This window comes from Micromonospora sonneratiae (assembly GCF_042679305.1).
Classification (GTDB): domain Bacteria; phylum Actinomycetota; class Actinomycetes; order Mycobacteriales; family Micromonosporaceae; genus Micromonospora_H; species Micromonospora_H sonneratiae.
Map to the genome: position 1 here is coordinate 57,672 of NZ_JBHTMP010000018.1, position 57,671 is coordinate 115,342.

Here is a 57,671-nt window from a genome sequence, read left to right on the forward strand (position 1 = left end):
GTGGCATGGCACCGTCCCGGCGGGGGGTCCGCCCCGACGGGTTCGCGGGTGCGGTCCTTGTGGCGACGCCGTCCGTGTCAGCCCGGAGCAGGACCGTGCCGGCGGTTCGGTCGAGGTCCCGGACGGCCAGATAGGCCACTTTCTGATACCAGTTCACCCAGCCGCCAGCCCGCAGATTGGGGCCGGGAAGGTCGTCGGTCGGCACGGTGGGTACCGCGAGGCTGATTCGGGCACCGCCCCGGGCCCGGGTGGCCTCACGCATGGAGGACAGCAGGTCGGTCTCGCTTCCGTCGACCGGTCGAGGACGTACCGGGCGTCCACCGAGGGCGTCGATGGCCACCGGTTCCGGTGCCGGCCCGGTCCGGTCGAGGTGGATCTGGACCGGCACGTCGTCGGCCACCACCGCTGCCAGCCGGCGTAGGCGGGCCTGTTCGTCGATCCAGTAGCGGATCGAGCCGGTGCTGGCGACCGGTTTGTCGGCTGTCGCCGATGTCGCAGCCGTACCCGGCCGGGTGGAACCGGGCGGTGCCGACGCCGTGGCGCCGGCCGGAACCGGGCTGGCCGGGGCGGTGCCGGACACCGGGGTGCCGGCGGTCACCGATGGTCGGGTCGCGCCGGGACGCAGCACGTCCGTGTCGACCCCGTCGACGGTCTCCCGGCCCAACCAGCGGGTTCCGTCGGTCCTGAGCGGACCGACCGGGTCCGGCCGGTCGGTGGTGAGGGCGAGGAGCAGTTCGACGAGGGAGTCCACCGGTGCCGGTCGGAGGCCTCCGGCGGCCATCCGCCGTACCCGCCACCCGTCCGGTGGCGGTGACGTCGGCGGCATCTCGTTGATCGTTGCGGTGGGGCCGGCTGGCGTCGGGGCAGGTCGGCTGGCCAGCACACCCGGGGCGGCCTGGAGCAGCCCCGGCTGGATGCCCGGACCGCTGCCGTCCACCGTCAGGTAGATCAGCCCCCGTCCCCAGTCCACCCAGCCGGCCAACCGGGCGGAGACCGCGCTGTCCGGTGCCCCAAGATCGGCGCGGAGACGTACGACACCGTCACGACGGTTGGTGACGCGCATGGCGGCCAGCCGCTCGGCTTCCGGTGCGGACAGTGCCCGCGAGGTGTCCGCTCGCCCGGCCTGTGGCCAGGTGGCCAGGACCACACCGAGGCCGGCACCCGAGACGGCGGCGACGCAGCCGAGTGCCAGCAGCACGATCAGCCGCCGGCGGCTGGAGGTCGTGGGTGAGATGTTCACGCGTAGATGAACGTCGGACCAGGCCGTACGGTGACGTTCCACGCGTGCCGTGGCGGGTTGCGGCCCCGACGTCCGTGGCGGGTTGCGGCCCCGACGCCGTGACGGAACGGTTCGACGCCTGCCGGGCAGGTCGACGCCGTGCCGGAGCAGCCGGCCGGACCGGCGTACCCGGCGGTGACCGATGGCGCAGTGCGTGGAAAGGGGGGCGGGGCGCGGGATCGGAGGACGGCAGAAGGGCGCTCGCGGCGGCCGGTCTGCGCCTCCGCGCGACCGCGTCGGGTGCGCTCGCCGACCCAGGCCGGGGCTGCAACCACTGCGCCGGTGGGGCCCGCCGGTATGGAGGTCCGGCCGCCTATCCGGACGGCCGCCGCGAGCGGCCTACCCTAGAACCGTAGCGCGGTGATCTTTACCACACAATGAGCATATCGAAGCCGGTCGTGTACCCACCGTCTCCGTGACCAGGCAGTCACCGTCTCCGTGACCAGGTGTCACACCCCGAGCGTACGGTTGGTGGCATGGCGCTCGACATTCCACGGCTCGACGGCCGGTTCCAGGTCGTCAGCGATTACCAGCCCGCAGGTGACCAGCCCACAGCCATCGCTGAGCTGGAGCGACGGGTGCGCCGTGGCGACCGTCACACGGTGCTGCTCGGCGCCACCGGCACGGGCAAGAGCGCGACCACCGCCTGGCTGGTGGAGCGGCTCCAACGACCGACGCTGGTGCTGGCACCCAACAAGACCCTCTGCGCGCAGCTGGCGAAGGAGTTCAGCGAGCTGCTTCCCAACAACGCGGTGGAGTACTTCGTCTCCTACTACGACTACTACCAACCCGAGGCCTACATCCCGCAGACCGACACCTACATCGAGAAGGACTCCTCGATCAACGAGGAGGTCGAGCGGCTGCGGCATTCGGCGACCATGTCGCTGCTGACCCGTCGGGACGTGGTCGTGGTGGCGACGGTGTCGGCGATCTACGGGCTGGGCACCCCGGACGAGTACCTCGAGCGGGCGGTACGGGTCAAGGTCGGTCAGGAGATCGAGCGGGACAAGCTGCTGCGCCGTCTGGTCGACATCCAGTACACCCGCAACGACGTGGCCTTCAACCGGGGCACCTTCCGGGTCCGTGGTGACACGCTGGAGATCATCCCGGCGTACGAGGAACTGGCACTGCGGATCGAGTTCTTCGGTGACGAGGTGGAGAGGCTCTACTACCTGCACCCGCTTACCGGGGAGGTGGTCCGGGAGGTCGACCATCTGTTGATCTTCCCCGCGACCCACTACGCGGCCGGTCCGGAACGGATGGAACGGGCGATCAACGGCATCGAAGCGGAGTTGGCCGAGCGGCTGGCCGAGTTGGAGCGGCAGGGCAAGCTGCTGGAGGCGCAGCGGTTGCGGATGCGCACCACCTATGACATCGAGATGATGCGGCAGGTGGGCTTCTGTTCCGGCATCGAGAACTACTCGATGCACATCGACGGGCGGCAGCCGGGCAGCCCACCGCACTGTCTGCTCGACTACTTCCCGGACGACTTCCTCACCGTGGTCGACGAGTCGCACGTGACGATCCCGCAGATCGGCGGCATGTTCGAGGGGGATGCCTCCCGTAAGCGCATGTTGATCGACCACGGGTTCCGGCTGCCCAGCGCCGCCGACAACCGGCCACTGCGGTTCGACGAGTTCCTGGAACGGGTCGGCCAGATGGTGTTCCTGTCGGCGACGCCCGGCACCTGGGAACAGGATCAGGCCGGCGGCGAGTTCGTCGAGCAGGTCATCCGGCCGACCGGTCTGATCGACCCGGAGGTGATCGTCAAGCCCACCAAGGGGCAGATCGACGATTTGATGCACGAGATCAAGCTGCGTACCGAGCGGGACGAGCGGGTGCTGGTCACCACGTTGACCAAGAAGATGGCCGAGGATCTCTCCGACTACCTGCTGGAACACGGCATCCGCGTGCGTTACCTGCACTCAGAGGTCGACACGCTGCGCCGGGTGGAGCTGCTGCGTGAGCTGCGTAAGGGTGACTACGACGTACTGGTCGGCATCAACCTGCTACGGGAGGGCCTTGACCTGCCCGAGGTGTCGCTGGTCGCGATCCTCGACGCCGACAAGGAGGGGTTCCTGCGCAGCGGTCGGTCGCTGATCCAGACCATCGGCCGGGCCGCCCGTAACGTGTCGGGCCAGGTGCACATGTACGCCGACAAGATGACACCCTCGATGCGGGACGCGATCGACGAGACCAACCGGCGGCGGGCCAAGCAGGTCGCGCACAACGAGGCCAACGGGATCAGTCCCGAGCCGCTGCGGAAGAAGATCCACGACATCCTGGACGACATCTACCGTGAGGCGGAGGACACCGAGGGAACCCGGGTCGGTGGGGCCGTACGCCAGCTGTCCCGAGGCAAGGCACCGGTCGCGGAGACGCGCAGCCGGGGTCGGGCCGGGGCGACACCTTCCCGCGAAGGGATGGCCCGCGCCGACCTGGCCAAGCTCATTCAGGAGCTCAGCGACCAGATGCTGGCTGCGGCCCGCGAGTTGCAGTTCGAGTTGGCCGCCCGGATCCGTGACGAGGTGGCCGAGTTGAAGAAGGAGTTGCGGGGGATGGACGCGGCCGGCGTGAAATGACCGCGGGCGACCATCGCGCCCGAGAGCCGACGGGCAACCGCTGGTCGTTCGGTACCTACCGTGCGTGATCTGGTGTTCGGAAGGGCCGCTTCCTCGACGAAAAACGAGAAGAGGCCACCCTTCCTTTCGCCTGGGCAGCCGGCGGTGGAGACGAAGTTGAGTTGGCGGGCGTTGATCGGTGACGACCTGGCCGAGGTGTCCAAACTGGCCGACCGATGCCTGGCGGTCGACGGTGGGTTGCCACTGGTGACCACGCCGGCCTTCCTCGGTCGCCGGTTCGCCGCCGAGCGCGGCTTCGCGGGCTGCCATCGATACCGAGGGCACGCTGGTCGGCGCCGCTGCGGTCCGCCCACAGGAAGCCAACGACTGGGCTTCGCCACGATCGGCCGCCGGGCGAGGTTGGAGCCGGCCGGGTAGGCGCGGGGAGGTGTCGTTGCTCCCTGTTACGGTGTCGGCCACTCGTCGCCGTAACAGGGAGACCCGCCATGACCATCGGCAAACACGTCACCCAGTTCGCCGGACTGCCCTGCTTCCCGTTCGAAGAGGGGGAGCCGCTGCCCGCCGACGACCATCCACCGATTGCCTGGCGGGTCGAGTCGTGGGAGGAGGACATGGGGGATTGGGAGGAAGGTCGTCCGTCGCCGACCTTCCGGCAGGAGTTCGAGAGCTTTCTCGACACCGTCGACCCGGCCACGGTCACCGCGCTGGTCATCGGATCGTGGGGCTACGCCGCCTTCAACATCGCACCGATCGAGCAGCTCTGCGCGGCGGCGTCCCGCCTGACCAACCTGCGGGCGTTGTTCCTCGGCGACATCACCTACGAGGAGTGTGAGATCTCCTGGATCAAGCAGGGTGACCTGACCCCGTTGCTGGCGGCGTATCCGGACCTGGAGGTGTTGCGGGTGCGGGGTACGGACGGACTTGAGCTGACCCCGGTGCGGCACACCGCCCTGCGGGAGTTGGCGTTCGAGTCCGGTGGTCTGCCGGCGACGGTGGTCCGGGCGGTCGGCGAGTGCGACCTGCCGGCCCTGGAGCACCTGGAGTTGTGGCTCGGCAGTTCCTACTACCAGGGCGATGCCACCGTGGCGGACCTGGCCCCGATCCTTGCCGGCACCCGGTTGCCCGCGCTGCGCCATCTCGGGCTACGCGACGCGGAGATCACTGACGAGATAGCGGCCGAACTGGGCACCGCGCCGGTGGTTGCCCGGCTCGACACGTTGGACCTGTCCATGGGTGCCCTGGGGGACGAGGGAGTGGCGGCGTTGCTGGCCGGGCAGCCGTTGACCCACCTGCGTCGGCTCGACCTGCATCACCACTTCGTCGGTGAGGAGTCTGCTGCCCGGCTCACCGCCGCGTTGCCCAATGTGGAGGTCGACCTGTCCGACCCGCAGCAGCCCGACGGGGACGGCGATCGGTACGTGGCCGTCAGCGAGTGAGCCGTGTCGGACCGGCCTGCTACGGTCACTGCCGCCCGTACCCCTGATCACAGCACCGGGAAGTCACACGATGACCATCTACCAGCACATCACCGAGTTCGCCGGCCTGCCCGTCGTCAACTTCGAGCCGGCGATGGAGCTACCGGCCGACCCGACTGCGGTGGCCTGGCGGATCGCGACCGGGTACGACAGCGACGAGGTGTTCCCCAAACTCGTCGAACTGTTCCTGGCCGCGGTCGACCCGGCCGCTGTCCGGGCCCTGGTCGTCGGTTCGTGGGACGACCCCTTCGACACGCCCCCGCCGGTCGACCTGTTGGTCAGCCTCGCTCCTCGACTGACCAACCTTCGGGCGTTGTTCCTCGGCGAGATGACGTTCGAGGAGTGTGAGATCTCCTGGATCCAGCAGGGTGACGTCACCGCGCTGTTGACGGCGTACCCGGCCCTGGAGGTGTTGCGGGTGCGGGGGGCGGAGGAGTTGGTGCTGACCTCGGTGCGGCACACGGCGCTGCGGGAGTTGGCGTTCGAGTCCGGTGGTCTGCCCGGCACGGTGGTCCGGGCGGTCGGTGAGTGTGACCTGCCCGCGCTGAGGCACCTCGAACTGTGGCTCGGCAGCCCCAACTATCGGGGCGATGCCACGATTGACGACCTCGCCCCGATTCTGGCCGGCACCCGGCTGCCGGCGCTGCGCTACCTCGGGCTGCGGGACGCGCAGATCGCCGACGAGGTGGCCGCTGCGGTGGCCGTCGCGCCCGTGGTGGCCCGACTGGAGACGCTCGACCTGTCGCTGGGCACCCTGGGTGACGAGGGTGCGGCGGCGTTGTTGGCCGGGCAGCCGTTGACCCACCTGCGTCGGCTCGACCTGCACCACCATTTCGTCGACCGGGAGCTGGCCGACCGGCTGACCGCCGAACTGGTGGGTGTCGACGTCGACCTGTCCGACCCGCAGCAGCCCGACGAGGACGGCGATCGCTACGTGGCCGTCAGCGAGTAACCCGTGTCGGACCACCAGGTTTCCGCCGCCCGTACCCCGCCACCGCCGCTGGTGGTGGTCGGGAACCCGGACAACCGGCGGGTCACCCTGTTCCTTGCCGCCGCCGCCCAGGTGGGACTGGCGGTCGAGGTCCTACCCTGGCGTCGGCTGGCCGCCGGCCCGGTCGACCTGCCGGCCGGTGCCGTCGTACGCGTCGACTCGCCCGGCGAGGACGCCGAGGTGGACCGGCTGCTGCGCGGTGCCGACCGGCCGGCCGAACACGGCGAGATCGTCGGACTGGCGGACTGGTACGCCGGTCTGCGGGCTGCCCTGGCCCGCCTCAGCCACGCGGCGCACGCCGCCGGGGCGACCCTGCTCAACGACCCGGCCGACATCGCGGTCATGTTCGACAAGCGCAGTTGTCACGCGAGGTTGGCCGAGGCCGGGGTGCCCGTACCGCCGGCGTTGCCGGCACCCGTGCGTGACTACGGGGAGTTGCGATCCGCACTGCGGGAGGCGGGATGGTCCCAGGTCTTCGTCAAGACCGCGCACGGGTCCTCGGCCTCCGGGGTGCTGGCACTGCGTATCAACCCGGGCCAGTCGTCGTCGGCGACCGAACCCCGGGGGACCACGACCGGGGCGACCACGACGCGGGTGGCGGCGACCACCTCGGTGGAGCTGACCGGCGACGGGCGGCTGTTCAACTCGCTGCGGGTACGGACCTACCGCGACGAGCGGGACATCGCCACCATTGTGGACCGACTCGCCCCGGACGGGCTGCACGTCGAACGCTGGTTCCCCAAGGCGGGACTCGACGGGCGAGTGATCGACCTGCGGGTGCTCGTGGTCGCCGGCGAGCCCGGTCACGTGGTGGTCCGGGCCGGGCGGGGCCCATTGACAAACCTGCACCTGGGCAACGCCCGGGGCGATCTCGCCGCCGTACGCGCCCGGTTGGGTGAGTCCGGCTACGCCGCCGTACTGCGTACCTGCGTGCAGGCCGCCTCCTGCTTCCCCGGTAGCCTGCACGCCGGGGTCGACCTGCTCGTCGGCACCGACTGGAAACGTCATAAAGTGGCCGAGGTGAATGCCTTCGGTGACCTGCTGCCCAACCTGACGGACAGTGCGGGCCGGGACACCTACACCGCCGAGTTGGTCGCCCTGCGCACCGGCCGGTTCGACCGGTGGCGGACGAGTTGCCCTGCTGGGAGGGACGCGTGAAGGATCTGATCGGCAGCCACGATCTGCTCTTCGTCACCCTCGACACGTTGCGCTACGACGTGGCCGCTGAACTGGCCGCCGCCGGGCGTACACCGAACCTGGCCCGTGCCCTGCCCGGCGGGACCTGGGAGCGCCGGCACAGCCCGGCGAGCTTCACCTACGCCGCCCACCAGGCGTTCTTCGCCGGCTTCCTGCCGACCCCGCCCGGCCCGGGACCGCACCCCCGGCTGTTCGCGGCGGCCTTCCCCGGCAGCGAGAGCACCACCGAGGACACCTGGGTCTTCGAGGCACCGGATGTGGTGACCGCCCTGGCCGGTGCCGGCTACCACACCATCTGCGTGGGTGGGGTGGGCTTCTTCAACCCGAACTCACCGCTGGGGGCCGTACTGCCCGGGTTGTTCGCCGAGGCCCACTGGGAGCCGGGTTTCGGGGTGACGGCCCCGAACTGCTTCGAGGCGCAGCTCGACCGTGTCGCCACGGTGGTGCCGGCGGTCCCGGACGGCCAACCGCTGTTCCTGTTCGTCAACGTCGCCGCGATGCACCAGCCGAACCGGCACTACCTGCCCGGCGCGGAACGGGACAGCCGGGACAGCCACGCCGCCGCACTGGAGTACGTCGACCGGCACATCGGCCGGCTGTTCGCGTTGGTCACCGCCCGTTCCCGGCCCTGTCTGGTGGTGCTCTGCGCCGACCATGGCACCGCGTACGGGGAGGACGGCCACACCGGACACCGGTTCGGTCATGAGGTGGTGTGGACGGTGCCGTACGCGCAGTTCGTGCTGACGCCGGGGGAGTGGGGCAAGCCGGGGGACTGGGAGTGAGTTGATGGACGCCTTGGCTGGTTCGCCCTACCAGGGCTATCTCTATGCATATCCGCACAAGACGGCGTACCGGCCGTTGGCGCCACGTCCGGCACTGCGTGACGTGTGGGCCGCGGAACGTACCGACGCGCTCTTTCTCTACCTGCACCTGCCGTTCTGCGAGATGCGGTGCGGATTCTGCAACCTGTTCACCCGGGCCAATCCGCCGGCCGAGCAGGTGAGTGCCTATCTCGACCAGTTGGGCCGGCAGGCGGCACGGGTGCGGGACGCGCTGCCGGTCGGTACCGACTTCGCCCGGGTCGCCGTCGGGGGTGGCACACCGACGTACCTGACCGCCGCCGAGCTGTCCACGCTGTTCGACCTGGTGGCGGGGTTCGGGGCTCGGCTGGGGGCGGTGCCGATGGCGGTGGAGACCTCACCGGCGACCGCCACCAGCGACCGGATCGGGGTACTGGCCGAGCGGGGTACGACCCGGGTCAGCATCGGTGTGCAGAGCTTTCTCGACACCGAGGCGCGGGCGGCCGGTCGCCCGCAGCGTCGAGCGGAGGTGGACCGGGCCCTGGCCACCATCCGTGGGCACGCGATTCCGGAGCTGAACATCGACCTGATCTACGGCATCGGCGGCCAGACCGCACAGACCTGGGCCGGGTCGCTGGCGGCGGCCCTGTCGTGGCAGCCGGAGGAACTGTTCCTCTATCCGCTCTATGTACGACCGCTGACCGGGCTGGGGCGCCGGGGCCCGCTGCTGAACCTGGCGGACCGGTCCGTCCCGGACGAGCCCGACCGGGGCGCTGGTGAGCAGCCCGACCGGGCGTGGGACGAACAGCGGCTGGCGCTCTACCGCCAGGGCCGGGACACGCTACGGGCGGCCGGCTACCGCCAGCTGTCGATGCGCCACTTCCGCCGTGCGGACCTGCCCGACCTGGACGGCCCCGGTTACTGCTGCCAGGAGGACGGCATGGTCGGGCTCGGCTGCGGCGCCCGCTCCTACACCGCCGACCTGCACTACTCGTTCGACTACGCGGTCGGCGTCGGGCAGGTACGGGCGATCATCGACGACTATCTGCGCCGCCCCGCCGAGGACTTCGACGTGGCCGAGGTCGGCTTCCGACTCGATGCCGTGGAACAGCGCCGACGCTGGCTGGTGAAGTCGTTGCTCCGGGTCGAGGGCTTCGCCTCGGCGGCGTACCGGGACCGGTTCGGCAGCGCCGTCCACGACGACTTCCCGACCCTGGACACGCTGGCCGACCGAGGATGGCTGACTGCCGGCGCCGAGCGGATCGCACTCACCGACGCGGGGGTGGAGCGGTCCGACGCCATCGGTCCATGGTTGGTTTCCGGACCGGTACGCGCGGCGATGGCGGACTATGCGCTCCGGTGAGTCGTCCGCGACGGCCCGGAGGTCCGGCCCGACGAATCTGTCCATTCTCTACCGGGGGCCACTGGCCAGCTGCAACTACGACTGCGGCTACTGCCCGTTCGCCAAACGTCGGGACAGCCGTACGGAGTTGCGGGCAGACCGGGCGGCGCTGGAACGGTTCGTCGACTGGGTGGTCCGCAACCCGGACGGTGACCGGCTGTCGGTGTTGTTCACGCCGTGGGGGGAGGGGCTGACCCGGTCGTGGTACCGGAGCGCCCTGGTGACGCTCTCCCGGCTCGACCACGTCGACCGGGTGGCGATCCAGACGAATCTCGCCTGTCGGCTGGACTGGCTGGCCGACGCCGACCGCCGGGCCGTGGCGCTCTGGGCGACGTACCACCCCGATCAGGTGGCACGCGCCACGTTCCTGCGCCGGTGCGCGATCCTGCGGGAGCTGGGCGTACGGTTCTCCGTCGGGGTGGTCGGCCTGCCGGATCACCTCGACGAGGCCCGAGCCCTGCGGGCCGCCCTGCCCGACGAGGTCTATCTGTGGGTCAACGCGGCTGAGGGGCACCGTTACAGCAGCGCCGCCGAGGCCGAGTGGACGGCGATCGACCCGTTGTTCGGTTACAGCGTCCGGCCGCACCGCTCCGGTGGGCAGGGGTGTCGTACCGGTGACACGGTCGTTTCCGTACGCGGTGACGGCACCGTACAACGCTGTCACTTCGTTGCCGAACCTCTGGGCAACCTGTACGACGGCTCGTACCGGGCCGCGCTCGGTCCCCGCCCGTGCCCGGTGCCGATATGCGACTGTCATATTGGCTACGTCCATCTGAGGACGCTGCCGCTGTACGACGTCTTCGCCGGCGGGGTGTTGGAACGGATTCCGGCCGACTGGTCGTCGAGCGATCCGGGTTGGGGCGTGCCCGTCCGGGTGTTGCGCGGAACGGTTCAGTAACCCGACCGTAGCGACGCGGATCTGCCGGGCCGCCGCCCGGACCCGGCAGCCCCGAACCCGCCGGGTCCGGCGGGATCGGGGAACCGATGCGCGTCAGCACCGATGGTTCCCGAGTCACGACGGGCCGGCGGAGAGGCTAGCGCGGGGGTACGACATTGTCGCCCCGTCGTCAGCGGACAGCCGGGTCTGCGAACGGTGTGCCCGGGGCGACCGTTGCAGCCGGCCGATGCCTGTTGGTGCCTGTTCGACCAGGTCAGCCGGCCTTGGGAGGGCCCAGGGGCGGTACGGCGAAGGCTCAGACCGGTACGTCGGTGAAGTGCTCGACCACCGGCGGTGTGGCGAAGTAGGGGCCGATCAGGCTGCGCCAGGTGGTGAATCGCTCGGTTGCCCGGAAGTTCTCCTCGTGGGCGGCGACCGAGTCCCATTCGACGATCAGCACGAACCGGGACGGCGACTCGATGCCCCGGGTCATCCGGACCGACCGGCAGCCGGGCGTTCCGGCGAGTACGGCATGTCCCTTGGCGTACGCCGAAGCGAAATCGTCCTCCTGGCCGGGAACCACGTCGATGAGCGCGACCTCAAGCACCATGCCGGGAGCCTCGCATGGCGATCCGGGCGGTCGACGATCGGGGTTCCCGCAATACCCCTAGCCTCCTAGGAAGCGCTGTCGGCTGTGTGGTGCGTCACCGAACCCCCAATGGTGATGTGCGAAAACGGGCTCGGATGGTGAACAATGGCGGCCGAGGAGGGGAGTATTCCCTCGCACGACGTCGTCAACACGGTTCGCGGCCAGCACACCAAGCCGGCCAAGACCCGGCGTCGTTGGTTGCCGTGCCAGGGGTACACCCTGGTCCGGTGGCGGAAGAGACCTCCGACAGTCACCCCTTTTGGCGTCCCCGGCACGTACTGCTCTGCTGCGTCCGTGTCTGCGATGTCATGTGTCTGCCGGAGGCGTAGTTGAACGTGTCTATCTGGGTGTGGGTGGGAACTCTCGTCGTACTGACGGCGGTCCTGCTTTTCGATCTCCTGATCATCGGCCGTCGGCCGCACGAGCCCAGCATCAAGGAATCGAGCCTCTGGGTCGCCTTCTACGTCGGCCTCGCCCTGATCTTCGGAGTCGGCATCTGGCTGACCTCCGGGGCGACCATGGCCGGCGAGTTCTACGCCGGTTGGCTCACCGAGTACAGCCTCTCGGTGGACAACCTCTTCGTCTTCGTGATTATCATGGCCCGGTTCGCGGTACCTCGGGCCTACCAGCAGAAGGTGCTGCTCATCGGCATCGTGCTGGCGCTGGTCATGCGCGGTGGGTTCATCGCTGCCGGTGCTGCGTTGATCTCCCAGTTCTCCTGGGTCTTCTACATCTTCGGCGCGTTCCTGGTGTACACGGCGATCAACTTCCTGCGTCAGGGTGAGCAGGAAGAGGAGGACTTCAAGGAGAACCTGCTCATCCGGTGGAGCCGGCGGGCGCTTCCGCTGTCGCGTACGTTCGACGGTGCCCGGATGACCACGCGGGAGAACGGACGTCGGATGTTCACCCCGATGCTGGTCGTGATGATCGCCATCGGTACGACGGACCTCATCTTCGCCCTTGACTCCATCCCGGCGATCTTCGGCATCACCTCGGAGCCGTACCTGGTCTTCACCGCCAACGTCTTCGCCCTGATGGGGCTGCGGCAGCTCTACTTCCTGCTCGGTGGTCTGCTCGACCGGCTGGTCTACCTCAACATCGGGCTCGCGGTGGTGCTCGGCTTCATCGGCGTCAAGCTGGTGCTGGAGGCGCTCGCCGACAACAACCTGCCGTTCATCAACGGTGGCGAGCATGTCTCGTGGGCGCCGCACGTCCCGATCGGTGTCTCCCTCAGCGTCATTCTCGGGTCGCTGGCGGTCGCGACCGTGGCCAGCCTGATCAAGTCGTCCCGGGACCGGCGGCGGGAGATCGCTGCTGCGGCCAAACGGTGAACGGACCCGCCTCCGGGCGGTGACAGACGTCGGCGGCCACGTGGCCGCCGACGTCTGTGCGAGAACACCATCGCGGCTGGTTCGCGGTCAGATGCGACGGGCTTCGACCAGGGTCGCCATCCGATCCTCGGACAGCACCTCCTCCACTACCCCCCGATGCTGGTAGCAGGCGTGCAGCATGCGCCGCTGGCCGCCGTCCTCCGGCACGGCGGTGACGATCCCGACGTGGTGGATGCGTTTCCCGGGCCGGGCGAAGAAGTACAGGTCGCCCGGCCGTTCCGTGCCGAGGGGCAGGTCCGTGGTGGTCCCGGCCTGCTCGTGGGCGTCGCGGGACAGCCGTACGCCGAGCCGCCGCCAGGTCAGGTTGACCAGGCCGGAGCAGTCGATGCCGTACGGTGACAGGCCGCCCCAGACGTAGGCGACCCCGGTCAGTCGGCGGGCGACAGCCAGCGCCTCGTCGGCGGTGGGCGGCCGGGTCGGCAGCGACGTGACGTGCTCCTCCCGAACCCAGAGCGGTTCCCGGTGTCCTGGCACCCGCACCGGGTGCCAGCCGGCCTCGGCGGGCCCGGCGGAGGTGAGCCGGGTGCCCAGGACGACGTCGGTCAGCCGGACCTCGCCGCCGGCGGTGACGTGCAGGCCGGTACTGGCGGTGTCGACGACCAACCGCTCACCTGATCCGGCGGCATCCTGGTCGGCGGTGTCCGAGCCGGTCGGGCCGGGTTCGTGGACGGCCAACTGCCGGGTCGGTAGCCAGCCCGGGTAGCCACGTGCGTCGAGCGTGGAGGCCGGCTGCTCGACGGCTATCACCCTGGCCCAGCCGTCGGGTCGGATCTCCTCCACGAGGACCCGGTCACCGAGTAGCAGTTGGCTGAGCATGCATTTGCCGACCCGCTGGTCGGCATCCATGGTGGCGACCCAGCCGGGGATGTCCGGCTGGGTCGCCACGGCTGGCGCGTCGACCGGTCGGAGGTCTTCCGGTGCGGACCACAGCGTCGCGACGTTGGCCCGTACGACTGCCTCCTGGCCAGGCTCTGGCGTCACTTGAATTCCCGCCCTTCTCCGGCTCGACTCGACCGGCCAGCTTCGTCAAAATATTGCCAGTCATGACTGACTTTACTGAAGATTATCTTCAAGATGCCCGGTCCCGCCTAGCCTCGATCCGGCACGGCCGAGCGTCCAGCCCCGGTCCGGCCGATCGGGTTCACCCCCGGGATGCCGAGGCGGTGCCGTCAAGCCCGGTGATGCCCAGGCCGGGGGCGTTCGGGAGCAGCACCGTCGCATCGGCGTACCGGATGCCACCGCGTACCGGCGACCAGGCCAACCACCAGGCGGCATCCAGATCGGACACGGCGCTGGTGCCGTAGGCGGCGACGAGGCTCGCGGCGGCGCCCACCCCGATCTGGCTCTCCATCATCGAACCCACGATCGTGCCCATCTCGTGCGCCACGGCCAGGTCCAGCAGGGTACGGGCGGCACCCAGCCCACCGCACTTGGCCAGCTTGACGTTGACCATGTCGGCCGCCCGTCGGCGGATCACCTCGACCAGGTCCCGTACGCCGAAGACCGACTCGTCCGCGAGGATCGGCAGGTCGACCCGGTCGCTGACCCAGGCGAGACCGTCCAGGTCCCAACGGGACACCGGCTGCTCGATCAGCTCCACGTCGAGGCCGGCCTCCTCGATCCCTCGGATGATCCGTACGGCTTCCCGGGGCGTCCAGCCCTGGTTGGCGTCGAGCCGGATTCGTGGCTGCGGGCCGACGGCGGCCCGGACCGCCCGTACCCGGGCGAGGTCGCCGGCCGGGTCCCGGCCCACCTTGAGCTTGAGGACGGTGAAGCCTTCACCGACCCGCTGCTGGGCCTTCCCGGTCAGGGCGGCCACGTCGCCCGAGGACAGGGTCACGTCCGTCGGTACCCGCAGGCTGGTTCCGCCGAGCAGGCGGACCAACGGTACGCCGAGCCGCTGTGCGGCCAGGTCGTGCAGCGCGGTGTCGACGGCGGCCCGGGCTGCCTCGTTGCCGACCACCGCGCGTCGTACCTCGTCGCAGCGGGCCACCAGGTCGTCGGCGTCCCGGCCGACGAGCATCGGGCCGAGCAGTTCGGTGACGCAGGCGGCTGCGCCGCCGACCGACGCCCCGGTCACCTGCCACACCTGTGGCGCCTCGCCGAAGCCGGATCGCCCGTCTCTGTCGACGACCTCCACCACCAGTGTCTCGACGGTCGTCGTCTGTCGGAGCGCGGTGACGAACGGCGTGTGTAAGGGGGCCGAAAGGCGATGGGTGCGTACGGCGGCGATGGTCATGCAGGGCACCCTATCCGTCGGTGACCGGCGGCGAGGGGACAGCCGGACCCCGCCGCCGGGTGTCCGTGAGGGCCGGCTGCTGGACCGCCCAGGGTGAGCCTGCCGGTGGCCGGTGGGGTGGGACGAAGGCGGGCCGTCAGTGCGAGATCGCGGGTGTGCCGGCCACGACGGTCGGGACGGGAGCGTTCGGTGTCGAGCGGGCCAGCCAGCCGGTGACGATCAGGGTCTGCCCGATGAGATAGGTCAGCATCACCCAGATCGGTGGACCGGGCAGGGTGGCGACGTCCGCCACCCCGATGGCGATCATCAGGTCGGAGACGACGAAGAACACGCCGCCGACGCCGGCCCACCAGCCGAGGCCACTGGCGCTGGCCGCCATGGTGACCAGGGCGGTCGCGTACACCGCGACCGGCAACGCCACCCCCAGTTCGGTCAGGCCGGGCCACAGCCAGGCGAGTGCGGTGGCGGTCAGCACGGCGTACGCGATGGGAACGGCGACCAGCGGCGGGCGGCGCAGGGCTGCGCCGGCGCTGCCGGTGCCGGCCCCGGCCGGGGCCCGGAGGAATGCGGCGATGTAGCACAGTTGGGCGCCGAGGAAGAACGACATGCCGATGAGGAACCAGCCGGTGCCCGGGGACAGCAGGGTGACGTCCCCGGCGGTCGACAGGGCCAGGGCGGCCAGCACGAGTCGACCCGTGCGACCCCCGTGCTCCCTGGTGACGAGCCACACGTAGACGCCGAGCAGCGGCATCAGCAGCGGCTTGGTCGCCCATTCCAGCGCCTGGTGCTGGAAGCCCACGATGATCACGTTCGCGACCGCCAAGACGGCGTACGCGATGAGGACGGCACGGCTACGCGGCATCGGGGTTCTCCTGCGGTGGGCGTTCGACCGCGGGGCCGGGCGACGTCCCGGTCAGCGGATTGCGCGGAGCGTACCGCGGGTGGCGACCCCGCGACTACCCTGCGGTAACCGGCGGGGTCAGCCGGCGGTGGCCAGGGTGTGCCGGGCCGACCATGCCGCTGCCGAGACCCGGGCGATCAGTCGGCAGGCGTCGTCGTCGCTGTCTCCGGTCGGCCCGCCGTCGGCCAGGTTGGTGGTGGTGCAGACCACCACCGCGTACGGCGGCGCGTCGTCGGGGAAGACCACGCCGGCACCGTGGCGGACGCCGTGTACCCAGCCGCCCTTGTGCGCGATCCGGGTGTGTGGCGGTAGTCCGACGGCAAGGTCGTCCCGGTGTTCCTGGGCGAGCAGTACGTCGATCATGGCTGCGCAGGTGGCCGGCTCGGCGATCGGGCCGGGGTGGTCCGCGCCCCGGGCGATGGCCCCGAGGAGGGTGGCCAGGTCGGCGGCGGTGACCAGGTTGTTGCTGCCGGCGTCGCGGGCGGCGAAGTCCTCGATGCCCCGGGCGGTGACGCTGTTCCGGGCTCCGGCGCGGGCCCAGATGTCGGCGACGGCGGGCAGGCCCACGTGGGCCAGGACGATGTTGGTGGCCAGGTTGCTGGACTTGACGATCATGCGGCTGGCCAGCCAGCGCAGGGTCGCGGTGTCGCCGAGCCGTTCCCAGACCGGTTCGTCGTTGTCGTAGTGCCGGGCGCAGCTGAACCGGGGCGCACCCGGCTGAGCCGACCCGAAGTCGTTGCGTACCGGCACGGAGGCGTCGAGGCTGAGGGTGCCGGCCTCGGCTGCGCGGTACAGCGCGGCCAGCACCGCCACCTTCATGGTGCTGGCCGCGTAGTGGGTGACGTCGGGTAGCCGGGTGTAGGCCGGTGCGGCGTCCAGCCGTCCGACGTATGCAGAGATGGTGCCGGAGGTGGTGGCCAGGTCGGCGTCGAGATCATCCCAGATCATGTCGCCGACCGTAGCCGATCAACTAAGTGGTGGCTCAGCCGGCGTGCTTACGGCGGGCCGCCGCCCGACCACGGGCGGTCTGGTCGAGTACGACCTTGCGCAGTCGTACGGCCACCGGGGTCACCTCGACGCACTCGTCCTCGCGGCAGAACTCCAGGGCCTGCTCCAGGGACAGCTTGCGCGGCGGGATCAGCTTCTCCGTCTCCTCGCTGGTGGAGGAGCGCATGTTGGTGAGCTTCTTCTCCTTGGTGATGTTGACGTCCATGTCGTCGGAGCGGGAGTTCTCCCCGACGATCATGCCCTCGTAGACCTCGGTGGCCGGCTCGACGAAGAGGGTGCCGCGCTCCTGGAGGTTCATCATCGCGAACGGGGTGACCACGCCGGAGCGGTCGGCGACCAGGGAGCCGTTGTTGCGGGTACGCAGCTCGCCGAACCACGGTTCGTAGGACTCGAAGACGTGGTGCAGGATGCCGGTGCCCCGGGTGTCGGTCAGGAACTCGGTACGGAAGCCGATCAGGCCCCGGGCCGGCACCAGCCACTCCATCCGGATCCAACCGGTGCCGTGGTTGACGAGCTGTTCCATCCGGCCCTTGCGGGTGGCCAGCAGTTGGGTGATCGCGCCGAGGTACTCCTCGGGGGCGTCGATGGTCAGCCGCTCGACCGGCTCGCAGGTCCGGCCGTCGATCTCCCGGGTGACCACCTGGGGCTTTCCGACGGTCAGCTCGTAGGACTCGCGGCGCATCTGCTCGACCAGGATGGCCAGGGCCAGTTCGCCCCGGCCCTGCACCTCCCAGGCGTCCGGCCGGTCGGTGGGCAGCACCCGCAGCGAGACGTTGCCGATCAGTTCCTTGTCCAGCCGGTCCTTGACCATGCGGGCGGTGACCTTGGCGCCCTTGACCCGGCCGACCAGCGGCGAGGTGTTGGTGCCGATGGTCATCGAGATGGCCGGTTCGTCGACGGTGATCAGGGGCAGTGGACGCGGGTCGTTCGCGTCGGCGAGGGTCTCGCCGATCATGATGTTGGGGATGCCGGCGACGGCGATGATGTCGCCCGGCCCGGCCAGGTCGGCGGTCTTGCGATCCAGGCCCTCGGTCATCAGCAGTTCGGAGATGCGGACCTTCTCGGTCGTGCCGTCGGTGCGGCACCAGGCGACCGTCTCGCCCTTGCGGATGGTGCCCTGGCGGACCCGGCACAGGGCCAGTCGGCCGAGGAACGGCGATGCGTCGAGGTTGGTGACGTGGGCCTGTAGCGGAGCGGTCTCGTCGTAGGCCGGCGGCGGGATGGTCTCCAGCAGGGTACGGAACAGCGGCTCCAGCGAGGTGCTGTCCTCGGGGACCGTACCGTCGGCGGGCTGGGTCAGCGAGGCGATGCCGTCCCGGGCGCAGGCGTAGATGATCGGGAAGTCGATCTGCTCCTCGTCGGCGTCGAGGTCGAGAAAGAGTTCGTACGTGTCGTCGAGTACTTCCTTGATCCGGGCGTCCGCCCGGTCGACCTTGTTGATCACGAGGATGATCGGCATCCGGGCGCGGAGCGCCTTGCGCAGCACGAACCGGGTCTGCGGCAGCGGGCCCTCGCTGGAGTCGACCAGCAGAACGACGCCGTCGACCATGGTCAGGCCCCGTTCCACCTCCCCGCCGAAGTCGGCGTGGCCGGGGGTGTCGATGATGTTGATCGTGACCGGGTCGGACCCGTCGGCCGGCACGTACCGCACGGCGGTGTTCTTGGCCAGGATGGTGATGCCCTTTTCCCGTTCCAGGTCCATCGAGTCCATCACCCGGTCGGCCACCTCGGCCCGGGCGCTGAACGCGCCGGCTTGCCGCAACATGGCGTCGACCAGGGTTGTCTTGCCGTGGTCGACGTGGGCGATAATGGCGACGTTGCGGAGGTCGGCACGGGTCTGCATACCCATATCCTCCCGGGTGCCGACTCGGGACCGCTCGTCGGGGGGTCACTCAGCGTGTCCTGGATCTCCGGGTAAAAGCGGATGTGGGCGCGCTCGGCGGGTGACATGCTGGCCAGCGTGCCCAGGGGATCGATGCACATGATCGCTAGGTGGTGGCGGGTCGGGCGACCGCGATGTCGGTGGTCGTCGGCTCCGTGGCGGGCCGGGAGATGATCAAGGGGATCGCCGTCCGGGCCGCCGCCCGGGCGCTACGGCTGCCGCCGATGGTCACCCGTCACGTAACCGTGCGGCGCGACATCCGGGTCCGGGTACGCGACGGTGTGCCGCTGCTCACCGATCACTACGCGCCCGACCTGCCGGACGCACCCGCCGTCCTGGTCCGTACGCCGTACGGGCGCGGCGGCCCGATCCGACTGCTCGGCCGGTTGCTGGCCGGGTACGGCTTCCACGTCGTGGTGCAGTCCTGTCGGGGCACGTTCGGGTCCGGCGGCGTCTTCGAGCCGTTGGTGCACGAGTCCGCCGACGGGTTGGACACCATCGACTGGTTACGCCGCCAGCGTTGGTACGCCGGAAGGTTCGGCATGTTCGGGGTGAGCTACCAGGGGTTCGCCCAATGGGCGGTGGCAGCCGATGCCGGGGCGGACCTGTCGGCCATGGTCGCCGTGGTGACCGCCTCGACGACCCGGGACTGCACCTACGCCGGTGAATCGTTCTCCCTGGACACCGTTCTGACCTGGGCCGAACTGATCGAGGCGCAGACCGTACCCTGGCTGGCCCGGCAGGTCGAACTCAAACGCGGCCAGCCCCGGCTGCTGGCCGGGCTCGCGCACCTGCCGCTGGCCGAGGCCGACCGGATCGCTACCGGGGCCACCGTCGCGTTCTTCCAGGAGTGGTTGCGGCACCACACACCGAATGCCGACTACTGGCGATCCCGGGTGTTCGACGACCAGTTGGCCCGCTCCCATGCGCCGGTGGCGATGGTGACCGGCTGGCACGACATCTTCCTCCCCGCCCAACTGGCCGACTACGCGACCCTGCGGGCGGCGGGCCGTCGGCCGTACCTGACGATCGGGCCGTGGACCCACGGCAGTCCCCGGCTGGCCGCCGCGGCCCTGCGGGAGGGGGTGGCCTGGCTACGGGCACACCTGGCCGGTGACCGGACCGGGCTACGGACCGCGCCGGTACGCATCCACGTCGGTGGTGCCGGTGGCGGCTGGCGGGACCTGCCGGACTGGCCACCACCGGCCGAACGCGTCGCCTGGCACCTGCAACCCGGTGGCGGGCTCGCCACGACCGTGCCACCACCGTCCACACCGGACGGATTCTGGTACGACCCGGCGGATCCGACCCCGTCGCTCGGCGGCCCTCTCCTGGTGGCCCAGCGGGCCGGTCCGGTCGACAACCGTCCGGTGGAGGCCCGACCCGACGTGCTCACCTACACCAGCGCCCCGTTGGCCGCACCGCTGGAGGTCGTCGGCCCGGTCGCCGCCGAGGTGCACGTACGCAGCCTGCTGCCGTACCTGGACGTGTTCGTCCGACTGTGCGAAGTGGACACGCGGGGACGGTCGTGGAACGTGTGTGACGGCCTGGTCCGGGTGGTCCCGGGCCGGTTCCCGTCCGACGGCGACGGCGTGGTCCGGGTTCCGGTGTCCATGTGGCCGGTGGCGCACCGCTTCGGTCGCGGGCACCGGTTGCGGTTGCAGGTCTCCGGCGGTGCCCATCCCCGGTACGCCCGGAACCCCGGCACCGGGGAGCCACTCGGTACGGCGGCAACCCTGCGCGCCGGTTTCCGGGAGATCCTGCACGATCCGGACCATCCATCTGCCGTGTGGCTGCCGACCGACTGCTCCGAGCCACCGGAAATCTAGGTTTGGCACGCCCCTGACCTGGACTTATGTACATCACTGTAGTTACCGTTCGAATATCGCCCGGCGTTGTGCACCCGGACAACCGGCCGGTCCGCCGGGCGCTGGAAACGCCTCTTCGCGTGGCTGCGCCACGCGTCCCGGCCCGGAAGTTGGAGGGCTGATCGATGCGACTACTTTGGCTGGCCGACGTGCTTCGCGCCGCCGGTCTCACCGTGCACGAGGTTGCCGGCTGGCGGGACCGGGGCGCGGTCGAGTTCGAGCCACGAGGGGTCATCTGCCACGAGACCCGCGGCTCCCGGAACTCCACCGACGCCGGAGAGATCCGTGTGCTGCTCAACGGATCGGAGACGGCACCGCCACCGATCGCGCAGCTCTACCTGTCCCGTACCGGCGACTGGCACGTCGTCGCGTCCGGACGGTGCAACCATGTCCGGGTCGGCTGGGCCGGCCCGTTCAAGGGCAGCGGCAACACCAGGCTGCTCGGCATTGAGGCACAGCACGCAGCCGGAGAGGCCTGGACCGCGACGCAGTACGAGTCCTATGTGAATGGTGTGGCGGCCATCCACCGGCACACCGGTTGGGGGCTCGCCGGGCACAAGGAGCACCAACCGGGTGGCCATGGACATTCGAGCAGCAAGACCGACCCAGCTTTCAACATGGACCAGTTCCGCCGGGATGTGTCCGCAGTGCTGGACTCGAAGGAGAACATCATGCCTGCGCTTACCGATACCCAACAGCAACAGCTACTCAAGCTCGTCTCCGACATCAACTACATCCTGTGGCGGGGCGCGCAGAAACCGGATGGCAGTGGCCGTACCGATTTCCGCCAGTACTTCTACGACATCGAGGGGCTGTTGGTGGAGATCAAGGCCAACCAGCAGGCGATGGCTGGCAAGGACTGGGTCGATGAGGAGCAGATCATCGAGGGGGTGCTGGCTGGTCTGGGCACCAGGGATCTCGACGCCGTGGCGACCGCGCTGCGGGCTGCCTTCGGCGACCGGACACCGCAACTGGCGGCAAAGCTCGCTGCCACCTGAGAAACCTCCGGCTCGGGTCGTCGATGCTTGACGCGGTCCGATAAAGTCCCTCGCCTAGAGGAGGGCGCGGTATGCCTAACGCACCTGTGGAAAGCAAGGTAAAGGCCGCGACTGCGGCAGGCGCGGGTTCCGCGGCAGTCGTCACCCCGTTCGTGGTCTGGGTGGTGGACCAGCTTTTCTTCAATGGCGACGCGACACCCGAGGTGCCGCTGCCGGTCGTCGGGATGATCGGACTCGTCGTCACCGGTGCCTGCACCTTCGTCGGCGGTTGGTACGCCAAACACACACCCCGGCCGACGGACTGACCCGGGATCGGCGGCCCGTCAGGCTCTTCCGGACTGACCACACACCCCGAGCCGCCCGGGCTGCCACCCGACATCCGGCCTCCGCTCGACGCTCCTTGGGTTTCCTGTCGAGCTGAGTCGTCTGTGCTGTCGGCCTGTCCCCGCCCGACTCGTCAGGAGTCGGATCCACTCGGCCGCTGTCGGGTGTCGCTGTCCCTCTCCCTCTCCTCTCGCCGTCCCTGTCGCTGTCGCGGTCCTGGTCGGCCGCTGGGACCTACCGACCGGGACAGAGCCTGATCGTGTTCGTATTCATGTCTTGACGGATTTGAATGCGAGGCGGAGGGTGTCGGGTAATCCGGGCCCGCCCAGGGTCACGGGCACGACGGATACGAGCACAAACGACGGTTTGCCCAGGAGGGAAACATGATCGCCCGCTCCCGCCGACTAGCCGCGCTACTCGTGATCGGCCTGGCACTGGCTGGCTGCACCAACGACACCGGTACCGCCCCTGCCACCGGTTCCGGTAGTGCGCCGGTGGGTGCGGCGCCGGCCGGCGAACTCTCCTTCGCCGTCGTCACCCATGGCCAGGCTGGTGACGCGTTCTGGACCGTGGTCAAGACCGGCGCCGAGCAGGCCGGCAAGGACCTCGGGGTGAAGGTCAGCTATCAGAGCAGCGGCGACCCGCAGGCCCAGGCGCAGCTCATCGACGCCGCGATCAACCAGAAGGTCAACGGCATCGTGGTGTCGATGGCGAACCCGGACGCGCTGCGTAGCTCGATCCAGAAGGCGATCAGCCAGGGCATCCCGGTCGTCACCATCAACTCCGGCCAGGGGCGATCGGCCGAGTTCGGTGCGTTGACCCACGTCGGGCAGGACGAGACGGTCGCTGGCGAGGGCGCGGGGGCCCGCCTCAGGGCAGCGTCGGTGACGAAGCTGCTCTGCGTGATCCACGAGGCCGGAAACGTCGGGCTGGAACAGCGCTGTCAGGGTGCGGCCTCGGCCCTCGGTGGCCAGACGGAAAACCTCCAGGTCGACCAGGGCAACATCCAGGCGGCACAGTCGACGATCCAGGCCCGGCTACAGGCCGACCGGTCCATCAACGGTGTGCTGACGCTTCAACCGGCGGTGGGGGCGGTCGCCGTGGCGGCCGTGGCCGGCGCGGGTTCGTCGGCCAAGGTCGCCACCTTCGACCTCAGCGACGACGTGATCGGCCAGATCGAGCAGGGCAAGCTGCTCTTCGCCGTCGACCAGCAGCAGTACCTCCAGGGCTACCTGCCGGTCCAGTTCCTTCGGCTGTACGCGACCAACGCCAACACCGTCGGCGGTGGCAAGCCGGTGCTGACCGGGCCGGGCTTCGTCACCAAGGAGAACGCGGCCCGGGTCCGTGACCTGGCGGCGCGGGGCACCCGGTGACCGGGCGGTACGCGCGATGACCGCGACGGTCACCACGACCGGTGGCGAGGCCGACGAGCGGGTGGCCGACGTCGGCGTACTGCGCCGGCTGCTGGTCCGGCCCGAGATCGGTGCCCTGATCGGCGCGGTCGCGGTGTTCGCCTTCTTCGCCACCCAGTCCGAGGTGTTCCGGTCCACCCCGGGTGTTGCCAACTGGCTGGACCCGGCCTCCACCCTGGGCATCATGGCCATCGCCGTCGCCCTGTTGATGATCGGCGGCGAGTTCGACCTATCGGCCGGGGTGATGACCGGCACCGCCGGTCTGGTCACCGCCATCCTCGCCACCCGGTACGGCTGGAACCTCTGGCTGGCCCTGGCCGCCTCGCTGGCGGTGGCGTTGGCCATCGGCTTCCTCAACGGATACGTGGTGGTACGCACCGGACTGCCGAGCTTCATCATCACCCTCGGCACGTTCCTCGGGTTACAGGGACTCAACCTCGGCGTCACCAAGGCGATCACCGGCACCGTGCAGGTCGGCGGCCTGCAGAACGTCGACGGTTTCAGCAGCGCCCACCTGGTGTTCGCCTCGGCACTGGACCTGGGCGGGACGCTGTTCCTGGTCTCCATCGTCTGGTGGATCGTCCTCACCGGACTGGCCAGCTACCTGCTGCTGCGTACCCGATTCGGAAACTGGATCTTCGCGGCGGGCGGCGACCCGGTGGCCGCCCGCAACGTCGGCGTGCCGGCGGCCCGTACGAAGATTCTGCTCTTCATGGGGGTTTCGGCCAGTGCCTGGCTGGTCGGGTCGATGTCGGTGCTGCGGCTGACCTCCGTACAGGCCAATGCCGGATTCGGGCAGGAGCTGATCTTCATCGTGGCCGCCGTGATCGGTGGTTGCCTGCTGACCGGCGGGTACGGCTCAGCGGTCGGTGCGGCGCTCGGCGCGCTCATCTTCGGGATGACCGCCCAGGGCATCGTCTATCTCGGCTGGGACGCCGACTGGTTCAAGCTCTTCCTGGGCGCGATGTTGTTGCTGGCCGTGTTCGCCAACCGCGCGGTACGCGGCTACGCGGAGCGGAGCCGGCGATGACCGATGTGCGGAACCCCTCGCCACTGTTGGAGATCAGGGGCGTGTCGAAGTACTTCGGCAGTGTCATCTCGCTCAACGACATCTCCACCAGCGTGCGGGCCGGCGAGGTCACCTGTGTGCTGGGCGACAACGGAGCGGGCAAGTCGACCCTGATCAAGACCCTGGCCGGGGTGCACGAGCCGGACCAGGGGCAGTTGCTGCTCGACGGTGAGCCGATCCGGCTACGCGGCCCCCGCGACGCGCTGGACCGGGGCATCGCCACCGTCTACCAGGACCTGGCCATGATCCCGCTGATGTCGGTGTGGCGGAACTTCTTCCTCGGCGCGGAACCGACCCGGGGCTGGGGACCGTTCCGACGGTTCGACGTCGGCCTCGCCCGCCGAACGGTCCGGCGCGAGTTGGCCGCCATGGGGATCGACATCCGTGACCCGGACCAGCCGGTCGGTACGCTCTCCGGCGGTGAGCGGCAGTCGGTCGCGATCGCCCGTGCCGTCCATCGGGGGGCCAGGGTGCTGATCCTGGACGAGCCGACCTCGGCACTGGGGGTACGGCAGGCGGCGATGGTGCTGCGCTACATCGTCGAGGCCCGGGACCGGGGCCTGGGTGTCGTCTTCATCACGCACAATCCGCACCACGCGTATCCGGTCGGTGATCGGTTCCTGCTGCTCAAACGTGGCCGTAGCCTCGGTGACTTCGCCAAGAACGAGATCGAGCTGGCCGATCTGACCCGGTTGATGGCCGGCGGCGAGGAGCTTGCGGAACTCAGCCACGAGTTGGCCCGTGACGACAGCGCATCACCGGGATCCGTATCGGCAGGTTGACCCCTGAAGGTGCCGCTAGCCGATGCTGCCGTCGACGATGGCTGCGGCGACGCGGCAGAACTCGTCCATGTCGGGTTGCCAGCCGGCTGCGATGTCCGGATGCAGGCCGTCCCGGGTCTCGTCCAACAGACGCTGGCAGACCTCCGGCACCGGCTCGCCTGAGTAGTCGGCGCTGACCCGCTTCGTGGCCGCCTGCAGCGCCGAGGTCAGCTGTTCCTCGAGCGGGACGCGCAGTTTCTGCTGCGTCGGCGTGAGCTCACTCGGATCGAGCGTTACATGCGGCTCGGACATCGGCGCCCCCCTTCGTCGCACTCGCGCAGTACCCCGTTACAGGTGTCCGCCAAACCGGTGTCCCCGGCGTCCGGCGAGGTTTCGTTTTCGCTGGCCACGGGCAGTGAGTGGGGCACGAACCGTCCGCCTGCGCCTACTCGAACTCCGGCTGCGGCGCGCGGGTCGCCGTGTGCCGGTACGGACCTCTCCGGCAGTTGGCTGACAGAAAGTAGGGGGCGATGAGCAGTCCCGGGAGTAGCCGGTCCCGGCGTGCCCGAGCGGTCGCCGTGGCGGCTGGGCTCGCGATGCTGACGCCGATGGCGGCATGCGGGTCGGGGGAGGAAGACGGACCACCGACGATCAACCTGTACTACCCACCGGAGCAGAGCCTGCAACAGGTGGTCGACCGCTGTAACGCCCAGGCACAGGGGCGGTACCGGATCGCCTACCGGGTACTGCCGCGTCAGGCCGACGACCAGCGGGTGCAGATGGTACGTCGACTGGCCGCCGAGGACACCGGCATGGACGTCCTGGGCCTGGACGTGACCTGGACCCAGGAGTTCGCCAGTGCCGACTGGATCCGGGAGTGGACCGGCGCGGACGCGGACGAGGCGCAGCGCGGAACCCTGGCCGGTCCGCTGGAGACCGCCCGGTACCAGGGCAAACTCTATGCGGCGCCGAAGAACACCAACGTGCAGCTGCTGTGGTACCGCAGTGACCTGGTCCAACAGCCGCCGACGACCTGGGACGAGATGATCGAGCAGGCCCGCGAGCTGAAGAGCCGGGGCAAGCCGTACCAGGTGATCACCATGGGGGCCCAGTACGAGGGGCTCGTGGTCCTCTACAACACCATGGTCGCCAGCGCCGGCGGGCAGATCCTCGACGCCGACGGCACCGGGGCGGTGCTGGACGCCGGCGCAGTCACTGCGCTGGAGCAGCTCAAACGGCTGGCCACCTCGGGCGTGACGACACCGTCGTTCGCCAACGCCACCGAGGACCCGGCCCGGTTGGAGTTCCAGTCCGGCACGGGCGCGTTCCAGCTCAACTGGCCGTTCGTCTATCCCGCCCTGCGGGAGGGGAACCCGGAGTTGGCGGAGAAGGTCAAGTGGGCCCGTTACCCGGGAGTGGATGCGTCGACCCCGAGTCGGGTCACCATCGGTGGGATCAACCTGGCGGTCAGCGCCCACTCCCGTCATCCGGCGGAGTCGTTCGACGCGGCCAGGTGCCTGCGTGACGCGGAGAGCCAGAAGATCACCGCGATCAAGGGCGGGGTGCCACCGACCCTGGAGGCGGTCTACGCCGATCCGGAGATGGACGAGGCGTACCCGATGAAGGAGACCATCCTGGCGGAGCTGAAGGATGCCGCCACCAGGCCGCTGACGCCCGCGTACCAGAACATCTCCACCGTGATCTCGGCGGAGCTCTCGCCGCCGTCGGCGATCGAGCCTGATCGGACCGCGGACGAGCTGCGTAAGTCGATCGCCGACGCCCTGGAGTCCAAGGGGGTGCTGCCATGAGCGGCCGACGCGGGGTGCGGTTGAGCGCCGGGCGGCGAGCCGAGCGCCGGCTCGGTTGGCTGCTCTGCGCACCGGCCGCGATCGTGATGGTCGCGGTGACGGCGTACCCGATCCTCTACTCGGTCTGGCTGTCGTTGCAGCGCTTCGACCTGAAGTTTCCCGACGAGCGGAAGTTCGTCGGGTTGGCGAACTACGTCACCGTGCTCACCAACGAGTACTGGTGGACCGCGTTCGGCGTGACCCTGCTGATCACCCTGGTCACCGTCGCGGTCGAGCTGGTGCTCGGCATGGGGCTGGCGGTCGTCATGCACCGGACCCTGGTCGGGCGCGGCATCGTACGTACGGCGGCGCTGATCCCGTACGGCATCGTCACCGTCGTCGCGGCCTTCTCCTGGCGGTACGCCTGGACGCCGGGCACCGGATATCTGGCGAACCTGTTCGGGGAGGGGGCACCGCTGACCGACCGGGTCAGTTCCCTGGCGATCATCATGCTGGCCGAGATCTGGAAGACCACCCCGTTCATGGCGCTGCTGCTGATGGCCGGGCTGGCACTGGTGCCCGACGACCTGCTCAAGGCGGCCTCGACCGACGGGGCGACGGCCTGGCAGCGGTTCACCAGGGTGATGCTGCCGGTGATGAAGCCGGCCATCCTGGTGGCGCTGCTGTTCCGGACCCTGGACGCGTTCCGGGTCTTCGACAACATCTACGTGCTGACCGCCGGCGGCAACGAGACCTCGTCGGTGTCGATGCTGGCCTACAACAACCTGATGCGCGGGCTGAACCTGGGCATCGGCTCGACCATGTCGGTGCTGATCTTCCTCGCGGTCGCGGTCATCGCGTTCGTCTTCGTGAAGTTGTTCGGCACCGCCGCACCGGGCGGTTCGGACGAGGAGGTGCGCTGATGGCAGGTCTGGACAGTACGACCGGCGCGAAGTGGCGCTGGGGCCTACTGGACGTCGTCGTGGTCGTCTTCGCCCTGGTCCCGGTCTTGTGGATCGCGTCGCTGTCGTTCAAGACCCCGGCGACGTTGACCGATGGTCGGTTCGTTCCACGGGAGTGGACGCTGGAGAACTACCGGGCCATCTTCACCACCGACCAGTTCGTCCGCGCGTTGGTCAACTCGATCGGGATCGCGCTCATCGCCACCGTTGTCGCCGTGGTGCTCGGCATGATGGCCGCGTACGCGATCGCCCGGCTGAACTTTCCCGGCAAGGGGCTGCTGGTCGGGGTCTCGCTGCTGATCGCGATGTTCCCGCAGGTGTCACTGGTGTCACCGCTGTTCGAGATCGAGCGGCAACTCGGCCTCTTCGACACCTGGCCGGGGCTGATCCTGCCGTACATCACCTTCGCGTTGCCGCTGGCGATCTACACCCTTTCGGCGTTCTTCAAGCAGATCCCGTGGGACCTGGAGAAGGCGGCGAAGATGGACGGCGCGACGCAGGGGCAGGCGTTCCGGCGGGTGATCGCCCCGCTGGCCGCACCCGGGGTGTTTACCACCGCGATCCTGGTATTCATCTTCTGCTGGAACGACTTCCTCTTCGCGATCTCGCTGACCTCGACCGAGCGGTCCCGTACGGTGCCGGTCGCGCTGTCGTTCTTCACCGGCGAGTCACAGTTCGAGGATCCCACCGGGGCGATCTCCGCCGCCGCCGTGGTGATCACCATTCCGATCATTCTGTTCGTGCTCTTCTTCCAGCGCCGCATCGTCTCCGGACTGACCTCCGGCGCGGTCAAGGGATAGGTGGTATTCGTGGCTGACATCGTGCTCGACAAGGTGGGCAAACGATTTCCGGACGGTACGGTGGCCGTACGGGACATCGAGCTGGAAATCGCCGATGGTGAGTTCGTCATCCTGGTCGGTCCGTCCGGATGCGGCAAGTCCACCACGCTCAACATGATCGCCGGACTGGAGGACATCAGCACCGGTGAGCTGCGCATCGGCGGCGAGCGGGTCAACGACCGGGCACCCCGGGACCGGGACATCGCAATGGTCTTCCAGTCCTATGCCCTGTATCCGAACATGACCGTACGGGAGAACATGAGTTTCCCGTTGCGGTTGGCGAAGCTGGACCGGGCCACCATCGACGAAAAGGTGGAGGAGGCCGCCGAGGCGCTGGAGTTGACTTCGTTGTTGGACCGCAGACCGGCCAATCTCTCCGGCGGTCAGCGGCAGCGGGTGGCGATGGGTCGGGCGATCGTCCGGCGGCCGAAGGCATTCCTGATGGACGAGCCGCTGTCCAATCTGGACGCAAAACTGCGGGTGCAGATGCGTACCGTCGTGTCCCGGTTGCAGAAGAAGCTCGGCACCACCACGGTCTACGTCACCCACGACCAGACCGAGGCGATGACGCTCGGCGACCGCGTGGTGATCATGCGGGGTGGTGCGGTGCAGCAGGTCGGTGCGCCACAGGAGTTGTACGACCATCCGGCCAACCTGTTCGTCGCCGGGTTCATCGGTTCGCCGTCGATGAACTTCCTGCCTGTGACGGTCGAGGAGGGGCGGCTGCGTACCGCCTTGGGTGACCTGCCGATGGGGGACCGGCTGCGCCGGGAGTTGGCCGCCGAGAACGCCCCACGCGATCTGGTCCTCGGCATCCGACCGGAACACTTCGAGGACGCCCAACTGGTCGACGAGCAGACCCGGGCCAAGGGGGTCGAGTTCGACGCGCCGGTCGACATCGTCGAGTCGATGGGCTCGGACAAGTACGTCTACTTCAGCCTGACAGGTGAGCGCGCCCGGGCCGCCGAACTGGAGGAGTTGGCCGCCGACGCCGGGGTCGCCGATCTCGCCGGGGCCGGTGCTGACCTGGTCACCCGACTGTCGGCCGAGTCACCGGTACGGGAGGGGGAGAACCGCCGGGTCTGGGTCAACCTGGAGAAGCTGCATCTGTTCGATCCGGCCAACGGCCGCAACCTGACCCTGCACGAGGGCCGGTCGGCCGGTGCACTGGCTGCCTGACCATCCCACGCACCTGCTTGATCGGTGATGACCTTGAGTGAGAGCGGCAAGGTGAAATGCTGCTTTCACCTGGTTTGTGGTTGCAAGTTGTGACCGGCCCTTTACAGCGGCCCTTCTAGGTCATCTATGGTTCCCGCGCTGTCTATTGATCATCGGGAGTCATGGTGTGGTTGGGGTTGCCGCCGACGAGCAGTGCCGGAGTCCGTTTCGGACGGTGGCACCGTTGGCTGGGTGTGGTAACTGCTGCGGCGTTGGCCGGGACGGTGGCACCGGTTGCCGTGCCGTCGGCGTCGGCGTCGGCTGGCGTGGCGATGGAGCCGGCGGCGTCTGCCGTGCCTGATGGTCCGCTGTCGGCGGCGGATGAGGCGTCGGCGATGGCGTTGGCGTACCGGACGCGGAAGCCGGTTGCGGTGACGGGTTTGACGTCGGAGACCGCTCTGACGTGGGCGTTGCCGGATGGGACGTTCAAGTCGGAGTTGCATGTCGGGCCGGAACGTACCCGTGACGAGGCGGGCGCGTGGGTGGCTGTCGATCCGATGTTGGAGCGTAAGTCGGATGGCAGTGTGGCTCCGAAGGCACATCCGCGTGGGTTGTGGCTGTCGGGGGCACGCGGGGCGGGCTCCGATGATCTGGTCACCCTGGGACGTGGTGACGAGCGGGCGACGTTGGGCTGGCGAGGTGCGCTGCCGGAGCCGGTGCTGGACGGGACGAAGGCGACCTACCCGGAGGTGAAGCCGGGTGTCGACCTGGTGATCGATGCAGGTCGCACGGGCTTTCAGTAATTCTTCGTGGTGAAGACTCCGACGGCTGCGGCGGAGCTGACGACGGTGTCGATGCCGTGGGACACGGGGTCGTTGGCCCCGGTCGTGGTCGCCGGTGGTGGTGCTGCGGCGCTGCGCTCGGCGGCCGGGTCGACGCCGGTGGTGGTGTCCGAGGCGAGGATGTGGGATGCGCGGGTGTCGCCGACGACGGGCGAGCCGGTGCACACTGCCGATGTTGCGGTAGCCACGGAGGCCAACGATGCGGGTGGCACCGATCTGGTGCTGACGCCGGATCCGGCGTTCTACGCGGATCCGCAGTTGACGTATCCGGTGACGATCGACCCGATGGTCAACCTGAACCCTGCGTTCGATGGGTATGTGCAGAACACGATCCAGAACACGGACAAGTCCGGCGAGAAGGACCTACGCTTGGGGTTCAGTGACGATGCGGCTGAGGGCTGTGGATCGGGCTGCACTGCGCGGTCGTTCCTGAGCTTCCACGGCATGGAGGCCTATCGCGGCGCGTCGGTGGTGTCGGCGGAACTGTTCCTGTGGAACTTCCACTCGTGGTCGTGTACCGCTACGGAGTGGCAGGCGTGGACGACGTCTTACGTGAACCACACCGTGCGGTGGGGTAGCCAGCCGACGTGGCGGGCGTTGGACGGAACATCGATGGGGACGAAGGGGTACGGCACCGGCTCGTGTGGTGACGGTTGGGTGTCGGTGTCGGTGAAGAAGACCTTCCAGGGAGCCTTCTCTTCGACTGACTTCACGGCCAACGTCGGTTTGCAGGCGACGAGTGAGTCGAACCACAACGGGTGGAAGAAGTTCAACTCGTCGGAGGCGACGTCGAACCGGCCGTACGCGACGATCGTCTACAACCGTACGCCGAACGCGCCAACGAACCTGAAGATCGATTCCTGTTATTCGGCGTGTATGTCTCCGGCGGTGGTGCGGTCGGGTACACCGAAGTTGACGGCGGATGTGTCGGATCCGGACGGCGGAGTGCTGCGGACCGAGTACGAGGTGTTCGACAGCACGCAGACCACGCAGGTGGCGAAGTCGGGGACGGCGGTCACCGGTGTTACGTCGGGTACTGGACGGCCGTGGACAATAGTCCCGCTGACCGGGACAGCCCTGCCGGATGGCACCTACCACTGGCGGGCACGGGCGTGTGACTCCTACGTGTGCGGCGGCTATTCGGGCTGGTTCAACTTCACTGTCGATACCCAGGATGTGTCGCTGCCGGTGGTGACGGCGACGCCCTACGCGGAGAAGACGACCGGTACGTGGAATGGTGGGCCGGGTCAGCCTGGCACGTTCACCTTCACCCCCGGTGCCGGTGTCACCGGTATGGCCGAGTACCTCTACAGCCTCAATGGCGGTAACTACGTGACGGTGCCGGCCGGGCAGGCGCAGGCCGAGCAGTTGACCGAGAACCAGCAGCAGGTGTCCACCGACCTGACCGGCTTTACCGTCATGGGGCACCTGGCGATGACCCGCAGCACGGAGCGTGGCCACGACAGCACTTCGTCGTTGCAACTGACGCCGAATCCGACGGGCTGCTGCGCAGGGGTGACCGGTGACACCTTCGCCTCTATCGGCGATGACTATGGAGGCATGCGGCTGGGGATGCAGGCCGGCAAACGCTATGCGATCAGTGCCTGGATCTACGTTCCGGCGGCGACCGGACTGACCCCGCTTGATAGTCGCGGGTTGAGCCTGGTGCCCAGTTACAAGGACAACGGTGTCTACACCCACGTGGTGTCGGCGAAGCCGACGGCAGTGGACACGTGGCAGAAGCTGACCGTGGTGATGACGATACCCGCTACCGCGACTGATGCCTTCATCCGGCTGTACAACGGGTTCCCGGTCGGCACGGGCAAGTCGGTGTTCTGGGACGACATGTCGGTGCGGGAAGTCAGCGGCGACACCGGGGTCGAGACGATCGCCCCGCCTCGGGATGGGCTCAACCGGCTTGAAGTGTGGGCCCGTAACACCGCCGGCACGACCAGCGACCCCCGGGTGTATGACTTCCTGGTTACCCCGAGCACTGGCTCATGGAACTGGACCCTGGACGAGAATGCGGGAAGCGTTGCCGCGTCTGTCCCGGACACCTTCCCAGCCGACCTGAGCGGAACCGGTGTGGCATGGCAGACGGCGGGCAAGGTTGGGCCGGGTGCGGTGACCCTGGACGGTACCGGGCACCTGGCCACCCGGTCCCCGGTGCTGGACACGACCGCCCCGGCCGGGTTCACCGTCGCGGCCTGGGTCAGGGCGACCGACATCACCACCACCCGGACCGCTGTGTCCCAGGACGGGGTGAACACATCGATGTTCCGCCTCGGACTACGTAAGGACCGTGACCTCGACGGCGACGAAGTCACCGACGCGGAATGGTGCTTCACCGTGACTGCTGCCGACACAGTCGGCGCGACGGAGACCAGCGCCTGCACCACCGAGTACGTCATCGAAGGCGACTGGGTCAGCCTGGTCGGCGTCTACGACAAACCCAATAACAAGATTCGACTGTATGTGAGTGTCCCCGGAAACATTCTCGGCACTGAAGCAGAGGCGGACTATACCGGTGGCTGGTCAGCCACTGGGTCCTTCGCGATCGGCCGTGCCTGGGATGGTGCCGTGACCAATCAGTGGCATGGTGATACCGATCACGTTTATGTCGCACAGCGTGTCTGGAACATTCAGGAAATTCGACGGTTCCGCATTTCCTAACGTCGGCAGTCAGCATTGTTGGATACCTCGTTCGTTCCGGTTTGGGGAGGGGCGTCGTGAGCGCCGTACGCGGTCCACGTCGATTGGCAGGTTCTACGAGAATGTTTGGCCGAGGGCAGCGGTCGCTAGCGTTCAGCCTTGCCGCGGTCCTGGCGATCACACTTGCCGCTGAGGTTCCAGCGGTCGCGGCACCTGCGGCCGAGTGGAAGCCGCCAGCGCCGAAAGACGTGGCCGGAGTGGCAGTAAAGCCGGTGAAAAACAGTCCGCGGCCGGTGTGGACCGCCGGGAACCGCGAAGCCCGTCCCGTGACGAAGGTGACGTGGCCGATGCCCGGCAAAACAAATGTCGACCTGTCGGCGCAGGTTGCCGCAGCTACCACCACCAGAGCGGGAGTACCCGAAACAAGGGCGGGTGTCCTCCCCGTATGGGTATCGCCGGCGCCGCTAGCAGCAGCACAGGATGTGCAACGCGGTGCCGCTGGCACGACCGCAGTCGTCGGCAAGGTAGCGGTAGAGGTCGCCGACCGTGCTGCTGCGGCCCGTGTCGGTGTGTCCGGTCTCGTTATGAACGTGAGTCGGGCTGACGGGGTTCGTCGGGCAGGCGCAGTAGCTGTGCGAGTGGATTATTCGGGTTTCGCGGGTGCTCACGGCGGAGACTGGGCATCCCGCCTGCGGTTGGTGACACTGCCGGACGGCAAGCCATTGCTTTCGAGGAACGATACGCACACCAGTTCCGTATCGGCTTCGGTGCCTCTGGCAGCCGATGGTGGCGTCACCATGCTGGCAGTAACTGCTGGTCCTTCCGGCGACAACGGTGACTACACCGCGACCAGCCTGTCTCCGTCGAGTACCTGGCAGGTGTCCCAGCAGACGGGCGACTTCTCGTGGTCGTATCCGCTGCGGATGGTGCCAGCAGTCGGGGGCCCGGTGCCATCTCTGTCCTTGGCGTACTCGTCCAGTTCGGTGGATGGCCGGACAGGTGGTACGAATACCCAGGGGTCCTGGATCGGCGATGGCTGGGACATGTGGCCCGGCTATGTCGAGCGCCAGTTCAAGTCCTGTGCGGACGACAAGGACACCGAGCGGGGGCATGAGCCGAACAACAAGACCGTCTACAGCGGCGACCAGTGCTGGTTCAAGCCGGAAGGTAACGCGACGATCTCGCTGAACGGTCAGGCGACGGAGCTGGTCAAGTCCTCCGCTAACACATGGAAGGGTGTGTCCGACGACGGGTCGAAGATTGAGCTGTTGAAGGACACGTCGTTTAACAACGGTGACAACGACGGGGAGTACTGGAAGGTCACCACGATCGATGGCACCCAATACTTCTTCGGCCGCAACAGCGGCCCTGGTGGTGCCTCTGGTGCTCTCGCCACGAACTCGGTGTGGACAGTGCCGGTGTACGGCAACCACCCGGATGAGCCTGGTTACCAGGCTGGTGACTATGCCGGGTCCCGTACCACGCAGGGGTGGCGGTGGAACCTCGACTACGTGGTAGACCCACACGGCAACACGATGACCTATTTCTACGAGCGGGAAACCGGCGCCTACGGCCGTGAAGGTGATGTAGACAAGCGCACCACCTACGACCGGGGCGGGTGGCTGTCCCGCATCGAGTACGGGAACCGTGCCGACGCTGCTGCTACCAGCCACGCATCGGCCAGGGTTCTTTTCGATGTGGCCGATCGTTGTGACACCAACTGCTGGTCCGGCTCGAACCCGGTCGAAGCATCCTGGCTGGATACTCCCTGGGACCAGTACTGCAAGGCCACGCCGTGTACGGATCAGGTGGCACCGACGTTCTGGACTGCGAAGCGGCTGTCTCGCATTCGCGCTCAGGTGTACGCCGGTACCGGGGATGTATACAACGAGGTGGAGTGGTGGACGCTGCGTCACACCTACCTGCAGTCGGGCAGCAATGAGGGCAAGCCGATGTGGCTGGCGGGGATCACCCGCACCGGTAAGGTGACCACCGCTGGCGGCCCAGAAGTCTCCGATCCGGAAGTGGTGTTCGACCCCGGCACCGAACCGCTGGCCAACCGGGTCGACGCGATCGCCGACGGTCGCTCCAACCTGTTCCGCAACCGGATCAACACCATCACCACCGAGTCCGGTGCCCGGATCTCGGTGTCCTACTCCGCCACCGAGTGCACCCGATCCAGCCTCCCCGCGGTCCACAACAACAACAAACGCTGCTTTCCGCAGCACTACGCTCCCGAAGGGGAAGAGCCAAAGCTGGACTGGTTCCACAAGTATGTAGTGACCCGAATCGACGTGTACGACAACACCGGCGGGTTCGACCACGAGCAGACCAACTACGACTACCTCGACACGCCGGCCTGGCACTACGACGACTCTGAGCTGGTGGAGGAGAAGAAGCGTACCTGGGGACAGTTCCGAGGCTACGGCAAGGTCCGCGTCCGTAAGGGCTTTGAAGACGGTGTCCAGTCCGCCACCGAATACCTCTACCTGCGTGGCATGGACGGCGATAAACAGCCCAGCGGCACCCGTACGGTGACGGTCACCGACTCTCAGGGCGACGCCATCGAGGACCACGAAGCATACAACGGCATGCTTCGCGAGGTCACCACGCTGCTGGGGCCTGGCGGGGACTGGATCACCGGCACGATCAACACACCCGTCCGCCAAGGACCGACCGCGACATCCGGGCCGTTGAAGGCCTGGATGACCAACACCGGCACCGTCCGCAACCGCGCCAAACTCTCTGACGGCACCGCCCGCTGGACCAAGACCGTCACCACCTACAACACCGACAACCTGCCAATTCAGGTTGACGACTTTGGTGACGAGGCCGCTGCCAAGACCGATGACGACATCTGCGTCCGCACGTCGTACGCCCGCAATCCAGACAACTGGATGCTCAACCAGGTCAAGATGACCGAAACGGTCGGAGTGAACTGCGCAACCACCCCGATCCTTCCCGGCGACATGCTGTCATCGATCCGTTATACGTACGATGCGGTGACCAATAACTGGGATACCTACCTGCCGGCCAAGGGCAATGCTGTCATGGTTGAGGAGATCGATTCCTGGACCGGCACCACCCCGAACTGGATCCCTACTGGCCAGGCGAAGTACGACGACAACGGCCGGATGGTTGAGTCGATCGACGCGTTGAACCGGAAATCTTCTACCACCTACACGCCAGGCAGCGCGGGACCCGTCACCTCTGTACGGGTTACCAACAACCTTGGAAGGACCGTCACCGAAACCATGGCCCCCGCCTGGGGGCAGCCGGTGACGAATGTGGACGACGCCAACGCCACGCGTACCGATTTGGTCTACGACGGACTGGGGCGGCTGCTGAAGGTTTGGCAACCAGGCCGCTTGAAGAGTAGCTACCCGAACGCACCCAGTACTGAGTTCGCCTACCTGGTGCGGAACAACGCCCCTACCGCAGTAACCGTCAAGACGCTTCTGCCAACCCAGTCGTATCTGACGTCGATCACGTTGTACGACGGTTTGATGCGCGAGCGGCAGACCCAGACAAAGGCACCTGGCGGTGGGCGTGTCCTCACCGACACCGTCTACGACTCGCGTGGCCTGGTCGATTGGGTATCCAACCCTTACTACGACAGTACCAACACGTCACCCAACACGACGTTGGTCGCCGGCCCGGGCACTGCGGCGATTCCATCGCTGGTGACAAACGTCTACGACGAGGCGGGCCGCGTCACTAACCAGATTTTCAAGGCCGGCGCGAACGAAAAATGGCGCACCATCACCTTCTACGGGGGAGATCGAGTCAGTGTCACTCCTCCCGATGGGGCAACGGCCACCACCAGCATCACCGACGCACGTGGTCGGACTGTCGAACTACGGCAGTACAAGGACCGTGCGGACGTCGGCAGCAACAACCCCGCCACCTTCGACAAGACCGAATACAGCCACACCAGCCGCGGTGAACTGGCCAGCGTCACAGACCCCGCCGGCAACACATGGCGCTACACCTACGATCAGCGTGGCCGCAAGATCCGGGACGAAGACCCAGACAAGGGAATCACCACCTCAACCTACGACGCCGCCGGACAACTGATCACCACCACCGACGCCCGTGGCATCACCCTGGCCTACACCTACGACGCCCTCGGCCGCCAAACCAGCATCCGCGACGGATCCATCACCGGCGACAAACGGGCCGAATGGGTCTACGACACCCTGACCAATGGGATAGGCAAACCCACCAAGTCGATCCGCTACGAACCCGCCGGCTCCACCAACGCCTACATCAACGAGATCACCGCCTACGACACCGCCGGTCGGCCCACCGCCACCAGCGTGACGATCCCCAGCAGCGAAGCCGGACTATGTGCGTCCGGCACCATCACGCCCTGCGCCTACAGTTTCGCGACCACCTACGCAGTCAACGGCCAACCGGAAAGCACCACCCTTCCCGCAGCCGCCGGCATGCCCAGCGAAGACCTCTACTTCAGCTACAACGACGTTGGCCTGGACATCGGCCCACTGTCCGCATCACAGATCTACGCCAACGCCACCTACAACAAACTCGGCCAACTTACCCAACGCATCCTCGGTGACTTCGGCAAGCAAACAATCTTCAACTACACCTACGAACAATCAACCGCCCGGCTCACCAACGCCTACGCCATCCCCGAGCAGAAACCCGAAATCTTCAACCTCACCTACACCTACGACGCGGCAGGCAACGTCACACAGATCAAAGACACACCAGCAGTTGGCGCTGAAGACACCCAGTGCTACCAACACGACTACCTCCGGCGGCTCACCAACGCCTGGACCCCGGCTACCGGCGACTGCGCACCCGCCCCGACCATCGGCGGCTTGGGCGGACCAGCACCCTACTGGCACTCCTACACCTACGACGCCACCGGCAACCGCCTCACCGAAACACAGCACGGCAGCACCAACACCACTCGCGCCTACACCTACCCCGCCCAGGGCGGTCCGGCCGGATCCAAGCCCCACGCCGTCACCACGGTCGAAACCACCGGCACCACCAACAAAACCGAGAACTACACCTACGACCAGGCAGGCAACACCACCACCCGTCCCGGCAACAACGGCATCCAAACCCTCACCTGGAACAACGACGACCGCCTCGCCACCGTCACAGACACCACCGGCGCCACCAGCTACGTATACGACGCCGACGGCAATCGCCTCATCCGCCGAGACCCAGCTGGCTCCACCCTCTACCTGCCCGGCGGGATGGAGGTCCGCAAACCCGAGACGGGTACGGCCACGTCAACCCGCTACTACAGCCACGCCGGCACCATCATCGCGATGCGCACCTCCGCCGGCACCCTCGACTGGTTCGGAAACGACCACCACAACACCGCCGAAGCCACCATCAGCAACACCGACCTGACCGTCGCCCGCCGACGCACCCTGCCCTTCGGCGGAAACCGAGAGAACCCGATCGGCACATGGCCTACTGCCATGGACAAGGGCTTCGTCGGCGGCACCAAAGACGACACCGGCCTCACCCATCTCGGAGCCCGAGAATACGACCCCACCCTCGGACGCTTTATCTCCGTCGACCCCCTTATCGACCTATCCGATCCTCAGCAGTGGAACGGATACTCATACGCAAATAACAATCCGGGAACTCTTACTGATCCCAGCGGGCTGGCGCCTTGCGAACGGGGTGAAGATTGCTCCGGCTATAACGGCGGCGACCCGGACGAGAAGAAGAACAATCCGTGCTGGCCGGCAAAGTGTAAGAAGCCAAAGAAGTCGAAGGGAAAGACTATCAATGACTGGCTAGGGTCACCTGTGCCCGGCGGCATTCCGGACTTCGTGCACGCCAGCGGCGACTATCGTGGATCGGAAAGATTCACATGGAGGGAAGCCTTTGAATGGGCGGCACAATCTCCGGTAAACGAGAGCTACATGTGTTACCATATCTTGGGGCTCTCAAAAGCAGAGTGCGAACCTGCTCCAGAGTCCAATAGTGTAAGTGCAGTCGAAGGACTGAACGCGCTGTTAGGCATGCTGGCCATCGGCGGTGTTCTCCTATGTGTTGCGGCCGGCCCCGCCTGCTGGACTGGTGCCGCTGCTGCGGCAGGTGAGTTCTATGCGGGCGGAAGTCTCCTTGGAGGAGCTGGCATAGGAGCGCTATCAGGCTATCTTACTCTGGGCGGGGCGGCTGCTGCTGGGGGTTTGTGTAGCTTTAGTGGAGAAACGCGTGTGTTGATGGGCGATGGAACGATCAAGCCCATCAGTGAGATCAAAATCGGGGATGTGGTCCTCGCTGCCGACCCTGAAACGGGCAAAAGTGGTCCGCGAGTCGTAACCCAAACATGGGCACACAAAGACAAGGTCGTCGACCTCGAGGTCGGCGAGCATCGCCTTGCAACCACCGAAGACCACCCATTCTGGAATGATACGGACCGGCAGTGGCAGCGGGCTGACGAACTTGATCAGGGGGACCTTCTTGCAGCCGCAGAAGGTGTACAGGTTCGGGTCGAAGGTGTGATCAGCAACTCCACTCGCACCACTGTGGCCTACAACCTCACCGTCCACGACATCCACACGTACTATGTGCTCGCCGGCATCACTCCGGTGCTCGTGCACAACACGGGACCGGTTCCGTGTATCGCCACAGCTATCAGTCGGCAGAAGCAGGGGCGGCATGTCCAGGGAGATCCGTTGCATGCCAATACTGGCAAGAGCTACTTCAATAGTCACGCGGATGCTCAGAGTGTGCTGGACGCGTACCACAACGGCCAAGCGACGGTTCTGGGGCAGATGAGCAACGGAAATATCGTTGTTCGCTACGGCAACGTGACTGGCTATAACAATAATCCCGGTGCAGGTTTTCTCGGTCAGCCTACGAATGTCTTTATGATCAAGGGAACGAAGAGTCCAAGCGTTGTTCCGATAAACCCGAACTGGACACCTTAGGAAGGGATGGTCAGTTGGAAGCCTCTCTGGAGCGCGAGAATAGGTTGGTGCTTGATGTCGTCCAGGCGGCCCTCGGGCTCATCTCGCGAGAAGTGCGCGCTATTTCGTTTGATCAAGATTCCGGCCAAATAAATCTATATATTGCCGTCTATGAGCGTAATGCGCAGGTCGACGAGGATGTCGAGGATCTGGTGTTCGAACTAGAGGCCCTCCAGGATGGCCCGGTCGTGATAGAGTCGCACGTTTTTGTTGGTGCGCCAAACGCCGAATGGTCCGGAAATTCCGGTCGTCGTGTTTACCTAGCTAAAGAGACGTGAGGGGCGCCATGTATAAAGGTTGATGTCGATTCCCTGTGTTGTCTTTAACTTCCTGTCCGTGCGTGGTTGGCTTGTTGGTGACCGCGATCGACGGTGCCGTGTTCGACCTGACCGATACGGCGCAGATGCGGGTTCACCACCCCGACCCGCAGCCGTTTCCCGCAGGCGCGGATGGTCGTGGTGATCGCCTGCGGTATCCGGTGGGTCCTGGCCGCCCGGATCGGCTCGTCCGGGATCAGCGAGCAGGTCCTGATCTCCAGCAGGTCCTGATCGGCGAGTTACGGCCGGGCACGATCAACCTGGCTGACCGGGCTTATTCTCGATGGACCGCTGGGTGCGGGCGGCCGGGACCGCGGGCGCGTATGCTGTGGCGGGTCAAGAACGCCGCCCGGAGCCTGCCGCCCGGCTGGTCGAGGTGCTTCCGGACGGCTCCACGTTGGTCGAACTTGCCGAGTCTGACGCGATGCTGTTGCGTCGCCGCGCCACCTGCGGCGACCGTGGCCTGCTCCGGCTGCGTCCGATACTCACCGGCCTGGGCGAGGGCTCCAGATTCCGGATGGAGTGTCTGAGTGAGTGTTTGAGAAGGGTCTATGAGGGTCGGCTGTAGGTGCGGCGTTGTTGGCGGGTGGCCGGTCTGCCACGGGCGAGGCGGCGGGTCATGGTGTTGATCGCGGCCCAGCGGATCATGGCCTCCGAATGGGCGGGGTCGCGTTCGTAGTTCACGGGCCAGCCGGTGGTGGTTGGTGAACCAGGCGAAGCTGCGTTCGACTGGCCATCGTCTCGGGATCAGGGTGAAGCCTCGCTGGCCGGCTGGTTTGCGGACGATGTGCAGGGTGGTGGCCAGGATTCGGGTGGCCCAGTCCACGAGGCGGCCGGCGAAGCCGCCGTCGGCGAGAACGAACCGCACGGGTGTGGCCAGGTAGAGGCTGAGCAGGGTCGACTTCGCGCCGTCACGGTCCTGGACGTTGGCGGCGCAGACCATGACCACCAGGAGCAGGCGCAGTGTGTCGGTGACGATGAACCGTTTCCGGCCGTTGATCTTTTTGCCGGCGTCGTAGCCGCGGCTGTCCCGGGCGACGGTGTCGGCGGCTTTGACGCTCTGGGAGTCGATGATCCCCGCTGATGGTTGGGGGTTACGGCCCTGGCTGACACGTACCTGTTCGCGCAGTTGGTCGAGGATGCGTTGGGTGACGTCATCGGTCTCCCAGCGTACGAAGTGCCAGTAGACGGTCTGTCATGGTGGGAAGTCGATCGGTAGTTGCCGCCACGAGCATCCGGTGCGTACGACGTAGAGGATGGCGTCCACGATCGCCCGACGGGGGTGTTTCTCCGGTCGTCCACCTGGACGTGGTGGTGGCAGCAGCGGGGCGATGTGACGCCACTGGGCGTTGGTCAGATCCGAGGGGTATCGGCGTCTACGGGGCACGCCCAGCCAACATGGCATCAACGATCATCAGTCGCACGCCAGGTGCGAACAGCTCTTCTCAAACACTCACTAAGTGGCAGCCGAGCGGGTCGCCGAGTAACGATCTCGACATATCGGCCGATCTGCCTGCTGCACAAGTGGCGGACGGTGTACTGCCAGTCGATGCCCACGTATACGATGAAGCTGAAAACTATGTCGGCGAGTTGCTTGTCTGGCTCTCAGGGGGACGATTTTCGTCGCTCGAATTCGCCTGGGTGGCGGATGAGATGCCGATCTCCCTACCTTCCGTGAGTTCGATTAGAGTCAGCCGTCGATAGTCTTTGCGGCGGCACTTGGGTGAGGATTCGTATCATTGTATTGACAACGTAGTGGATCCACTGCCGTAGGTGGTGCATCCACTACGTTGTGTGCCGTGGGCGTGGTTGTTCGCGTGGATTGATGGCAAGCATTCAGTGTGCATGTAAATCGACGGATGGCGGCCTGGCTCGATCCCGGCGACGGGCGAGGCTGCGGGTGTTGCGGTGAGTAGCGTTGCGGTTCGATCGGAAGTCGCTCTACAAAGTGCAGCTGCAGCGAGTGTTGTGCAATAGGTGTTGCGAAATGCCGGTTGCGCGTGCCATGCTGGCGATCATGAGTGATGCTGAGGTTCGCCAGGTCACCGACTCCAAGGTGCTGGCCGCCGTGTCGCACCCACTGCGGCGTCGGCTGATGGACGTACTCAAGGTGGATGGGCCGTCGACGGTGAGCATGCTGGCCGAGCGCACCGGCCAGGCGGTGGCCAACATCAGCCACCACATGAAGGTGCTCGGTGCCTGCGACCTGGTCGCCGAGGCCCCCGAGCTGGCCCGGGACCGCCGCGAGCGGTGGTGGCGGCTGGTCTCACCCAGCCTGCGCTGGGCCACCGCCGACTTCGGCGACGACCCGGCCACCCAGGCGGTGGCCAACGCTGCCGCGTCGCTCAACCTCGACCGGCACATGAGCCTCGTCCGGGCCTGGTTCGCCGCCAGCGAGGCCGAGCACCAGGCCTGGGGCGAGAGCGCCTTCTCCACCGACCGGTGGCTGCGGCTGACCCCGGACGAACTGGCCCAGGTCGAGCAGGAGATCAACGGTGTGTTGACCCGGTGGGCCACCCGGGACGTACCGGACGACGGGCAGCCGCGCGAGCCGGTCTTCCTGTTCGCCCACGGCGTACCGGCGCAGCCGTGACCGTCGTCGAGGCCGCGCCCCCGACGGCCGCCCGGCACCCTCGCCGCCGGGGTGGGTTGTTCTGGCACCGGGACTTCCGGCTGCTCTGGATCGGGCAGGCCACCAGCAAGTTCGGCAGCAGCGTGACCAGCGTGGCGCTACCGCTGGTGGCGGTCGCCACGCTCGGCGCGACCACGTTCCAGGTGGCGCTGCTGGCCGCCGCCGCATGGGTGCCGTGGCTGATCATCGGACTGCCCGCCGGTGCCTGGGTGGACCGGCTGCCGCGTCGCCCGGTGATGGTGGTCTGCAACGTCGCCTCGATGCTGCTGTTCCTCAGCATCCCGGTGGCGGCCGGGCTCGACGTGCTGACCATCGAGCAACTGCTGGTCGTGGCCCTCGGGGCCGGTACGGCCAGTGTCTTCTTCCAGACCGCCTACCAGGTCTACCTGCCGGCGCTGCTGAGGCCCGAGGAGGTGCCGGAAGGTAACGCCAAGTTGCAGGGCACCGAGGCGGTGGCCCAGGTCGCCGGGCCGGGCGCGGCTGGACTGATCGCCCAGGCGTTCGGCGCGGTGCTGGCGCTGCTGGCCGACGCGATCGGCTTCCTGGTCTCGGCGGTCTGCCTGTTGGCGATCCGGACCCCGGAGCCGCGGGCCACCGGGAAGCGCCGGTCGGGCAGCCTGCGCCGGGAAATCGGGGAAGGGCTTCACTTCCTGGTACGGGATCCGTACCTGTGGGTGCTCACGGTCTTCGGCGCGGTCAGCAACCTTTGCCTGATCGGCTACCAGGCGATCCTGGTCGTCTTCCTGGTCGACGAGGTCGGGCTGAGCCCCGGTCTGGTGGGCGGCCTGATCGGCGGGATGAGCCTTGGCGGCGTGCTCGGCGCGGCGCTGGCCACCCCGATCGCCCGCCGGTTCGGTACGGCCCGGGGGCTGATCGTGAGCGAACTGGGCGTGGCACCGTTCGGGCTGCTCATCCCACTGGCCGCCCCGGGCCCGCGACTGCTGCTGGCGGTCGCCGGGGGAGTGGTGCTGATCGCCGGGGTGGTCGCCGGCAACGTGATCAAGGGCAGTTTCCGGCAGACGTACACCCCGCACCACATGCTCGGCCGGGTCACGGTCAGCATGCAACTGCTGAACTACGGCACGATCCCGATCGGAGCACTGCTGGCCGGTGCGCTCGGCACCGCGCTGGGTGTCCGTACGGCGATGTGGATCACGATGGGTGGCCTGGCCCTGACCGGGCTGATCCTGCTCGTCGGGCCGATCCGGCAGCGCCGGGATCTCCCGAGTCAGCCGCCGTCCGGCCACCAACCACCGGTCGGGAACGACGTCACATCGGCCGTACGTTGTCCGCCTGCGGACCCTTCTGCCCCTGGGTCACCTCGAACTCCACCTTCTGCCCCTCGTTGAGTTCCCGGTAGCCGGAACCCGAGATGGCCGAGTAGTGGACGAAGACGTCGGGGCCACCGCCGTCCTGTTCGATGAAGCCGAAGCCCTTTTCGGAGTTGAACCACTTCACGGTGCCGGTTGCCATGCAAATCTCCTCGTGCGGGCGTGGGCACGAAAGGTCCTGGTCCACCGGTCTCCAGACCGGTGACTGCCCACACCCCAACGACACTAGCGGTCCGGCTGCCCGTATGTGGCGAAGTCGGATGAGCGATGAACGGGGATTGACCCCGGATACGTCACTTATCGGGCATGCTTGACCGGTGACGAGCCGGACCGCATCGGCATTGGCCGATCTTGAGCGCAAGGTCGAGGCTCCCGACGTCGGGAGCCTCGACCGGCTCCATCTCGTACCGGCACCTTCCGTGCCCGAGATCCAGCTGCACCTGGCCGAGGATGCCATGGTGTGGTGGGCACGGATGGAAGCAGAGGCGGGCGAGGGATTGGCCCCACCGTTCTGGGCCACCGCCTGGCCGGGAGGTCAGGCACTGGCCCGCTACCTGCTGGACAATTCGTGGGCGGTGGTCGGCCGCCGGGTGTTGGACCTGGCCGCCGGCTCGGGGCTGGCCGGTATCGCAGCGGCCAAGGCCGGCGCCGCGACGGTGACGGTCAACGACATCGACCCGTACGCGCTCGCTGCGGCCACCCTGAACGCGAAGGCCAACCGGGTGTCCATCACGATCAGCAGTGCCGACCTGCTCGACGGAGACGGCGGTGACGCCGAGTTGGTGCTGGCCGGTGACGTCTTCTACGGCGAAGCGATGGCCGAGCGGGTGCTGCACTTCGTCGAGCGGGTCGTGGGGCGGGGTGCCCGGGTCCTCATCGGTGACCCCGGCCGGGTCCATCTGCCCCACGACCGCCTACGCGTGCTGGCCAGCTACGAAGCCTCGACCACCGGTGCCTTCGGCGACATCGAGATCGAACGGATGCAGGTGCTGGAACCGCAGGCCTAACCCACCGCCAGCACGTCCACGATGAACCGCAGCGGACCGGGCACCCGGCCGTTGTCGCCGTACGCCAGCTCCGACGGGATGTCGAGCTGCACCCGACTGCCGACCTTGACCCCCACCAGGCCCTGGTCCCAGCCGGCGATCACCCCGCCGGCCCCGAGCTGGAAGGTGTACGGCTTGGAGCTGTTCCAGGAGGCGTCGAACTCCCTGCCGTCCTTGTAGGTCACGCCGACATAGTTGACCGTGATGCTCTGCCCGGCTGCCGCCGCCGGACCCTTGCCCTCGATCAGCGGCGTGACGACCAGCTTGGTCAACTCACCCTTCCCGGCCTTGGCGGCCGGTTTCGTGCCCAGGGCCGGGTCCGCGCCCTCGGGCAACGGTGGGAACGCCGCAGCGCCGGCCGACGCGCTCGCAGCGCCGTCGCCCGGGGTGCTGGCGAAGTCGTCGGTCGAGTTGACGTTACGGCTGATCAGGACGACCACGGCGACGATCACGCCGACGACGGCGACAGCGGCCAGCACCTGGTTGAGCAACTGCCGGCGACGTTTCGCGGCGGCGGCCCGGGCCTTCGCGGCCTTGGCTGCCGCCCGCTTCTCGGCCTTGGTCAGCGGCTGTACGTCAGCCGGCCCACCACGCTGGCGGCTCTGGACCCGATTGCTCATCTGGTGTCGACTCCTCGCGGACGGACTGGTCGCGGCGATGCCGGGGACGGGCACACCGGGGTGGATCACCCGGGCACACCGTACTCAGTTCGAGCCGTACCGTGAACCCCTCGGCTTCGCGGCAGTGTGGTTGGTCGCTACCGTCCACGCATCGTGGAGCGGCTCGGCGTAGTGAGCTGCGGAACGCAGACCCTACCGGTCGGGCCGACACCCGCGACCGGGCGGTGCACCTGGAACCCATCTCCGGGACGGCTGGCATACTCGCAGGTCATGGTGCTGTCGCGCGGCTGGTCGCTGTTCCTGACTGCGGTAGGGGTGTGGACCTGGGTGATCTGGCCGAGGTTCGCTGTGGCGATCTGGAACGATCCTCGTTCCTGGTCGGCCGGCGAGGTCGCCGAGGGGACCCCGACCAGTTTCCTCTGGATACACGCCCTGCTGATCGCCGCCTCGCTGGCCATCGGCACCACCGTGGGCGTCCTGGGTGTACGTGGCTGGTGGGCTGCCCGTACGCGGACAGCCCGCCAGCCTTCGTAGCCGCCAGCCGTTTCCTGGCCGGGTCGGGCTCGGGTTCAGGTTCAGCTCGGGTTCAGGCTCAGCTCAGGCCGCGGTCGTCACGGTCACCAGCGGATCGGTGACGACGACCAGTCGGTTCGCCGCCGCCTGCTGGAGAACGGCGTTGGCCCCGCCGTAGTTGCCGTACGTGTTGAAACCCCACTTGACCTGGTGCAGGCCGACACCGCTGCCGACGTACACCAGCGGGGTCGTCGCGGTGGCCGTCGTGCCCTTGCGGGAGAAGAGGTTCCCGAGGAAGGTGAGCTGGGAGCCACCGGTGACGTGCGCCCATCCCCGGTTGGCGGCGGTACCACCACTGGCCGAGGCGGGATCGTTCATCACGCCCTTGAAGCTGACGTTCTGCACCACGATGCCGTCACCGCCGGTCACCCGCAGGGCCGAGCCGTGTACCGGGTCGGAGGTCTGCGCGTCGAAGCAGGTGCCGCTGACCAGGAGGTTGCTGCCGCCCTCGACGGACAGATGGTAGGCCGTCTTCCGAGCAGTGATCATCACATGACCGATGCTCGACTTCTCCATCCGGCTGCGGATGAACGGTCTGCCCGCCGTGCCCCATGCCGCCACGGACGAGTCCATGAAGGAGAACGCGTCGGTACCGAAGATCGAGTTCTCCGAGCCGGCGAGGAAGAACGGGGTGTCCGTACAGCCCTGGACGTGGGTGGGGCCGCTGATGCTGGCACCGTCGCCCCAGCCCCACCAGACGGTGGCGAAGTTCTTGAAGCCGCAGCCGTGGAAGTTCGACATCCACAGCACCTTGCCGCTGTAGGAGGCGCTGCTCGGGTCGTTCTTCGGCAGGCAGTGGGTCGAGCCGCCGCCCTGCATCTGGATCCACGCGACGGTGACGTCCCGGGGCGAGTTGTCCGACGGGTAGCCCTGTGGCGGCTGCTGCCCCGGGAACTCGTACATCGAGGTGCCGGCCGCTCCGGTCCAGTTGAAGACGGTGGCCCGGGAGTATTCCCGGGCCGGTGCCGACTTGCCGCCGATCAGGGCCATCCCGGAGACGAGCTTGATCGGGGTGGAGAAGTCGTACCTTCTGCTGTCGAAGAGCACCGCCGGGCTGGACACGCCTGTCTGGGCCAGGTGCCAGGCGTTCATGGACATGATCCGCTCGTCGTCGGTGGCCCCGGCGAAGAAGGTGTCGAAGTAGACGAGGCCGGCGTCGGTCGTACCGTCGGCCAACGGTGCCTCCGCCACCGCGCCACGGGCGACCCCCGCCAGTCCGGCGGCGCCGGCGAGACCGCCGACACCCGCCGCCGTCGAACCGGCGACGAATGCTCTTCTGCTGAAAGATCCCTGCTCCCGCACCTTGCCCACCTGTTCCCCTGCTGGAATTGGCAGATCGATCCATGGTCATGTTTCGTGCCGGGTTGGCCCGCAAATGCTATGTCCGGAATCGATGCTTTGTTGATCTCGGCGAGGTAACAGCCGGAATCATCCAGTGGTGCAGGCGGTGCCGTTGAGGGCGAACGAGGTGGGGGTCGGGTTGGTGCCGCCGTGCGTGCCCTGGAACCCGAAGTTCTGGGTGCCGTTGGGGGCGATGGTGCCGTTCCAGGCCGCGTTGCGGACGCTCACCTGTGCGCCGGACTGCGTCACGGTCGAGTTCCAGGAGCCGGTGACCTGCTGCCCTGCCGTGAAGCTGAACGTCAGTGTCCAGCCGTTGATGGCGGAGGAGCCGAGGTTGCCGATGACGACCTCGGTGGTGAAGCCGGTGTTCCAGGTGTTCGGGGTGTAGCTGACCCGGCAGCCGCCGGGCGGCGGGGGCGTGGTGGCGGTGGGTGACGGGCCGGGGGTGGTCGGCGATGGCACCGTGCCGCCGAGCGCCTCGGTCACCGCGTCGTACGCCGGCTTCTTGATGTAGTTGTCGTCCCAGATCAGCGCGGCACCCTGTCCCGGGAAGGTGCCCGGCACCCACGAGTACCGGTCGGTGATTCCCCAGGTGGTGACCCCGACACAGCGGGAGACCGCCAGGCAGGCCTGGAAGACCCGCCGGTAGTCGGCGGCCTGGTTGGCCAGCTTGGTGGCGTCGGCCGGCGTCTGCATGCGGATGTCCAGCTCGGTGATGCGTACGTCGACACCCAGGTCGGCGAAGCGCTGGAGGTTCTGCTGCATGTTCGACGGCACCTGGCCGACGATCAGGTGTGCCTGGAAGCCGACGCAGTCGATCGGCACTCCCCGGGCCTTGAAGTCGGTGACGAGGTTGTAGATGGCGGTGCTCTTGTTGTTGATCCCGTCGGTGCTGTAGTCGTTGATGCACAGTTTGGCGGTGGGGTCGGCGGCGCGGGCGGCCCGGAACGCCTCCTCGATGTAGCCGTCGCCCAGCCGCTGCTGGAACACCGAACTGCGGCGCGAGCCGTCGTCGTTGAACGCCTCGTTGACCACGTCCCAGGCGGTCACCCGGCCCCGGTAGCGTCCGGCGACCCCGTTGATGTGGTCGACCATCGCCGTACGCAGTTCGGTCGCCGACGTCAGGTTGCTGACCCAGTCGGGCAGTTGGGAGTGCCAGACCAGGGTGTGGCCGTACAGCCTCTTGCCGCTGGTGGTGGCGTAGTTGGCCACCTGGTCAGCCCCGCTCCAGTTGAACGAGCCGCGTGACGGTTCGGTGGCGTCCCACTTCATTGCGTTCTCGGCGACGACCAGGTTGAACTCGGTGTCGGCGATGTTCTTGTACGCCGTCTCCGACAGTCGGTTCGGGTCGAGGGCGAAGCCGATGTCCTTGCCCTTCGCGTCGGCCAGGCTCTTGAGGGTGGTGGCCGCGTCGGCGAGGGTCGGTACGGCTACGGCCGCAGCGAGCGTGACGACGGCGGCAACCGCAGTGGCGGTGAGGGCGCCGACGAGCGTGCGGCGGTTACGGCCCGGTGGGTGAGTCGAGTCGGTGTTCACGATGTTGTCCTCCTCAACGACTACCAGCTATGGGAGCGTTCCCAGTATCAGCAGCGAACTTATCTCAGTCAATGTGTTCCGGTTTCTTCCGGTGTCCGGGGCGGATGTCCTGCCCGGTTCCGGGTTGACGGCCTGATCCGCTGGAACCGGGGCCAACGTGGAACGTGGCGATGCCGAAGAGTGTCCAGATCGGAGAGTGTCCAGATCGGAGAGTGTCCAGATCGGGGTGTGGCCGTGGGACGCCGACCGGGCGCCGTCCCCGGTTTGCTGCTACGCCCGAATCGTCACAGCCAGCCGCGAGCGGACGCCTCCACCCCGGCCTGGAACCGGGTGGTGGCCCCGAGCCGCTCGATGACCGACGCGATCCGACGGGTGGCGGTACGGGCGCTGACCCCGAGCTGTCGGGCGATGGCCTCGTCCTTCAGACCCGCCTTGAGCATCTGGAGCACCAGCAGGTCCTCGTCGCTCGGCTGGTCGGTCACCGGCTGCTGCGCGCCGAGCAGTGGCGTGGCACGTTCCCAGTACGCCTTGAACAACTCGATGAGTGCGTCGAGCAGGCCGGAAGGGTGGATCAGCGCGAGATTGTCGTAGACCCCGCCGGTGAGCGAGACCAGGGCCAGCCGCATGTCCATGATCCGTAGCTTGAACGGCAGCTCGGGCAGCATCCGGGCCTGCTCGCCGGCCTTGGACAGTTGCACCAGCACCTCGAACCGGCCCGGCCGTCCCATGGACTCCGGGCAGTACACGCTCCGGATGTCCACTCCCTTGGCGATCATGTCCCTGGTTTCGGCGATCTCGGCCTCGTTGGTGTCCGGGATGCCGGCCACCTGCTTCATGTAGGGCGGCCGGTCGAGCACCCACAGGTGCGTACGGATCGACGCGGTGAGTTCGTCCACCCGGCGGTTGACCGTCTCCTGCCCCGACAGCACCTCGATCCAACGCACGGGATCGCGGAGCCGGGCGGTCTGGAACAGGCGGGCGAGATCCGCCGTCGCGGCCCGTACGCCGTCCAGCGCGGCTTCCGTTTCCAGCCGTCGCCGCGAGATGAGCGCCGTCAGCGCCGTCTCCGGACCGATGGGCTCGTATCTGCCGGGAGCGATCCGTCGGAGTAGCCCGAGCCTGGTCAGTCGGGCGACGACGTTGCGGATCCGGGAGGGGCTGACGCCCAGGGCGTCAGTGATCGCCGCCAGCGGTTCGTCGGGCTGTCCGAGGAGGAGACGGTAGACCCGTTCGTCGAATTCGCTGATGCCCACCGCACCCAGCACCGGCTCGTTCTGCACGTCTCACCCGACCCATGATCGTGTCGCCCGGCAGGTGGCGCGGTTCGCCACATGACCGAAGACGTCATGAAGATATCTCGACAACCCCTGCTGCTTGGCCGTTGACTGCTACCCGTCCCACCTGGCGATCTTGCCCGGTGGGCAAGCTCCCTTCGCCCCTACCCCCAAAGAGGAGCAATGGCCCGCAAGATTCGACAAACCCATGCGTACGGCGCGGCGATAGTAGCCGCAGCCCTGGCGATCACGGCCAGCCCGGTCCCGGCATCGGCCACGCCCGTGCCCGTCTCCCTGCCGAGTTCCCTGGCCTCGGGTGCCGGCGGCACCGGTAGGTACATCGTCACCCTGGCCGACAAGCCGCTGGCCACCTACGAAGGTGGCGTCGCCGGAATCGCCGGCACCAAACCCGGCAAGGGTAGGAAGGTGGACGTCGGCACCACCAACGCCAAGCGTTACCGCAGCCACCTCAAGGACAAGCAGACCAAGGTGGCCCGCAGCGTCGGTGCCGAGGCGATCGGAAGCTACTCCGTCGCCTCGAACGGTTTCACCGCAGAGCTGACCCCCGCGCAGGTCATGAAGCTGATGGCGACCGGTGGCGTGGTCTCCGTCGTGCCGGACAGGCTGTACAAGGCCACCAACGACCGTAACTCCGTCGACTTTCTCGGGCTCTCCGGCGACAAGGGCGTGTGGTCCACGCTCGGTGGCACGGCCAACGCCGGCAAGGGTGTGGTCATCGGTGTCATCGACACCGGAATCTGGCCGGAGAGCGCGTCGTTCACCGCCCCGGCGCTCGGTACGACCCCGCCCACGGCGGCCGATCCGTACCGGCCGTACCTCCAGGGCACGACCACCGTCATGCAGAAGGCCGACGGGACCACCTTCACCGGCACCTGCCAGACCGGCGAGGAGTTCGCCGCGACCGCCTGCAACGAGAAGGTCATCAGCGCCCGGTACTTCGGGGACGCCTGGCTGCGGGCTGTTCCCCCGGCCCAGCGGAAGGACTACGTCTCGCCCCGGGACGCGCAGGGACACGGCACACACACCGCCGGTACGGCAGCCGGCAACACCGCGGTCCCGGTCACCGAGCGGGGGGTCGACTTCGGGGAGATCTCCGGCGTCGCACCGGGGGCAAAGGTCGCCGTCTACAAGGCGCTCTGGCAGGGGACTACCGACAACACGACCGGCGGGCACGCGTCGGACATCGTCGCTGCCATCGACCAGGCCGTCGCCGACGGAGTGGACGTCATCAACTACTCGGTGGGCGGCGCGAACGAGTCGTCCCCCAACGACCCCACCGAGCGCGCCTTCCTGAACGCGGCTGCGGCCGGCATCTTCGTCTCGGCGTCCGCCGGTAACTCCGGACCGGGCGCGTCGACCATGGACAACACCGCGCCGTGGCAGACGACGGTGGCCGCGAGCACGGTTGCTCCGTACCCGGCCAGCGTGGAATTGGGCAACGGTGTCCGCTTCAACGGCACCAGCACGACCGTCGCGGCGGCGTTCGGGCCCAAGCCGCTCGTCACCTCCCGGGCAGCGAAGGCCGCCACCGCCAGCGACGCCGACGCCGACAACTGCATGGCCGGGACCCTCGACCCGGCCCAGGTCGCCGGGAAGGTCGTCGTCTGCCTCCGTGGCATCATCGCGCGGCCGGAGAAGTCCGCCGAGGTGGCGCGAGCCGGCGGTGTCGGGATGGTGCTGGCCAACCCGACCGACCAGGACCTCAGCGGAGACCTGCACAGCGTGCCGACCGTGCACATCAACTCGCCCGACACACAGGCTGTCCTGGAATACGCCGCGACCGCCGGGGCACAGGTCACCCTGCTGCCGACCGGCGCGAGCATGCCGTACCCCCAGGTGGCGGCGTTCTCCTCGCGTGGTCCCTCGCTGCACAACGCGGACCTTCTGAAGCCGGACATCGCCGCGCCCGGCGTCGCGATCCTCGCAGCGGTGGCCCCGCCGGGTGCCCAGGGGAAGGACTTCGACTTCTACTCCGGTACCTCGATGGCCGCCCCGCACATCGCCGGTCTGGCGGCGCTCTACCTCGCCAAGTACCCGGACTGGTCGCCGGCAGAGGTCAAGTCGGCGATGATGACCACCACGTTTGCCACCAGGACCGCTACCGGCCAGCCGAACACCGACGTCTTCGCCCAGGGCGCGGGGCACGTCGACCCGACCCGGATGCTCAACCCCGGCCTGGTCTACGACGCGTCCGAGCAGGACTGGCTGGGCTACCTGGAGGGGCTGGGCTACAAGACCGGTTCGGGCGTTGCCCCGATCCAGGGCACTGACCTCAACTACCCGTCGATCGCCATCGCCGAGCTCTTCGGCACCCGGACCGTCACCCGTAAGGTCACCGCCGTCACCCCCGGCGTCTACCACGCCAAGATCGACCTGCCCGGGTTCAAGGTCAAGGTGAGCCCGTCAACCCTGAAGTTCAAGAAGGCGGGGGAGACCAAGGAGTTCACTGTCACCTTCGAACTCAAGACGGCTCCCGCCGGCGTGTCGACCACCGGTTCGCTGACCTGGACGGGTGGCGGCACGGCCGTACGCAGCCCGATCGTGGTGACCCCGCAGAGCGCGGTCGCACCGACCGAGGTCCGGGGAACCGGAGCGGCCGGCTCGGTGTCCTTCGAGGTGACCCCGGCGCTCAAGAAGTTCCCGATCAAGACGTACGGGATGGTCTCGGGGCCGCAGATTCCTGATGCGGTGGGAGTCGAGGACATCTGGGGTAGGCCGTTCCAGGCCACGGTGTCCCCGGACACCAAGGCAGTGGAGTTCACCGCTCTTGCGGATGACCCGCAGGCAGGGCTTCTCCTCCTCGTCATCCGGGACACGAACGGCCTCCAGGAACTGGTGCACATCTCGAGCACCATGATGGCTGAACAGCGGTTCGCCATGCCGGCCCCGGCGCCCGGTGTGTACACCTTCCTGATCCTCACCTTCGAGGTTCTGCCGGGCACCACTAAGACACCGTTCACCGCCCAGGTGAACATGGTCACCGGCAATGGTGGCGTCGGCAACCTGGCCGTGTCCCCGAAGAACCCCAAGGTCACTCCGGGGACTCCGTTGACGGTCACGGCCAACTGGTCGGGGGTTCCCGCCGGACGGCACACGGGCTACATCGAGTACCCGAACGGGGCCGGTACGGTCGTCAGCATCAACTGACCTGGCATCGGATGCAGCACGACACGCACGTCGACTGACGTGACAGCGGGGCCGGACACGTCGTCCGGCCCCGCTGTTTTGGGGCCGGGAAACCTCGCCTGGCCCTGCCGACCGTTACTCACACCGGTCCTCGGAGCCACGCCCGTACGGCTCACAGCAGTCCGGTCGATGCTCGTACACCCGGCGGTCTGCACCACGAGCCCATGCCCAGTCGTTGGTCCGCTCGTACAGGCAGGCGCGCCACACCACCGTCTCCCCGGTGGCCGACACCACCTGGCCGTCCCCCGGGCCGCGTCGCAGCACCACCTCCATGCCCTGACGGTACGTCGTCGTCCGAAGCCGAGCAGGTGACAGTCGTTACTGTCGGTAGAAGCGGCGATGCAGGTCGTGTACCTGCTCGGCGAGTTCGGGCACCGGTCCCTCCACCACGACACCCGGTGCGACCTCCTGGACGGGCAACGGACGGACCGGGGCCGTGGGTGCCCCCAGGTCGGTCAACCAGGCAACCAACTGCGCCGAGGAACTCACGTACACGATCCGGCCGAGGCCGACCCAGCCGTGCGCCGCAGCGCACATCGGGCAGTGCTCACCCGAGGTGTAGACCGTTGCCTGGGCTCGCGCTTCCGGGGACATGTTGGCTGCCGACCAGCGGGCCAGCTCGAATTCCGGGTGCCGGGTCCGGTCACCGCCCGCCACCCGGTTACGGTCCTCGGCCAGTACGGTCCCATCGGCCGCGACCAGCACCGACCCGAAGGGTTCGTCGCCCTGCTCCAGGGCCTCGGTGGCCAGTTCCACGCACCGGCGGAGGTGCCGTAGCTCCGTCTCACCCACCATGAGCAAGCTCCCGAAAGTCATTGTGATCATTGTCTGCGCGGCAGGACCTCCCGGGCCGGGTCAGGTCCGTTACCAGCCGCGGGCTCGCCACTCGGGGAGCGCTGGCCGCTCGTTTCCGAGCCGGCCGTCCTTACCGTGGCCGGGATAGAACCAGGTGTCGTCCGGCAGCCGTCCGAAGATCTTGTGCTCGACACCGTCGATCAGCGGCGCGAACCGGTCCGGGTCCCGGTCGGTGTTGCCGACTCCGCCCGGAAAGAGAACGTCTCCGGTGAAGAGGTGTGGCGTACCCTCCGGGTCGCGGTAGAGCAGGACGACCGAGCCGGGCGTGTGTCCCACGATGTGGATGACCTCCAGCTCGCAGTCGCCGACCCTGACCACGTCCCCATCGGTCAGCGTCTCGGACGGGATCGGCAGGCCGTCGGCGTCGTCGGTGTGCACCAGCGAACGGGCGCCGGTCGCCGCCACGACGTCGGACAGTGCGACCCAGTGGTCCATGTGCTGGTGCGTGGTGACCACCGTGGTCAGTCCCGCGTCGCCGATCAGCTCCAACAGCCGGGGTGCCTCGTTCGCCGCGTCGATCAGCAACTGGTCCCCGGTCGACCGGCAGCGCAGCAGGTAGGCGTTGTTGTCCATCGGCCCGACCGACACCTTGCTGATGGTGAGGTTGGGCAGTTCCCGTACGGCCGGGCCGCCGCCCGGTGGGATCTCTCCGGTGTATGACATGGGATACCTCTACAGCCACTTCGGCGGAGTCGGCAACTGGCCGGTAGGGGTGGCACTGAGCCGGTCACCAGCGGAACGGCCGATCAGCCAGCAGGCCAGCTCGTGTGCCGGACCGGAGACGGTCGTGGTCCCGGACGGCTGCCCGATGACCAGCTCGTGGGCTGCCTCATCGGGGTGGAGCACCATGGCGGGCACGTCGGTGCGGCCGGCGAGATCGGCCACCACCTCGTGCAGCAGGCGGTGGCCGCACGCCGCCGGCCAGTCGGCCGAGGTGTATCCGGCGTTCAGGTCGACGTGGTGTACCTCGATTTCACGGAGCCGGCCCCAGACCAGGGTGGCCGCGACCCGTGGGCCAGACCGGGCGGTGACCACCGCCGCCCAGGCCTCCATCGGCATGGCGGCGGCCACGTCGGCGAAGCGCGCCGCGGACTCGCGTAGATCATCCAGCTGGATCTCCAGCGTACGTCCGGAGCCGGTCTCGATGTCGGCGTCCCGGTCGGCCGCGCTGGCGTACGCGGGAATGTCCTCCCCGGTCCGGGCGGCGATCAGCAGGTTGACCATGGCATCGGCGTTGCGGGCCACATGGGCGAGTACGTGTCCCCGCGTCCACCCGGGTAGCAACGACGGGCCGGCGAGTCCGGCCTCGTCGAGCGTCGCCGCGGTACGCAGCAGTCGTTCGGTGGCGAGGTCCACCTCGCCCATGAGAAGGAGTGGGTCTGCCGTCACGTTCTGACCCTAACGGGCCGTCGGCGTCCGGTCTCGCCGGAAATGGCTTTCGGTGGATCGGACAACCCCCTACCGTCGAGGCAGACGCGTCACCCGGGGTGCTGGAAGGAGGTGGGGATCATGCCGGTCTTCGGGCGCGTGTTCGCCATCTCCACTTCAGTCATTCACAGGGGTTGACATGATGATCGATCTCGCGTCCCTCGGTTGGGACGCTTCCCTCGCCGCGGCTGCCCGCCGTCGGTTGGCCGCCGGCTACCGCCCGGGTCGGGTGGTCCGCGCCGACCGTGGCGTCTGCACCGTACTCTGCGCCGACGGTACGGTACGGGCCAGTCTCGGCGGCACGGTTCTGGTCGCGGCTTCCGTCGACCGGGTCAACCTGCCCTGCGCCGGCGACTGGGTGCTGATCCGTACCTGGCCCGACGACCGGTACACGGTCGAGGGCGTGCTGCCCCGGCGGACCGCTCTGGTCCGGCGTACGGCGGACAAGGACTCCACCGGTCAGGTGCTGGCGGCCAACCTGGACGCCGCCGCTGTCGTCGAGCCGATGCACCCGGCGCCGGACCTGGCCCGGGTGGAGCGGTTGGTCGCGCTGGCCTGGGAGTCCGGCGCACGGCCGCTGGTCGTGTTGACCAAGGCCGATCTGGTCGCGGATCCGGCGACGGTCGCCGCGCAGGTCGCCGAGGTCGCTCCCGGGGTCGAGGTGCTGGCGGTCAGCGCCGAACGGGGGACCGGGCTCGACGGGCTGCGTCCGTGGGTTGCCGCCGGTCGTACCCTGGCGCTCTTCGGACCGTCCGGCGCCGGCAAGTCGACGCTGGTCAACGCGCTGGCCGGGGCCACGGTGATGACCACGCAGGGGATCCGCCGGGTGGACGGCAAGGGCCGCCACACCACCACCTACCGGGCGCTGGTTCCGATCCCGGGAGGGGGAGCGGTGCTGGACACCCCGGGGGTACGGGCGGTCGGTCTGCTCGACACCGCCGAAGGTGTTGGGCAGACCTTTGCCGACATCGTGGAACTCGCAGCCGACTGCCGGTTCGCCGACTGCCAGCATGACGGGGAGCCGGACTGTGCGATACAGGCTGCCCTGGAGTGCGGCGACCTCACCTACCGGCGCTGGGAGAGTTGGCGGAAACTACAGCGTGAGGTGGCCTTCGAGACCCGCCGTCGGGATGTCCGGCTGGCGGCCGTACGGCGTACCGACTGGCGGCGGATGCGTCGCCAGCGGCGTGGGATCCGG

49 protein-coding genes (2 of these 49 cut by a window edge) are annotated in these 57,671 nt (G+C 67.9%); 29 read left to right on the top strand and 20 right to left on the bottom strand.

The features are described from left to right. Positions 1-1,240, bottom strand: partial view of a hypothetical protein gene (locus ACFQ4H_RS14055; protein ID WP_377570874.1) — the 5' portion only. Its footprint begins 422 nt before the window's first position; the window shows 1,240 of its 1,662 coding nt (coding positions 1-1,240); the start codon lies at positions 1,238-1,240; its stop codon lies beyond the left edge, outside the window. A 515-nt stretch (positions 1,241-1,755) separates the two neighbouring features. Here ACFQ4H_RS14055 and uvrB point away from each other — a divergent pair. The 8 genes from uvrB to ACFQ4H_RS14095 all read left to right on the top strand — a co-directional run bounded on the left by uvrB (position 1,756) and on the right by ACFQ4H_RS14095 (position 10,624). Continuing rightward, positions 1,756-3,861, top strand: a complete 2,106-nt coding sequence (uvrB, locus tag ACFQ4H_RS14060; RefSeq protein ID WP_377570877.1) for an excinuclease ABC subunit UvrB — start codon at positions 1,756-1,758, stop codon at positions 3,859-3,861. Positions 3,862-4,005: 144 nt separating this feature from the next. After that, positions 4,006-4,278: a hypothetical protein gene (locus ACFQ4H_RS14065; RefSeq protein WP_377570879.1), complete on the top strand. Its 273-nt coding sequence runs from the start codon at positions 4,006-4,008 to the stop codon at positions 4,276-4,278. A gap of 68 nt (positions 4,279-4,346) precedes the next feature. Next, positions 4,347-5,297, top strand: coding sequence for an STM4015 family protein (locus ACFQ4H_RS14070; RefSeq protein WP_377570880.1), 951 nt, complete (start codon positions 4,347-4,349; stop codon positions 5,295-5,297). A 70-nt stretch (positions 5,298-5,367) separates the two neighbouring features. Beyond that, the gene (locus ACFQ4H_RS14075) at positions 5,368-6,288 is read left to right on the top strand and encodes an STM4015 family protein (RefSeq protein WP_377570882.1); all 921 of its coding nucleotides are present in this window, start codon (positions 5,368-5,370) and stop codon (positions 6,286-6,288) included. 3 nt (positions 6,289-6,291) lie between these two features. Further along, complete coding sequence (locus tag ACFQ4H_RS14080; protein ID WP_377570883.1) at positions 6,292-7,485, top strand: STM4014 family protein; 1,194 nt, start codon at positions 6,292-6,294, stop codon at positions 7,483-7,485. Continuing rightward, positions 7,482-8,306, top strand: coding sequence for an STM4013/SEN3800 family hydrolase (locus ACFQ4H_RS14085; RefSeq protein ID WP_377570886.1), 825 nt, complete (start codon positions 7,482-7,484; stop codon positions 8,304-8,306). The genes ACFQ4H_RS14080 and ACFQ4H_RS14085 overlap by 4 nt, the downstream gene beginning before the upstream one ends. Positions 8,307-8,310: 4 nt before the next feature. Next, positions 8,311-9,687, top strand: a complete 1,377-nt coding sequence (locus tag ACFQ4H_RS14090; RefSeq protein ID WP_377570888.1) for an STM4012 family radical SAM protein — start codon at positions 8,311-8,313, stop codon at positions 9,685-9,687. Then, positions 9,674-10,624 carry an STM4011 family radical SAM protein gene (locus tag ACFQ4H_RS14095; RefSeq protein WP_377570890.1) on the top strand — a complete coding sequence of 317 codons (951 nt, stop codon included), beginning with the start codon at positions 9,674-9,676 and terminating at the stop codon, positions 10,622-10,624. The genes ACFQ4H_RS14090 and ACFQ4H_RS14095 overlap by 14 nt, the downstream gene beginning before the upstream one ends. Before the next feature lie 295 nt (positions 10,625-10,919). Here the strand turns inward: ACFQ4H_RS14095 and ACFQ4H_RS14100 are convergent, their stop codons facing one another. Further along, on the bottom strand, positions 10,920-11,213 hold the full coding sequence (locus ACFQ4H_RS14100) for an antibiotic biosynthesis monooxygenase family protein (RefSeq protein WP_377570893.1): 294 nt from the start codon (positions 11,211-11,213) through the stop codon (positions 10,920-10,922). A 368-nt stretch (positions 11,214-11,581) separates the two neighbouring features. Between ACFQ4H_RS14100 and ACFQ4H_RS14105 the strand changes: the two genes are divergently transcribed. Next, positions 11,582-12,583, top strand: coding sequence for a TerC family protein (locus ACFQ4H_RS14105; RefSeq protein WP_377570896.1), 1,002 nt, complete (start codon positions 11,582-11,584; stop codon positions 12,581-12,583). 87 nt (positions 12,584-12,670) lie between these two features. Here ACFQ4H_RS14105 and ACFQ4H_RS14110 read toward each other — a convergent pair whose 3' ends face one another. The 5 genes from ACFQ4H_RS14110 to typA form a co-directional block, all read right to left on the bottom strand. Beyond that, the gene (locus ACFQ4H_RS14110; protein ID WP_377570898.1) at positions 12,671-13,624 is read right to left on the bottom strand and encodes a C40 family peptidase; all 954 of its coding nucleotides are present in this window, start codon (positions 13,622-13,624) and stop codon (positions 12,671-12,673) included. A gap of 160 nt (positions 13,625-13,784) precedes the next feature. After that, positions 13,785-14,882 (bottom strand): mandelate racemase/muconate lactonizing enzyme family protein, encoded by a 1,098-nt coding sequence (locus ACFQ4H_RS14115; protein WP_377570899.1) that lies wholly within the window; start codon positions 14,880-14,882, stop codon positions 13,785-13,787. A 136-nt stretch (positions 14,883-15,018) separates the two neighbouring features. After that, positions 15,019-15,744: a lysoplasmalogenase gene (locus ACFQ4H_RS14120; protein WP_377570902.1), complete on the bottom strand. Its 726-nt coding sequence runs from the start codon at positions 15,742-15,744 to the stop codon at positions 15,019-15,021. Positions 15,745-15,861: 117 nt separating this feature from the next. Next, complete coding sequence (locus tag ACFQ4H_RS14125; protein ID WP_377570904.1) at positions 15,862-16,731, bottom strand: serine hydrolase; 870 nt, start codon at positions 16,729-16,731, stop codon at positions 15,862-15,864. Between the two features lie 34 nt (positions 16,732-16,765). After that, the gene (gene typA, locus ACFQ4H_RS14130; protein ID WP_377570906.1) at positions 16,766-18,634 is read right to left on the bottom strand and encodes a translational GTPase TypA; all 1,869 of its coding nucleotides are present in this window, start codon (positions 18,632-18,634) and stop codon (positions 16,766-16,768) included. 209 nt (positions 18,635-18,843) lie between these two features. Here typA and ACFQ4H_RS14135 point away from each other — a divergent pair, with 209 nt between their 5' ends. From ACFQ4H_RS14135 to ACFQ4H_RS14160, 6 genes are all read left to right on the top strand, one after another. Further along, positions 18,844-20,502, top strand: coding sequence for a CocE/NonD family hydrolase (locus ACFQ4H_RS14135; protein WP_377571009.1), 1,659 nt, complete (start codon positions 18,844-18,846; stop codon positions 20,500-20,502). Between the two features lie 164 nt (positions 20,503-20,666). Then, positions 20,667-21,539 (top strand): N-acetylmuramoyl-L-alanine amidase, encoded by an 873-nt coding sequence (locus ACFQ4H_RS14140; RefSeq protein WP_377570907.1) that lies wholly within the window; start codon positions 20,667-20,669, stop codon positions 21,537-21,539. Between the two features lie 71 nt (positions 21,540-21,610). After that, positions 21,611-21,844, top strand: a complete 234-nt coding sequence (locus ACFQ4H_RS14145) for a hypothetical protein (protein WP_377570910.1) — start codon at positions 21,611-21,613, stop codon at positions 21,842-21,844. A gap of 402 nt (positions 21,845-22,246) precedes the next feature. Continuing rightward, positions 22,247-23,236 (top strand): sugar ABC transporter substrate-binding protein, encoded by a 990-nt coding sequence (locus ACFQ4H_RS14150; RefSeq protein WP_377570912.1) that lies wholly within the window; start codon positions 22,247-22,249, stop codon positions 23,234-23,236. After that, positions 23,208-24,305: an ABC transporter permease gene (locus tag ACFQ4H_RS14155; RefSeq protein ID WP_377570915.1), complete on the top strand. Its 1,098-nt coding sequence runs from the start codon at positions 23,208-23,210 to the stop codon at positions 24,303-24,305. The genes ACFQ4H_RS14150 and ACFQ4H_RS14155 overlap by 29 nt, the downstream gene beginning before the upstream one ends. Beyond that, a complete protein-coding gene (locus ACFQ4H_RS14160) occupies positions 24,302-25,126 on the top strand; it encodes an ATP-binding cassette domain-containing protein (protein WP_377570918.1) in 825 nt (274 codons plus the stop codon). The genes ACFQ4H_RS14155 and ACFQ4H_RS14160 overlap by 4 nt, the downstream gene beginning before the upstream one ends. A 15-nt stretch (positions 25,127-25,141) precedes the next feature. Here the strand turns inward: ACFQ4H_RS14160 and ACFQ4H_RS14165 are convergent, their stop codons facing one another. Then, positions 25,142-25,417, bottom strand: a complete 276-nt coding sequence (locus ACFQ4H_RS14165) for a hypothetical protein (protein WP_377570920.1) — start codon at positions 25,415-25,417, stop codon at positions 25,142-25,144. Between the two features lie 218 nt (positions 25,418-25,635). Here ACFQ4H_RS14165 and ACFQ4H_RS14170 point away from each other — a divergent pair, with 218 nt between their 5' ends. From ACFQ4H_RS14170 to ACFQ4H_RS14195, 6 genes are all read left to right on the top strand, one after another. Next, a complete protein-coding gene (locus tag ACFQ4H_RS14170) occupies positions 25,636-26,913 on the top strand; it encodes an ABC transporter substrate-binding protein (protein WP_377570922.1) in 1,278 nt (425 codons plus the stop codon). Beyond that, positions 26,910-27,815 (top strand): carbohydrate ABC transporter permease, encoded by a 906-nt coding sequence (locus tag ACFQ4H_RS14175; RefSeq protein WP_377570924.1) that lies wholly within the window; start codon positions 26,910-26,912, stop codon positions 27,813-27,815. The genes ACFQ4H_RS14170 and ACFQ4H_RS14175 overlap by 4 nt, the downstream gene beginning before the upstream one ends. Further along, positions 27,815-28,654, top strand: coding sequence for a carbohydrate ABC transporter permease (locus ACFQ4H_RS14180; protein ID WP_377570927.1), 840 nt, complete (start codon positions 27,815-27,817; stop codon positions 28,652-28,654). Before ACFQ4H_RS14175 ends, ACFQ4H_RS14180 begins: the two co-directional genes overlap by 1 nt. Positions 28,655-28,663: 9 nt before the next feature. Further along, positions 28,664-29,872: an ABC transporter ATP-binding protein gene (locus ACFQ4H_RS14185; protein WP_377570930.1), complete on the top strand. Its 1,209-nt coding sequence runs from the start codon at positions 28,664-28,666 to the stop codon at positions 29,870-29,872. A 161-nt stretch (positions 29,873-30,033) separates the two neighbouring features. Beyond that, positions 30,034-30,654: a hypothetical protein gene (locus tag ACFQ4H_RS14190; protein WP_377570932.1), complete on the top strand. Its 621-nt coding sequence runs from the start codon at positions 30,034-30,036 to the stop codon at positions 30,652-30,654. 6 nt (positions 30,655-30,660) lie between these two features. Next, positions 30,661-33,366: a DNRLRE domain-containing protein gene (locus ACFQ4H_RS14195; RefSeq protein WP_377570934.1), complete on the top strand. Its 2,706-nt coding sequence runs from the start codon at positions 30,661-30,663 to the stop codon at positions 33,364-33,366. A gap of 443 nt (positions 33,367-33,809) precedes the next feature. Here the strand turns inward: ACFQ4H_RS14195 and ACFQ4H_RS14200 are convergent, their stop codons facing one another. After that, a complete protein-coding gene (locus ACFQ4H_RS14200) occupies positions 33,810-34,013 on the bottom strand; it encodes a hypothetical protein (RefSeq protein ID WP_377570936.1) in 204 nt (67 codons plus the stop codon). A 30-nt stretch (positions 34,014-34,043) separates the two neighbouring features. On the opposite strand from ACFQ4H_RS14200, the gene ACFQ4H_RS14205 reads away from it, so the two are divergent. Both ACFQ4H_RS14205 and ACFQ4H_RS14210 read left to right on the top strand, forming a co-directional pair. After that, positions 34,044-40,274: a polymorphic toxin-type HINT domain-containing protein gene (locus ACFQ4H_RS14205; protein ID WP_377570938.1), complete on the top strand. Its 6,231-nt coding sequence runs from the start codon at positions 34,044-34,046 to the stop codon at positions 40,272-40,274. 14 nt (positions 40,275-40,288) lie between these two features. Continuing rightward, positions 40,289-40,591: a hypothetical protein gene (locus ACFQ4H_RS14210; protein WP_377570940.1), complete on the top strand. Its 303-nt coding sequence runs from the start codon at positions 40,289-40,291 to the stop codon at positions 40,589-40,591. Positions 40,592-40,904: 313 nt separating this feature from the next. Here ACFQ4H_RS14210 and ACFQ4H_RS14215 read toward each other — a convergent pair whose 3' ends face one another. Together ACFQ4H_RS14215 and ACFQ4H_RS14220 are read right to left on the bottom strand one after the other, a co-directional pair. Then, positions 40,905-41,771: a transposase gene (locus ACFQ4H_RS14215; protein WP_377571011.1), complete on the bottom strand. Its 867-nt coding sequence runs from the start codon at positions 41,769-41,771 to the stop codon at positions 40,905-40,907. A 54-nt stretch (positions 41,772-41,825) separates the two neighbouring features. Then, positions 41,826-42,017 (bottom strand): transposase, encoded by a 192-nt coding sequence (locus ACFQ4H_RS14220; protein WP_377570942.1) that lies wholly within the window; start codon positions 42,015-42,017, stop codon positions 41,826-41,828. A 630-nt stretch (positions 42,018-42,647) separates the two neighbouring features. Here ACFQ4H_RS14220 and ACFQ4H_RS14225 point away from each other — a divergent pair. Then, positions 42,648-43,223 carry an ArsR/SmtB family transcription factor gene (locus ACFQ4H_RS14225; RefSeq protein ID WP_377570945.1) on the top strand — a complete coding sequence of 192 codons (576 nt, stop codon included), beginning with the start codon at positions 42,648-42,650 and terminating at the stop codon, positions 43,221-43,223. Beyond that, positions 43,220-44,611 carry an MFS transporter gene (locus ACFQ4H_RS14230; protein ID WP_377570947.1) on the top strand — a complete coding sequence of 464 codons (1,392 nt, stop codon included), beginning with the start codon at positions 43,220-43,222 and terminating at the stop codon, positions 44,609-44,611. Before ACFQ4H_RS14225 ends, ACFQ4H_RS14230 begins: the two co-directional genes overlap by 4 nt. On the opposite strand, the gene ACFQ4H_RS14235 is transcribed toward ACFQ4H_RS14230, so the two are convergent. Then, a complete protein-coding gene (locus ACFQ4H_RS14235; protein ID WP_377570950.1) occupies positions 44,532-44,735 on the bottom strand; it encodes a cold-shock protein in 204 nt (67 codons plus the stop codon). The genes ACFQ4H_RS14230 and ACFQ4H_RS14235 overlap by 80 nt on opposite strands. 175 nt (positions 44,736-44,910) lie before the next feature. Between ACFQ4H_RS14235 and ACFQ4H_RS14240 the strand changes: the two genes are divergently transcribed. Continuing rightward, entirely contained in the window at positions 44,911-45,600 is a 690-nt protein-coding gene (locus tag ACFQ4H_RS14240) for a class I SAM-dependent methyltransferase (RefSeq protein WP_377570952.1), read from the top strand. Here the strand turns inward: ACFQ4H_RS14240 and ACFQ4H_RS14245 are convergent. Next, entirely contained in the window at positions 45,597-46,259 is a 663-nt protein-coding gene (locus ACFQ4H_RS14245) for an FKBP-type peptidyl-prolyl cis-trans isomerase (protein WP_377570955.1), read from the bottom strand. The genes ACFQ4H_RS14240 and ACFQ4H_RS14245 overlap by 4 nt on opposite strands. Before the next feature lie 270 nt (positions 46,260-46,529). Here ACFQ4H_RS14245 and ACFQ4H_RS14250 point away from each other — a divergent pair, with 270 nt between their 5' ends. After that, positions 46,530-46,793 carry an SCO4848 family membrane protein gene (locus ACFQ4H_RS14250; protein WP_377570957.1) on the top strand — a complete coding sequence of 88 codons (264 nt, stop codon included), beginning with the start codon at positions 46,530-46,532 and terminating at the stop codon, positions 46,791-46,793. Between the two features lie 63 nt (positions 46,794-46,856). Here ACFQ4H_RS14250 and ACFQ4H_RS14255 read toward each other — a convergent pair whose 3' ends face one another. The 3 genes from ACFQ4H_RS14255 to ACFQ4H_RS14265 form a co-directional block, all read right to left on the bottom strand. Further along, positions 46,857-48,143: a hypothetical protein gene (locus ACFQ4H_RS14255; protein WP_377570959.1), complete on the bottom strand. Its 1,287-nt coding sequence runs from the start codon at positions 48,141-48,143 to the stop codon at positions 46,857-46,859. Between the two features lie 117 nt (positions 48,144-48,260). Next, the gene (locus ACFQ4H_RS14260; RefSeq protein ID WP_377570962.1) at positions 48,261-49,709 is read right to left on the bottom strand and encodes an endo-1,4-beta-xylanase; all 1,449 of its coding nucleotides are present in this window, start codon (positions 49,707-49,709) and stop codon (positions 48,261-48,263) included. Between the two features lie 284 nt (positions 49,710-49,993). Continuing rightward, positions 49,994-50,989 (bottom strand): LuxR C-terminal-related transcriptional regulator, encoded by a 996-nt coding sequence (locus tag ACFQ4H_RS14265; protein ID WP_377570965.1) that lies wholly within the window; start codon positions 50,987-50,989, stop codon positions 49,994-49,996. A 177-nt stretch (positions 50,990-51,166) separates the two neighbouring features. Between ACFQ4H_RS14265 and ACFQ4H_RS14270 the strand changes: the two genes are divergently transcribed. Then, on the top strand, positions 51,167-54,151 hold the full coding sequence (locus tag ACFQ4H_RS14270; RefSeq protein WP_377570967.1) for a S8 family peptidase: 2,985 nt from the start codon (positions 51,167-51,169) through the stop codon (positions 54,149-54,151). 114 nt (positions 54,152-54,265) lie between these two features. Here ACFQ4H_RS14270 and ACFQ4H_RS14275 read toward each other — a convergent pair whose 3' ends face one another. From ACFQ4H_RS14275 to ACFQ4H_RS14290, 4 genes are read right to left on the bottom strand one after another with little or no spacing between them, the layout of a single operon-like run. Beyond that, complete coding sequence (locus ACFQ4H_RS14275) at positions 54,266-54,463, bottom strand: hypothetical protein (RefSeq protein WP_377570970.1); 198 nt, start codon at positions 54,461-54,463, stop codon at positions 54,266-54,268. Between the two features lie 45 nt (positions 54,464-54,508). Continuing rightward, entirely contained in the window at positions 54,509-55,006 is a 498-nt protein-coding gene (locus ACFQ4H_RS14280; RefSeq protein ID WP_377570973.1) for a nucleoside deaminase, read from the bottom strand. Positions 55,007-55,054: 48 nt separating this feature from the next. Continuing rightward, positions 55,055-55,708 (bottom strand): MBL fold metallo-hydrolase, encoded by a 654-nt coding sequence (locus ACFQ4H_RS14285; protein ID WP_377570976.1) that lies wholly within the window; start codon positions 55,706-55,708, stop codon positions 55,055-55,057. 9 nt (positions 55,709-55,717) lie between these two features. Further along, complete coding sequence (locus ACFQ4H_RS14290; protein WP_377570978.1) at positions 55,718-56,434, bottom strand: maleylpyruvate isomerase family mycothiol-dependent enzyme; 717 nt, start codon at positions 56,432-56,434, stop codon at positions 55,718-55,720. Positions 56,435-56,612: 178 nt separating this feature from the next. On the opposite strand from ACFQ4H_RS14290, the gene rsgA reads away from it, so the two are divergent. Beyond that, a protein-coding gene (rsgA, locus tag ACFQ4H_RS14295; protein ID WP_377570980.1) for a ribosome small subunit-dependent GTPase A crosses the window boundary here: on the top strand, positions 56,613-57,671 show its 5' portion. Its footprint extends 6 nt past the window's final position; 1,059 of the gene's 1,065 nt are visible here — the first part of the coding sequence; its start codon is at positions 56,613-56,615; its stop codon lies off the right edge, out of view.

Coding starts and splice junctions, on each gene's coding strand:
- uvrB (WP_377570877.1), top strand. CDS start 1,756: ATGGCGCTCGACATTCCACGGCTCGACGGCCGGTTCCAGGTCGTCAGC.
- ACFQ4H_RS14070 (WP_377570880.1), top strand. CDS start 4,347: ATGACCATCGGCAAACACGTCACCCAGTTCGCCGGACTGCCCTGCTTC.
- ACFQ4H_RS14075 (WP_377570882.1), top strand. CDS start 5,368: ATGACCATCTACCAGCACATCACCGAGTTCGCCGGCCTGCCCGTCGTC.
- ACFQ4H_RS14090 (WP_377570888.1), top strand. CDS start 8,311: ATGGACGCCTTGGCTGGTTCGCCCTACCAGGGCTATCTCTATGCATAT.
- ACFQ4H_RS14095 (WP_377570890.1), top strand. CDS start 9,674: ATGCGCTCCGGTGAGTCGTCCGCGACGGCCCGGAGGTCCGGCCCGACG.
- ACFQ4H_RS14100 (WP_377570893.1), bottom strand. CDS start 11,213: ATGGTGCTTGAGGTCGCGCTCATCGACGTGGTTCCCGGCCAGGAGGAC.
- ACFQ4H_RS14115 (WP_377570899.1), bottom strand. CDS start 14,882: ATGACCATCGCCGCCGTACGCACCCATCGCCTTTCGGCCCCCTTACAC.
- ACFQ4H_RS14120 (WP_377570902.1), bottom strand. CDS start 15,744: ATGCCGCGTAGCCGTGCCGTCCTCATCGCGTACGCCGTCTTGGCGGTC.
- ACFQ4H_RS14125 (WP_377570904.1), bottom strand. CDS start 16,731: ATGATCTGGGATGATCTCGACGCCGACCTGGCCACCACCTCCGGCACC.
- typA (WP_377570906.1), bottom strand. CDS start 18,634: ATGCAGACCCGTGCCGACCTCCGCAACGTCGCCATTATCGCCCACGTC.
- ACFQ4H_RS14135 (WP_377571009.1), top strand. CDS start 18,844: ATGATCAAGGGGATCGCCGTCCGGGCCGCCGCCCGGGCGCTACGGCTG.
- ACFQ4H_RS14140 (WP_377570907.1), top strand. CDS start 20,667: ATGCGACTACTTTGGCTGGCCGACGTGCTTCGCGCCGCCGGTCTCACC.
- ACFQ4H_RS14145 (WP_377570910.1), top strand. CDS start 21,611: ATGCCTAACGCACCTGTGGAAAGCAAGGTAAAGGCCGCGACTGCGGCA.
- ACFQ4H_RS14150 (WP_377570912.1), top strand. CDS start 22,247: ATGATCGCCCGCTCCCGCCGACTAGCCGCGCTACTCGTGATCGGCCTG.
- ACFQ4H_RS14160 (WP_377570918.1), top strand. CDS start 24,302: ATGACCGATGTGCGGAACCCCTCGCCACTGTTGGAGATCAGGGGCGTG.
- ACFQ4H_RS14165 (WP_377570920.1), bottom strand. CDS start 25,417: ATGTCCGAGCCGCATGTAACGCTCGATCCGAGTGAGCTCACGCCGACG.
- ACFQ4H_RS14170 (WP_377570922.1), top strand. CDS start 25,636: ATGAGCAGTCCCGGGAGTAGCCGGTCCCGGCGTGCCCGAGCGGTCGCC.
- ACFQ4H_RS14175 (WP_377570924.1), top strand. CDS start 26,910: ATGAGCGGCCGACGCGGGGTGCGGTTGAGCGCCGGGCGGCGAGCCGAG.
- ACFQ4H_RS14180 (WP_377570927.1), top strand. CDS start 27,815: ATGGCAGGTCTGGACAGTACGACCGGCGCGAAGTGGCGCTGGGGCCTA.
- ACFQ4H_RS14190 (WP_377570932.1), top strand. CDS start 30,034: ATGGTGTGGTTGGGGTTGCCGCCGACGAGCAGTGCCGGAGTCCGTTTC.
- ACFQ4H_RS14225 (WP_377570945.1), top strand. CDS start 42,648: ATGAGTGATGCTGAGGTTCGCCAGGTCACCGACTCCAAGGTGCTGGCC.
- ACFQ4H_RS14235 (WP_377570950.1), bottom strand. CDS start 44,735: ATGGCAACCGGCACCGTGAAGTGGTTCAACTCCGAAAAGGGCTTCGGC.
- ACFQ4H_RS14245 (WP_377570955.1), bottom strand. CDS start 46,259: ATGAGCAATCGGGTCCAGAGCCGCCAGCGTGGTGGGCCGGCTGACGTA.
- ACFQ4H_RS14250 (WP_377570957.1), top strand. CDS start 46,530: ATGGTGCTGTCGCGCGGCTGGTCGCTGTTCCTGACTGCGGTAGGGGTG.
- ACFQ4H_RS14270 (WP_377570967.1), top strand. CDS start 51,167: ATGGCCCGCAAGATTCGACAAACCCATGCGTACGGCGCGGCGATAGTA.
- ACFQ4H_RS14275 (WP_377570970.1), bottom strand. CDS start 54,463: ATGGAGGTGGTGCTGCGACGCGGCCCGGGGGACGGCCAGGTGGTGTCG.
- ACFQ4H_RS14280 (WP_377570973.1), bottom strand. CDS start 55,006: ATGACTTTCGGGAGCTTGCTCATGGTGGGTGAGACGGAGCTACGGCAC.
- ACFQ4H_RS14285 (WP_377570976.1), bottom strand. CDS start 55,708: ATGTCATACACCGGAGAGATCCCACCGGGCGGCGGCCCGGCCGTACGG.